The following is a 55,383-nucleotide window of genomic DNA, read 5'->3' as shown; positions in this document are numbered from 1 at the left end:
CACCGGCCAGGAGAGGTCTATCTATCATGGAACGCCGTCGTTTTCTTACCGGCCTCGCCAGCCTGGCGGCATTGCCGCTGCTCGGATGTGGAGTATCGCCACTGCGGGTGGGCATTCACACCTGGATTGGCTACGAAACCTTATATCTGGCGCAAAATCTGCGCTGGCTGCCCGCTGGCGCAGAGCTGATATCGGGCACCAGTGCCACCGACTCCCTGGCGGGGCTGCGCAACGGCGAGCTGGACGCTGCCTGCCTGACCCTGGATGAAGTGCTGGTGGCACGCAGCCTGGGGTTGCCCTTGCAAATTGCGCTGGTGTTCAATGTGTCGGCAGGGGCCGATATGCTGGTAGCCAGAGCGGAGATTCAGCACCTGCAACAACTTGAAGGAAAACGGCTGGGGGTGGAGTCGACCGCCCTGGGTGCATTAATGCTGAACCGGGTGCTGAATAAGGCCGGACTGCCGCGCGCGGCGGTACAGACGGTAGAGTTACCGCCGGCGGGGCAGCTGGCGGCCTGGCAACAGCACAAGGTAGACGCCATTATCACCTATGAGCCCACCGCCAGCCGGCTGCTGGAGCTGGGCGGCGTTAACCTGTTCAACAGCCGTGAACTGCCCGATACCATTTTTGATGTGCTGGCGGTACGCACCGACAGCCTGATGTTCAAGCCCGTAAAAGCGCTGATAGCCGCTCATTTTCATGCTCTGGAGCATATACGCAGCAATCGTCAGGACGCGCTTTATCGCATTGCCGCCCGCCAGCAGATTAGCCCCCAGCAGGTGAAACAGGCGCTGGCAGGGGTCATGCTGCCCGGGCTGGCTGCCAACCACCGTTATCTTGATCATGGCGCAAGCCGGCTGGCGCTGGCAGGGCAACAGTTGCACGAGATTATGCTCAATAACGGTCTGCTGGCACAGCCCGATGTGCAGGAGAAACTGCTCAGCTCCCGCTGGCTGCCCGAGGTGCTGGCATGAGGTGGTTACTGTTGTTGTGTGTGATGCTGGCGCTGCCGCTGCGTGCTGAGCAAGTGCTGACCATGGGAGTATTTGCCTACCGAGACAAGCCGGTAATGGAGCAAATGTATCAGCCGCTGGCAGCCTATTTAAGCGAACAGTTACCCGATGTCACCATCAGATTACTGGTGCTGACCCAGGCTGAGATCGAGCAGGAGCTGGCCCGTAATAATCTGGATCTGGTGTTTACCAATCCCAGTCATTATTTATTGCTGCGCAGCCAGAATGCGCTGACCGGCGTGCTGGCCACCAAAATCAGCCGTGAACGGGGCACCGCTACCAGTGCGCTGGGGGGCGTCATTATTACCCGCAATGAACGCAGCGATATTCAGCATCTCGCTCATCTGCGCGGGCAAACCGTGGCCATTCCCGGCTACCGTTTTCTGGGCGGCTTTCAGACTCAGGCACTGGAGCTGCTGGAAGCGGATATGACGCTTAACGATATTGAGGTTGATGTGGCGGGCTCTCACGGCAGAGTGGTGGAGGCGGTATTAGACGCCACTGCAGATGCAGGCTTTGTGCGTACCGGTATTCTTGAGGGGCTGTCGCCCCAGCAGCAGGCTCAGCTGAAAGTGATCAACCGCCAGGCGCTGCCCGGCTTTCCGTTTGCTGTGTCTACCCGGCTTTATCCGGAATGGCCCTTTCTGGCCCTGCCCAATGTTTCTCCTGTGCATATTCGCCGTATTGCCAGCGCTCTCATGGCACTGGAGCATCAGCACCCGGCGGCTCAGGCGGCGGGCATTGAGGGGTTTGCACCCCCCGGCGATTATTTGCCGGTAGAGAATCTGGCCCGTCGTTTGCGCCAGCCGCCCTTTGACGTGGAAAGCCAGCCCAGCCTGGTGACCTTGTGGCGTTTTTATGGCCCCTGGCTGTTATTTGTGTGCATCTTGCTGTTGTTATTGTCATTGAGTTTGCTGGCACTGGGACGCAAGCACCTGCAGGTGCGCCAGAGCCGTAAAGATTATCGTGAGCAAAGCCGCAAGCTGGAAGAAGTGATCTGGGGTACCGGCATTGGCGTGTGGGAGTGGCAGGCCGGCAAGGATACCTTAAGCTGCAGCGAGCAATGTGCTTATCCGGCAGGATACCGCCGGGGCTGGTCCGGTCCTGTGAGTGCAGAGCGTCTGCGGGCCGTCTTTTATGCACCAGATCTGGCTGTGCTTAAGGAACGCATTCACGCCTTGCTGACGGACCACAGTGAACAGCTCGAGCTGGAGCTGCGCATGCGCCGGCGCAGGGGCGGCTATGCCTGGGTGCTGGTGAAAGGCCGGCTGGTCACAAACGGAGCGGGGGCCCGTGTGTCCGGCACACTGCAGGACATTACTCAGCGTCGCCGGCAGCAGGAGCTGATTATCAGCAATGAAGAGCGGCTGCGCACCATAGTGTCGTTTTTGCCCATGGGCATAGTGCTGACCGATCACCGCGGCCGGGTTGTGCACTGTAACAGCGGTGCCGAGCAGCTGCTGCACATGCGTCCGGGCCATATGCTGAATGCGGTGTATCAGCAGCGCGGCTGGCGGGTACAACGACCCGATGGCAGTGAAATGCCCAACACCGAATTTGCCAGTTATCGTGCCATGCAGGAAAACCGGCCGGTGCATAATGTGATTATGGAGCTGCATACCGACAGTGGTGTGCGCTGGCTTAAGGTCAGTGCCACCCCACTGGGGCACGCCAACTACCGTCTGGTGGTGGCCTTTTATGATATTACCAGTGAGCGCCGGGCTGATCTGGACCTGCGGCTGGCGGCCAGCGTATTCAGTCATTCCCGGGAAGCCATTATGATCACCGACAAGCACGATAAGGTGCTGGATGTGAATCAGGCCTTTACCCGCATTACCGGTTATTCCTCCCGCGAGATGATTGGCCAGCCCGGCAGCATGCTGCATTCGGGCCGGCATGCCGAGTCGTTCTACCGTGATATCTGGCAGGCACTGGCCAGCCACGGATACTGGCAGGGGGAAGTATGGAGCCGGCGTAAAAGCGGTGAGCAGTATGCCCAGATGCTGAGCGTAAGCCGGGTGCAGGATGACTGCGGGCGTTCCCGGCACTATGTGTTTATGTTTTCGGATATTACGCCGCTGCTGGATCAGCAGGAAAAGCTGGAGCGTATTGCTCATTACGATGCGCTGACCGGGCTGCCCAACCGCCTGCTGCTGGCAGACAGAATACAGCAGGCACTTGCCGGTTGCCGCCGCCAGGGCGGGGCTGTGGGCATTGTGTATCTGGACCTTGACGGATTTAAGGCTGTTAATGATACCCATGGCCACGATGCCGGTGATGAGCTGCTGAAAACGCTGGCCGCCCGCATGCAGCAAAGCCTGAGAGAAAATGACACCCTGGGCCGGCTGGGCGGTGATGAATTTGTTGCTGTGCTGGCAGGAATGAGCGGCCCGGATGACGGTAATGACGTGCTGGCGCGTCTGCTGCAGGCGGCCAGTGAGCCGGTTGCCCTGAGCTGTGCCACCGTGCAGGTTTCCGCCAGTCTGGGCATGGCGGTGTACCCGCGGGACGGTGTGGATGCTGATCAGCTGATGCGCCGGGCTGATGTGGCCATGTATGCCGCCAAACAGGCGGGTAAAAACGGCTGGCAGCGCTTCGGCGAGCTGGAGCAACGTCAGCTGGAATATGAGCTGAGTGACGTATAACCATTTATTAGCAAGGAGCACACTATGCTGGATATCATCATAATGGTACTGGTTACGCTGCTGGCGGGGCTGGCCATGCCCGCCGGTGCCATGCTGGCGCGGGTAGAACGCATTCATCCCGACTGGCTGGAAAGCGAGTTTCGTCATTCGGTGGTGGCCTTTGGCGGGGGGGCCCTGTTGTCGGCGGTGGCGCTGGTGCTGGTGCCGGAAGGCAGCTCGCGGCTGGAACTGAGCACGGCAGCCCTGTGCTTTGCCGGCGGTGGCCTGGCCTTTATGCTGCTGGATGTGCTGCTGGCGTATTTTAAAACCCGGGCCGGCCAGCTGGCGGCCATGCTGTCGGACTTTATTCCCGAGTCCATTGCGCTGGGGGCGGCTTTTGCTTACGGCAACAAAACCGGTGCCATGCTGCTGGCGGGACTGATGGCGCTGCAGAATCTGCCTGAAGGGTTTAATGCCTACCGGGAGCTGTCGGAAAGTGCCCGCCCGGGCAATGGCCGGGGCACGGCACTCAAGTCATTTGTGGTGATGTCGTTACTGGGACCGCTGGCGGCACTGGCGGGGCATTTCTGGTTTGCCGGCAATCCGCCCCTGGTGTCGGGCATCATGCTGTTTGCCGCCGGCGGTATTTTATATTCGGTCTTTCAGGACATTGCTCCCCAGGCCGTGCTGGAACGCCACTGGGCACCGCCCATGGGGGCAGTGCTGGGCTTTCTGTTAGGTATTATGGGTCATATGCTGACCGGCCACGGCGGTTAAGCGTCGGGCTGCTGCAGTACGCCGGGCCGGCTTTCCAGCCGGTCTGATTCAAACAGGTTTTCCAGCTCGGCCCTGGCCTGCCGGGCCGTTTGTATCAGCGCCGCCTCATCATCATAGACCTTATGCTGCTCCATCAGTACGGCTTCATCGTGCTGGCGAAACCGGCGCAGGCGGGCATCGGTCTGTTCGTCACTCAGGCCCAGTCCGAGCAGCACCTGCCGGCTCATTTCCATACTGGAGTGAAAGGTTTCCCGCACCGGATGGGCACCCAGATCCCATAATTTATGCACATGCTGGCGATTGCGTGCCCGGGCGATAACCTTCATGTGCGGATAACGCCGGCGCACCTGCTCGGTGATTTGCAAGTTGGTTTCGGGATCGTCGGTCGCCACAATAAAAAACTCGGCCTGCTCGGCACCGGCAGTGCGCAGCACGCCGGCGCGCAGCGGATCACCGTAATAGATGGGAATGTTGTCGATGCTGCGGGTAAAACTGATGGTGTCCACTTCGTTGTCAAAGGCCACAAAAGGCACCCGCTGTGCCCGCAGCATGCGCGCGACTATCTGGCCCATGCGACCCATGCCGACAATGACCGCCCGGGGGCCATGATCCTGCAGCTGATGATATTCCGGCGGTACCGAGCCGGGTGCGGGTGCCTGTTGCAGCCAGCGGGCACCTGCCATCAACAGCAAAGGGGTGAGTGCCATGGAGACGGTAATGGTAAGCACCAGCAGATCGTACAGGGCCGTGGTCAGCAGCTGATGCTGCAGTGCCAGTTTGAACAGAACAAAGGCAAACTCCCCGCCGGCGGCCAGCAGCAGCCCAAGCCGCAGCGCCTCCTGGGTATGAAGCCGGCCTACGGTGCGGCCAACCAGCGTCAGCAAGGGACTTTTCAGCGCCAGCAGCAGGGTGGCCAGCCCCAGTACTTGCCAGGGATGACTGAGCAACAGGCTTAAATCCGCGGTCATGCCCACCCCCATAAAGAACAGCCCCAGCAGCAGGCCTTCAAAGGGGGCAATCTGGGATTCGAGCTCGTGACGGTATTCCGAGTCGGCCAGCAGCAGGCCCGCCAGAAAGGCTCCCAGTGCCATGGACACACCGGCCCACTCCATCAGCCAGGCAGTGCCCATTACCACCAGCAGGGCTGTGGCGGTAGACACTTCCTGCAGTCCGCTTTTGGCAACCATACGAAATACCGGACGCAGCAGATAGCGACCACCCACAAATACAATCCCAATGCTGACCACCACCTGCAGCAGGTGCCAGAGTCCGTTATTGTCTGTGCTTTGGGCTGTTCCCAGCACCGGCACCAGTGCAATCAGCGGAATGGCAGCAATATCCTGAAACAGCAAAATGGCAAAGGCCTGGCGGCCATGAGGGCTGTTCAGTGCCTTGCGCTCGGCCAGCAGCTGCAGGCCCATGGCGGTAGACGACAGCGCCAGACCAAAGCCCAGCACCAGTGCCGTGTTGGCGGGCAGGGAAAATACCAGCCAGGCACCCAGCGCCAGCACCACACCGGTTAACACAACCTGTGCCAGTCCTGCCCCGAACACGGCACGGCGCATCACCCACAGCCGCCGCGGCGACAATTCAAGACCAATTAAAAACATCAGCATGACCACCCCCAGTTCTGATAACTGAGCCACACTCTGTGGTGCACTGATAAGGCCGGTAACCGAGGGGCCAAGAAGCACGCCCCCCAGCAGGTAGCCAAGCACGGCTCCCAGCTTGAGGCGTTTGGCAAGAGGAACCATAACAACTGCGGTCAGCAAAAAAATAACGCTGGCCTGCAACAGGCTACCGTCGTCGGGCATGAAAGCTCCTGAGCAGAAAAGAAATGCAAAAAGGGGAAGTGAGTTCAGTTTCGCATGGCGTTCAATAAAACGGAATAGTGCCTGCCGCCCTGCAGCGGGTTTTGATATCATTCACTTTTTAGCGAGGAAATTTCAGCCCTTGGACTCCACCGACGCCCTTGCCCTGTTTGATCCCCAAGGCCCGCTGGCCAGCGCCATTGACGGGTTTCTTCCCCGTGCCGCTCAGGTAGACATGTCGGCAGCGGTTATCCGTGCCATGAACGACAAGGTGCCGCTGGTGGTAGAGGCGGGCACCGGCACCGGTAAAACCTTTGCCTATCTGGCACCGGCGCTGGCTGCCGGCAAAAAGGTGGTGGTGAGCACAGGCTCACGCAATCTGCAGGAGCAGCTCTATCACAGGGATCTGCCCACCCTGATCAAGGCGCTGAATTACGCCTATCCGGTGGCATTGCTCAAGGGCCGCTCCAACTATCTGTGCATTGAACGGCTGGGCCGGCTCAGCGACGCGGTGCCCAGTCTGTCGTCGGCGGCACTGGCGGATCTGCAAACGGTCAGGCGCTTTGCACCGCTGACCACCAGCGGCGATGTGGGGGATATTCCCGGCCTGTCTGAGCGCAGTGACATTCTCGGACTGATTACCAGCACCAACGACAACTGTGCCGGCCGTGACTGTGCCCACTATCAGGATTGCTATCTGGTCAAGGCCCGTAACAAGGCCATGGAAGCCCAGGTGGTGGTGGTGAATCATCATCTGTTTTTTGCGGATATGGCGGTGCGTGATACCGGCTTTGGGCAGCTTATACCCGACGCCGAGGTCTGTATTCTGGACGAGGCCCATCAGCTGCCTGATATTGCCGGCCAGTATTTTGGTAAAAGCCAGTCCAGCCGGCAGTTTGGTGATTTAGCCAAGGATATGCGTCTGGCCCAGAAAACCGAGGCCAAAGATATGGCTCAGCTGTCCAAGGCCGCCGATCAGCTGGAACGCTGTGCCCAGGACTTTCGGCTGGCCTTTGGTCTGGATACCGGCCGTGGCCAGCTGCGACAGGCACTGGCCCGGGCACCGGTGGCTCAGGCGCTGGCCAGACTGAATGAAAGCCTTGGCTTTACCCATGAAGTACTGAAGCTGGCGCTGGGGCGGGGAGAGCAGCTGGATCAGTGCTTTGAGCGTTTGATTGGTCTGCGTACAGAGCTGGATGCGCTGATCCGGGTAGAGGAAAATGGCCACTCCTTCTGGTATGACTGCAGCCGGCTGCATATTACCCTGCATAAAACTCCCTTGTCGGTGGCCGAGCGCTTTTCTGCCGAGCTTGCCCGGGAAAATACCAGCTGGATATTTACCTCGGCCACCCTGGCGGTCGGTGACAGCTTTGAGCACTTTTGTCATGATCTCGGCCTCAGCGAATGCCGTACCTTGCAATTGGACAGTCCTTTTGATTACCCTCGCCAGTCGCGGCTGTGCGTGCCGCGCTATTTGCCGGAAACCAGCGGTGCCGGTCGTGGCCACATGCTGGCCCAGACCCTGCTGGATACCCTGGAAAAGGTACCCGGAGGGACCTTTTTTCTGTGCACCAGCTATCAGGTGATGCGGGAAGTCGCCGAGGTGCTGCGGGCCCGGCTGGATCGTACCGTATTGATGCAGGGCGAAGACAACAAGGTGCGGCTGCTGGAGCAGTTCAGCCAGGACGGCCGTGCCGTGCTGGTGGCCACCGGCAGTTTCTGGGAAGGCATCGATGTGCGCGGCAAGGCACTGCAGTGCGTGGTGATCGATAAACTGCCCTTTGCGGCGCCTGATGACCCCTTGCTCAGCGCCCGGCTGGAAGACTGCCGCCGCCGGGGCGAAGACGGCTTTGCCCGAGTGCAGCTGCCCAGGGCCATTATCACCCTGAAACAAGGCGTGGGCCGGCTTATTCGTGATGTGAATGATAAGGGCGCACTGGTGATTGCCGATGCCCGTCTGGTTAACCGTGGCTACGGGGCCGATTTTATTGCCAGTCTGCCGGCCATGCCGCGTACCCGCAGCCTGCCGGCACTGAATGAATTTTTAATGAATTTGGAGTAATGCCATGAGCCTGTTAATGGCCATCGACACCGCCACCGAAGCCTGCTCGGCTGCGCTGTGGTACGAGGGTGATATTTTATCCCGCTATGAGGTTGCCCCCCGGGGACACACAGAGCTGATTTTGCCGATGGTGCAGTCTTTGCTGGATGAAGCAGGAATCACCCTGAGCCGGCTCGACGGTCTGGCCTTTGGCCGGGGGCCCGGCTCTTTTACCGGTGTGCGCATTACCCTTGGGGTGGCTCAGGGGCTGGCTTTCGGAGCCGGATTGCCGCTGTTGGGCGTGTCCAACCTGCAGGCCCTGGCTCAGGGCGCACATCGTTATACCGGCTGTACCACGGCCTTGAGCGCCATTGATGCCCGCATGGGGGAAGTTTATGTGGGCGGGTTTACGCTGACAGACGGAGTAATGAGTCCGACGCTGGCTGAAACCGTACAGCCCCCCGAGGCCGTTGCGATACCGCAGACCCGCTGGCAGCAGGCAGCCGGCAGCGGATTTGTTACCTATCCTGAACTGACAGCCCATGCACAGGGCCTGTGCGAAGCAGTGCCTTTTCCTGATGCCCGCGACATGCTGCCTCAGGCACGACAGGATCTGGCCGCCGGTCGTGTACAGACGGCCGCCGAAGCCCGGCCTGTGTATTTACGAGACAAGGTTACCTGGCAGAAACTGCCGGGTCGCTGAGGAGCAGGGGTGACCACTTTCTATTCGTTTGCCCGGGATGAGACACCCTTGCTGTTTCCCCAGCGGCCTTATCACCGCACCCGCCAGTGTGTACAGCGACGCCGGCGTCAGCGCCAGCGTTTGTTGCGCCAGTGGCACCGGCAACGCCGCCGCTGAGTTTTTTATTTGTTACAGAGCCTGCATGACTTATTTATATATTGACGATAACCAACAGCTTGCCGATTTTTGCCAGACCAGCGCCATTGTGCTGGCCATTGATACCGAATTTGTACGCACCCGCACTTATCATGCCCGCCCGGGGCTTTATCAGCTTAACGACGGGGAACGTACTGCCCTGATTGATCCGCTGGCGGTCACTGACTGTTCGCCGCTGTGGCGGTTGCTGCATAACCCGGAGCGTTTGTGCCTGCTGCACGCAGGCGGAGAAGATCTGGAGCTGTTCCAGCATCAGAGCGGTGCCTTGCCGGCCCGGGTGCACGACACTCAGCTGGCAGCAGCTTTTCTGGGCCTGGGGGCTCAGCTTGGTTTTGCGCCTCTGGTGGAGCAGTTGCTGGGCGTGAGCCTGGACAAGGCCCATGCCCGCACTGACTGGCTGGCACGGCCTTTATCGGCGGAGCAGCTCAGCTATGCTGCCGATGATGTGATTTATTTATATCCGCTGTATGAAAAGTTGCATGCGCAGCTGGCAGAGAAAGGCTTTCTCGGCTGGTATGAACAGGAATGTGAAGCAGCAGTAAAACGCCGGGGGGAGAGTACGACGCCTGAGCTGGCTTATCTGGATATAAAAAACGCCTGGACGCTGGACCGGCAGGCCCTGGGTATTTTACAGCAACTGTGTGCCTGGCGGCTGAATGAAGCGCGCAAGCGGGATCTGGCAGTCAATTTTGTGGTACGAGAAGCCCACTTGTTCCGCGTGGCGGAGCGGGCACCGCAAAGCCTGACGGATCTGAACCGTCTGGGGCTGGATCCCATGGAGATAAAACGGCATGGCAAAACGCTGCTGGCGCTGGTGCAACAGGCACTGAGCATGCCGGAGTCCTGGCCTGCGCCGGTAAAACGGCTGGTGGACTTTCCCGACTACAAGGCGGAGCTCAAACGTATTCGAACTGTGATTGAGCAGGCCGGGGAGGCTGCTGATGTGCCTGCCGAGCTGATCGCATCAAAGCGGATTATTCATCAGTACCTGAGCTGGAAATGGCGGCTGCAAGAGAGTGACAGTACGCCCCCCGTGCTGCTGCAGGGATGGCGCGGCGAGCTGCTGTCAGGCAAGCTGTAATCTCGGGCGATCTTGTTGGGACTCGTCTCAACCTACGTCAGAATAGGTTGGGACGAGTCCCAACCTATTTTTCAGATTCCGGGTCAAGCCCGGAATAACGGTACACGTTACGAGTCAGCCTTGCTGTCATCATGCTCGGGGAACATGATGTTAAGCTCGAGCACAGACAGGTTATCTCCCTTCTGATCGAGCTGAACGGAAATCTGATCAAGTTCAATTTTCACGTATTTGCGGATCACTTCCAGAATGTCTTGCTTCATTTGTGGCAGATAATCAGGGGTATCACGCTGGCTGCGCTCGTGGGCCACAATGATCTGTAGTCGTTCTTTCGCCAGTTTGGCGCTGCTCTGGGTCTTTTTTGAACGGAAATAGTCCAGTAGAGACATGAATTAACTCCCAAAAAGTCGGCTGAAAAATCCTTTCTTTCCTTCTTCGAGGAATCGAAACTCCCGCTCTTCACCGAGCAGGCGGGCCACTGTGTCGGCATAGCAAAGACCGGCATCTGATTCGCTGTCGAGGATCACCGGCTCACCGGCGTTTGATGCCTTGAGCACAGCCTGAGACTCGGGGATCACACCCAGCAGCGGAATAGCCAGAATCTCCTGCACGTCTTCTACGCTCAGCATGTCGCCCCGGTTTACCCGCTCGGGAGAATAACGGGTCAGCAGCAGGTGCTCCTTAATGGGCTCTTTACCTTGTTCGGCACGGCGGGATTTGGAAGACAGGATACCCAGAATGCGGTCAGAGTCACGAACCGAGGACACTTCCGGGTTGGTGGTGACGATGGCCTCATCGGCAAAGTAGAGTGCCATCAGGGCACCGCTTTCTATGCCAGCAGGCGAGTCACAGATAATATATTCAAAGCCCATGTCGCTCAGATCATTAATGATCTTTTCGACCCCTTCCCGGGTGAGGGCATCTTTATCGCGGGTTTGCGACGCCGGCAGAATATAAAGCTGCTCGACCCGCTTGTCGCGAATAAGGGCCTGATTAAGGTTGGCGTCGCCGTTAATGACGTTAACAAAGTCATAAACAACCCGGCGCTCACAACCCATAATAAGATCCAAGTTACGCAGACCGATATCAAAATCGATGACCACCGTTTTATGGCCCAGTTTGGCCAGGCCGGTACTGATAGCTGCGCTGGAGGTGGTTTTACCCACGCCTCCTTTACCAGAGGTGACGACGATAATCCGTGCCATAAAGTGTGTTCCTAAAAGTAGAAAAAAATCACAGCCTGTCGAGTTTCAGTTGTTCACCCGATAGCGAAATACTGACTGCCTGTTCCCAATGCTCGCCCTGCAGGCCATCACTGAGCTGATAGTGTCCGGCAACAGACACCAGCTCGGGCATTAATTGCTGGCAGTAAATGCGGGCATTATCGTTACCTTTGGCACCGGCCACGGCGCGCCCGCGCAGCGCGCCATAAACATGAATGCTGTCGTCGGCAATGACTTCAGCACCGTTACTGACAGCGCCCAGAATAACCAGTGAGCCACTTTGGGCATAAATTTGCTGGCCTGAGCGTACCGGGCCCCTGTGTACCCGGGTGCCGGGCTGGTTGAGCAGGGCAGCAGGAGGGGACGGCTCGGCAGCAGCAGGCACCTTGCCGGAGGTCATCACGGCAAGGCCGGCGGCTCTGGCCGCGGCCCGGCCTTCGTCAGTAAGAATGCCACTGACACCCACAGGCACCAGAGCAAGCTCACGCACGGCGGCAGAAAGCGCGATAAAATCCGGTACTTCGGTTAACTTTTCAATATTGATAACCAGTGGTGCGGCGCGGAAAAACTCCGGTGCCTGTGCTATCTTTTCCTGCAGTTGCTGTTTTACCTGAGCAATGTCGGGCGAGTTGATATGCAACACCGACAGGGTAAAGCTGCTGCCTTTCAATTCAATGCCACGCTCCGCCATAAGCGGCTGTCCCCCAAGGAAGTTATCCTTTTTGTTATTGGTCGTGCAGATGGTATAGTTTGCCGTCCTAACTGGCAATAAACCCGACGGATTATAGCAATTTCCATGTTGTGTGCAGTGTATAAAAGCCCCAAAAAGGCAGAAACCTATTTGTTTGTTGAACGCCGCGACGATTTCTCGCGCGTTCCCGCCCCCCTGATGGATACCTTTGGCACGCCGCAACTGGCGATGATGTTTAATCTTGCCAGTAAAACCCGTCTCGGGATTTCAGATATCGACAAAGTTCGCGCTGCCCTGAAGACACAGGGTTATTTTCTGCAGCTGCCGCCACCGCCGGAAAACCTGCTGAAAGAGCATCTGGCGCGGCAGGCCGCAGAAGGCAACGGGGAATAAGGACGCATTATGTACCAGCACATTGATCAGGAAGGCTTCGTTCTGCCTTATGCTACCGGCAAGGTAGTGTGCGTGGGACGCAGCTATCGTGAGCATGCCGAGGAGCTGAACAACGCGGTGCCCGATGCGCCTTTGTTGTTTATCAAGCCGGCCACCAGCCTGACTCCGATGAGCGAGCCGCTGGTTTTGCCGAAAAACCAGGGGCCGGTGCACCACGAAGCGGAAGTGGCTCTGCTGATTGGCCGTCGTCTGTGCAAGGCCGACGCTGAAACTGCCCTGAACGGGGTAGTGGGCGTTGGCCTTGCGCTGGATCTTACCCTGCGTTCGGTACAGGATGATCTGAAGGCCAAAGGCCAGCCCTGGGAGCGGGCCAAGGCCTTTGACGGCAGCTGCCCCATGGGGCCCTTTGTGGCACCCGACTTGCTGCCGCCACTGCAGCAGCTGGTATTTTCTCTGGAGGTGAACGGCGAGCCGCGGCAGACGGGTGATACCGCCTTGATGATGTGGACCATGGGGGAGCTGCTGGCCGATATCAGCCACAGTTTTACTCTGATGCCCGGCGATATTGTTCTGACCGGCACGCCCAAAGGAGTGGCTGAGCTCAACCCCGGAGATTCCCTCAGGTTAACCCTGAATCAACAGTTTGCCGTTGAGGCGAAGGTAGCGAAATAAATGCAGGCGAATTTCTGGCAGACCAAAACCCTTGAGCAAATGACCGACGAGGAATGGGAAGCCTTGTGTGACGGTTGCGGTAAATGTTGTCTCAACAAATTGATTGATGACGAAACCGAGGAGCTGGTGCATACCAATGTCGCCTGCGAGCTGCTCAACACGCACAGCTGTGCCTGCAGTGACTATGTAAATCGCTTTGCCCGGGTGCCCGATTGCCTGAAGATCACCCGGGAGCAGCTGAGCGAATTTTACTGGCTGCCGTCTACCTGTGCTTACCGTGTGCTGGCAGAGGGCAAGGCACTGCCGTCCTGGCATCCGCTGCGCACCGGCTCCAAGAGTGCCATGCACAGAGCCGGTCAGTCTGTGCGGGGCAAGGTAGTCCCCGAGTCAAAGGCCGGAGACTGGGAAGATCATATTATTACCTGGGCCGGTTAGTCGTATTGAACAGCATACCGTCACTCCGGGCCTGGCCCGGAGTCCTTAACCCCTTGCTGCCGCCAGTCTTATCAGAATAAACAATCCCGCCAAGCCGGCCAGCACCGCAAAAATCCCCATCAGCCACTGGGGCATGGTCAGTCCCAGCCATTGCCAGTCGATGGAGGAGCAGTCACCGCTGGGATAAAATACCGCCGGCCACCAGGCATCCAGCTGAAACCAAACCGGAAACTCTGCTACCGTGGAACACTGATGAAAGGGGGACGGGTTGAGCTGATAATCCACATGCTCTTTTGCCAGTAAAAAACCTTCTACTGACGCGGCCAGCCAGCCGGTCAGTGCCAGTGCTCCGGGAACGCCGTTGCCCGATGCAAGCCAGCCCAGCGCACCGGCCAGGATCACGCCGGCCAGAGCGGCCCGCTGATAGACGCACATGACGCAAGGGGCGTAGCCCTGTACATACTGAAAAAACAACGCTGTTAATAACAGCGACAGGCTGCCCAGGGTGAGCAACGCCCAGGCGGCGCTGCTGCGTGAAAAGCGAAGCAGCCGCCCGCTTGTGACCGGCTGGTCCGCTCTGTTATTATTTTGCGCACTTTTTACCATTCACTAACCTTGCCTTATCAGAGGGTTTTATGATCATCAAGGCTCAAAGCCCTGCGGGATTTGCGGAAGAATATATCATAGAGTCCATCTGGAACAGTCAGTTTCCGCCGGGCTCCATTTTGCCGGCGGAGCGTGAGTTGTCGGAGCTGATTGGCGTGACCCGGACCACATTGCGGGAAGTGCTGCACCGGCTGGCGCGGGATGGCTGGCTGACCATTCGCCATGGAAAACCTACCCGGGTCAATAATGTGTGGGAGACATCGGGGCTGAATATTCTGGAAACCCTGGCAAGGCTTGATGCCGATAAAACGCCTGAGCTGATAGAGCATCTGCTGTCGGCCCGTACTCATATCAGCAGTATTTTTATTCGCAGTGCCATTCGTCAGCATCCACAGCAGGTATGCGAGGCTGTCGCCGGCCTGAGCCGGGTGACTGATAATGCAGAGTCTTTTGCTGCCTTTGACTATGAGTTGCATCGTCAGTTGGCGTTTGCGTCGGGCAACCCTATCTACGGACTGATCCTTAACGGCTTTAAAGGGCTTTATTGCCGCGTAGGTCGGGAATATTTCGCGGTACCGCAAGCCCGTGCGCTGGCCACAGCGTATTATCGCACGCTGGCAGACTATGCGGAGCAGGGCATGGCCGATGCAGTGGTTGAGCGAATTCGGGAATATGGCCGCGCCTCAGGACTGTTATGGCAGCAGATCCGTGACTCAGACCATTAAGAAAAGATGCCGGAGCACGTCCGGCATGAGATCAGGCCTGTGCATTTTTGGCCGGGCAGCGGCCTAACAGGGTGCCGCTGCCATCGGCTTCCTCCTGCTCCAGCAAGACATCAAAGCCCCACAGACGGTGCACGTGTTTGATGACTTCATGGCAGGAGTCGGACAGCGGGATCCGGTTGTGCGGCACATGTCGCAGGGTTAAGGAACGGTCACCTTTTATCTCGACGTTATAGACCTGAATGTTGGGCTCCAGGTTGGACAGGTTATATTGGTTCGACAAAGTCTGACGTAATTGCCGGTAACCGGCTTCATCATGAATGGCAGAAATTTCGAGATAATTGCGGGTGTCGTCGTCAGCCACTGCAAACAAATGCATATCGCGCATTACCTTGGGTGACAGGAACTGACTGATAAAGCTCTCGTCCTTGAAATTTTCCATGGCAAAGTGCAGCGTTTTTATCCAGTCTGAACCCGCTATATCCGGAAACCAGTGTTTGTCTTCTTCGGTGGGGTGTTCGCAGATGCGACGAATGTCCTGAAACATGGCAAAGCCCAGGGCATAGGGGTTGATGCCGGAATAATACTTGCTGTTATAAGAAGGCTGAAACACCACATTGGTGTGGCTGTGCAGTATTTCCATCATAAAGCGATCCGTTACCAGACCTTCGTCATACATATGCTGACAAATGGTGTAGTGCCAGAAGGTCGCCCAGCCTTCGTTCATGACCTGGGTTTGCTTCTGCGGATAAAAATACTGACTGATCTTGCGTACTATGCGTACTACTTCCCGCTGCCAGGGCTCCAGCAGGGGGGCGTGTTTTTCAATAAAATACAACAGGTTTTCTTCCGGCTCCCTGGGGTAGCGGATCTTCTGCTGCTGCTTTTCGTCCTGCATGCGGGGCAGGGTGCGCCACAGCTCGTTTACCTGAGTCTGCAGGTAAGCCTCCCGTGCTTTCTGCCGGCGGCGTTCTTCCGCCAGTGACAGCTTTTGTGGCCGCTTGTAGCGGTCTACGCCATAGTTCATCAGGGCATGGCAGCTGTCGAGCAGGGCTTCTACTTCGGTGACACCGTATTTTTCTTCGCATTCATTAATGTAGTGTTTGGCAAACAGCAGATAGTCAATAATGGACTCGGCATCGGTCCAGGTTTTAAACAGATAGTTATTCTTGAAGAAAGAGTTATGGCCATAACAGGCGTGGGCCATGACCAGCGCCTGCATGGGCATGGTGTTTTCTTCCATCAGATAGGCAATGCAGGGGTTGGAATTGATCACGATTTCATAAGCCAGCCCCATTTGACCGCGCTTGTAGTTCTGCTCGGTCTGAATAAACTTTTTGCCATAAGACCAGTGATGGTAACCAATGGGCATGCCGATACTGGAGTAGGCATCCATCATCTGCTCACCGGTAATAATTTCTATCTGATTAGGATAGGTAGTCAGGCCGTAGTGCTCGGCAATACGGATAATTTCCTTGTGATAGGCTTCGAGCAGCTCGAAGGTCCAGTCTGGGCCGTCGCTGAGCGGCCGGCCTTTTTTCAGTGCTTGGGCCATAAGTTACCTCACGCAACCTGTTTTCTGAACAGCTCCCGGAATACGGGGTAGATATCGTCTACTGCACGAATATGCTCCATGGCAAAGGAAGAATACTCCCGGGCAATGGTTTCATATTCATGCCACAGGCTTTGATGGGCCCGGTTGGTGATTTCAATATAGGTGTAGTAACGCACCAGGGGCATGATGTCCTTTTGCAGTAGTTGCCGGCACAGGGGAGAGTCGTCTGCCCAGTTATCGCCATCTGACGCCTGAGCGGCATAGATATTCCATTGATCGGGCGGATAGCGTTCGTTCATCACCTCTTTCATCAGCTGCAGGGCGCTGGACACAATGGTGCCGCCGGTTTCCTGGGAGTAGAAGAACTCCTGCTCATCTACCTCTTTGGCCTGAGTGTGATGACGAATAAACACAACATCCACGTTTTTGTAGCTGCGGGTAAGAAACAGATACAGCAGCAGGTAAAAGCGCTTGGCCATGTCTTTGGTGGCCTGATCCATGGAGCCGGACACATCCATCAGGCAGAACATGACGGCCTGAGTAGAGGGCACCGGCCGCTTCACAAAATTGTTGTAGCGCAGATCAAAGGTGTCGATGAAAGGCACGGCGGCAATACGCCGTTTCAGCTCGGAAATTTCATCTTCCAGCTCCTGGATCCGGGCATAGTTTTCTGCCGGGCGCTTGCCAAGCTCGGCCAGCTCTTGCTCCAGATCCGCTACCGAACGCTTTTTGCCAGACTGCAGGGCAATACGCCGGGCCAGTGACTGACGCAATGAGCGCACCACGTTAATATTGGCGGGCACGCCATCGGCAGTGTAGCCGGCCCGAAAGGTTTTCATCTCGCTGATTTTGTTCAGCTTGTTTTTTTCCAGGTTGGGCAGCTCCAGGCCGTCGAACAGCAGATCCAGGTATTCGCCCTTGGAGATCTGAAATACAAAATCATCCTGACCTTCTCCCTGGTTGCTGGCATCACCCTGACCGCTGCCACCACCACCGCCCCCGGAAGGGCGGTCTACCTTGTCTCCTTTAATAAACTGATCGTTACCCGGGTGCACCTGATCCCTGTGCCCCCCTTTGCCGTGATGAAAAAAAGGCTCGGAAATGTCTCGTGTCGGAATGGAGACACTCTCACCCTGATCGATGTCCTGAATACTGCGTTTGAGTACCGCATCGGAAACCGCCTTTTTAAGTTGTTGTTTGTAACGGCGGATAAAGCGCTGCCGGTTTACAGCGCTTTTGTTGCGGCCATTCAGTCGTCTGTCGATAAAATGCGCCATGGTTCCCCCAACTGATCACTATCAGCTTGATTTTCGTACTCGCAGGTACCATTCGGACAGCAACCGTACCTGCTTGCGGGTGTAGCCTTTTTCCATCATGCGATCCACAAAGTCGTCGTGCTTCTTCTGCTCGTCGGCACTGGTTTTGGCATTGAAGGAAATAACCGGCAACAGCTCTTCGGTGTTGGAGAACATTTTTTTCTCGATAACGGTTCTGAGCTTTTCGTAGCTGGTCCAGTTGGGATTTTTGCCGGCGTTGTTGGCCCGGGCCCGCAGCACGAAGTTAACGATTTCGTTACGGAAATCTTTCGGATTGCTGATGCCGGCAGGCTTTTCAATTTTCTCCAGTTCGGCGTTAAGGGCCGCGCGATCAAACAGCTGGCCGGTATCCGGATCCCGGTATTCCTGATCCTGAATCCAGAAATCGGCGTAGGTAACATAACGGTCAAAGATGTTCTGACCGTACTCGGAGTAGGACTCAAGATAAGCAGTCTGAATCTCCTTGCCGATAAACTCCACGTATTTGGGGATCAGGTAGCCCTTGATAAACTCCAGGTAACGATCGTGTATATCCTGAGGGAATTGCTCCCGCTCAATCTGTTGCTCCAGTACATAGAACAGATGCACCGGGTTGGCGGCCACTTCGGCGTGGTCAAAGTTGAACACCCGTGACAGGATCTTGAACGCAAACCGGGTAGAGAGGCCATTCATGCCTTCGTCCACGCCGGCGTAGTCACGGTATTCCTGATAGGACTTGGCCTTGGGATCCGTGTCTTTCAGGGTTTCGCCGTCATACACCCGCATTTTGGAGTAGATGCTGGAGTTATCAGGCTCTTTCAGCCGTGACAGCACGGTAAACTGCGCCAGGGTTTCAAGTGTGCCAGGAGCACATTTAGCGGTAGACAGCTCACTGTTGGTGAGCAATTTCTGGTAAATCTCAACCTCTTCGGTGACGCGCAGGCAGTAAGGCACCTTGACGATGTAAACCCGGTCGAGGAAAGCCTCATTGTTCTTGTTGTGTTTGAAGTGCTGCCATTCCGATTCGTTGGAGTGGGCCAGAATAATGCCGTCAAAGGGCAGGGCAGAGAGTCCTTCAGTACCGTTATAGTTGCCCTCCTGAGTCGCGGTGAGCAGCGGGTGCAGCACCTTGATGGGGGCCTTGAACATTTCCACGAATTCCATCATGCCCTGGTTGGCCTTACACAGCGCCCCTGAGTAGGAATAGGCATCGGCGTCGTCCTGGGCATAGTGCTCCAGCTTGCGAATGTCTACTTTGCCCACCAGTGAGGAAATATCCTGGTTGTTGTCGTCACCGGGTTCGGTTTTGGCCACGGCAATCTGGTCGAGAACCGAGGGGTACACCTTTTCTACCCTGAATTTGGTGATATCGCCGCCGAACTCGTGCAGACGCTTGACTGCCCAGGGCGACATAATGGAGCGCAGATAGCGCCGCGGAATGCCATACTCCTGCTCCAGAATCGGGCCGTCTTCTGCCATATCGAACAGACAGAAGGGATGGTCATTGACCGGTGAGCCCTTGATGCGGTAGATGGGCACTTTTTGCATCAGTGCTTTGAGGCACTCAGCCAGGGACGACTTACCGCCCCCCACAGGACCCAGCAGATAAAGAATTTGTTTCTTTTCTTCCAGCCCCTGAGCAGCGTGCTTGAGGTAGGAAACGATTTGCTCGATGCTTTCTTCCATGCCGTAAAAGTCGGCGAAAGCAGGATAACGGGCAATTACCCGGTTGGAAAACAGCCGGCTGTATCGTGGCACCTGAGCGGTGTCGATCATTTCCGGCTCGCCAATGGCCATCAGCAACCGCTCGGATGCGGAGGCATAACAGCTTTTATCTTCACGGCACAGGTCGAGAAATTCCTGCAGGCTGTATTCCTCTTCCTTGGCCTTTTCATAGCGCGATTGATAGTGCTCGAAAATACCCATGGTCATTCCCCCTGATTTACTTTCGGCTCACTTAAGATGACAGAGCCTTGCGCACACGAATTTCATTTCTCTGTAGATAAGGTTAGTCATGGTTTTGTTATTGCGCTCGTGTAAGACACGGAAAAAACTAACAATTGTTTAATTTTATGACGGCCGGCCGCGAGGGCGGCAAGTGAAGAGATTATCTGACTGGCAGGTTAACCATGACGTTAACGTAACGTTGTTTTTGAGATCGGCTTGTGGTGTGTTTTTTTGTGGTTTTTTACGTTGACTTCACATTTTGCTCCGGTTACATTGAACGAGCATCACGGTCTGACCATTTGCTGCCAAGCAATAAAAGCAACTTGTTAGGTGAGATGCGTAGCTCTGTTTAAGCACGTTTCCGTTTGTTTGACCCTCGCTTGCCGAGGGTTTTCTTTTATCTGTTGCTCGGTATTACCTTGACGTTAACGTAAGTTTCGAGGTCTGGATGTTCGATTATTTTGAACATCTTGAACACCAAATTCTCGTTTCACTTCGCCTTTTGTTTGCTTAATCTTGTCTGCAATGACTCGGTTGTCCGCTGTTTATTCAGTATTTTCGATTTTATTTATACCCACTTTGCATTCAGGAGCGTTGTGATGAGCAAGACCCTTATTTTGAAATCCAGTATTTTGGGTGATTATTCTGCGTCAGGCATGTTGACCGACTATTTTGCTGCCCGGCTTGATGAGCCCGGTATCAAAATACGGGATCTGGCCGATGTACCATTACCCATGCTGGACGGTGACGGAGCCATGGCACTGCGCGGTGGTGAGCATCTGAATGAGCAGCAGCAAGCGCTGCTGGCGCTGTCTGACGAACTGGTGAATGAGCTGAAAGAGGCGGAACGTATTGTGATTGCCGCTCCCATGTATAACTTTCATGTACCGGTTCAGCTCAAAGCCTGGATTGATCTGGTGTGCCGGGCCGGTGTGACATTCCGTTATACTGACAAAGGTGCCCAGGGCCTGCTTGAGAACAAGACGGCGATTGTCATTACCACTCGTGGTGGCCTGCATAAAGACACAGCTCACGACATGATCACCCCCTACATGCGTACCATTCTTGGTTTTCTGGGTATTACAGAGGTGGAGTTTGTGTATGCTGAGGCCATGGGCATGGCTGAAGAGCTGCGCGAGCAACAGCTTGATGACGCCAAAAAGCAGCTGACCCGGCTTGCCAGGGGATAATATAAAAGAGGCTGCCGAAGCAGCCTCTTTTTTATCAGTCGAAGTGCTGGCGAATGCAGCGCTCAAGAATACCAATGGTCTGATCCACGTGCTCTTTTTCCATGATCAACGGCGGAGACATGGCGATGGCATCACCCAGCGAACGCAGCATCAGCCCCTGTTGCCAGGCATTGGTCTGAACGCCCGGGCCTGTGCTGCCGGTCTTGCCTGCCGGCGCTTCAAATTCGACGGCGGCAATCAGTGAGTAGTTACGAATATCAATCACACCCGGCAGCCCCTTGAGGCTGTGCAGGCCCTGCTCGAAGTACTGGCTGATATCACCATTGGCCGCACCACGCTGATACAGTCCTTCCTGCTCATAGACATCCATGGTGGCCATGGCGGCAGCACAGGCCAGCGGATGAGCAGAATAGGTATAGCCATGGTAGAACTCAACGCCTGCGGCACTGCCTTCCATCACCGCATCATGAATATGGTCACCACACAGCACGGCACCCATGGGAGCGGCACCGTTGGTCAGGCCCTTGGCGGTGGTCATGATATCGGGCAGCACGTCAAAGGTCTGGCTGGCAAAGGCATTGCCGGTACGGCCAAAGCCGCAAATCACTTCATCAAAAATCAGTACGATGCCGTGCTGGTCACAGATCTCACGAATACGCTTAAGGTAGCCCACCGGCGGCGGCAATACGCCACCGGCACCGGTGATCGGCTCTATGATCACGGCGGCAATGCGGCTGGCATCGTGCAGGTGGATCAGTTTTTCCAGCTCGTTGGCCATTTCCACCCCGCCATGGAGCGGCAGGCCGCGGGAAAAGGCGTTGCGGGACAAGTCCTGAGTATGGGACAGATGATCCGTGGGCAGCCACTGGCCAAAGGCCTTGTAGTTACCGGTAATGCCACCCACTGAAATGCCACCAAAGTTCACACCGTGATAGCCGCGCTCACGGCCGATAAACAGCTGACGTCCGCGGTCGCCCCTGGCGTGATGATAGGCCAGTGCCATCTTGAGAGCAGTTTCTACTGACTCCGAACCTGAGTTGGTGTAGAACACCTTGTTCAGGTTGCCCGGGGCCAGGTCGGCCAGGCGCTCGGACAGCTCAAAGGCCAGCGGGTGCCCGAAGCCAAAGCAAGGAGCATAGTCCAGCTCACGGGCCTGACGGGCAATGGCTTCGGCAATATGCGGGTTGCCGTGGCCGGCGTTGCAGCACCACAGACCGGCGGTCATGTCGAGTACCTGACGGTTATCGTCCGTGGTCCAGTACATGCCCTTGGCACCGGTCAGCATACGCGGGCTGGCTTTAAAACCCTTGTTGGGGGTGAAGGGCATCCAGTGAGCATTCAGTGATTGTTGATTCATTGCAGCACTCTCTCAGACTCTTGTTATATGACGCTTATCGCTAAGTAACTGCCAGTGTGAATAAAATGTAATGAAGATAAAATGACAAGGTTTCAACGTTCAGTTTGGTCCGAGTCAACCCGGGCGACCTTTGGTGTCGCTTCAGGCCGGCAGCATGGCAAATCGTTTTCTTTTAAGGACGCAATATGTGGCTTGATCCTCAGCATATGGAAATGACTGCCAGCGGGCATTTTGAGATACGGCTGGAGCAGCCTTTTGCTATCCACTTTCGTTATTCCTGCTGGCGCAGCGGACTGGTATGTGAGCGCCGGGAGCAGGGGCGTTGGGTGACGGATGCGCATACCGACTATGGCATGGCGCTGCTGGATATTGCCCGGCTGGCCGGCGAACAGAGTGTGCCCGGCAGGTTTGCCGGACAAATTCCGGTGTCCGTTCGCCGGGCGGTACAGCCTTATTTTTATCAGCAAACCCGTTTATTGCAGTGGCTGGCGCGAGAGCCCGCCGCCGGCGAGCTATTTGCTCATTCTCCCCATCTGCTGTGGTTACTGGTGGCTCATAGTGAACTGGAAGGCTGGCCTGCCATCCAGGTCAGCGCGCTGCTGAGCGCGCCAAGAAGAAACATAGTGCAGGCACTGGGCGGCGAGGGCAGCAAGGCGCTGCTTAAATTGCTGGGGCGGGTGCAGCTGGTACGCGGTGACCTGAAAGAGTGCCGCCTGTTGCTGCAGCTGTGCCGGGAGCAGACGCCCATGATGTTGCGGGTGCTGGCGCAGCAGCCAGCGCTGACCATTTATCATGTGTTGTTTGCTGTACGTTTTCCTGAGCTGCTGCAGAGCCGGTTTATGCTGTTAAACGAGGTGAGCAGATTTTCCAGCTGCGATGCACTGACGGCCAGACTGAAGAGCATATCGCGGATCTGGCAGGATGTGCTGAGGCTGGCGGAGGCATTGAATATTCCCGATGCCGGCCGGGCACTGAACCGCTGCGCTGATATGGATGCGCTCAACCGGCTGCATGATCGCTGGACCGACAGGCTGAACCGGCAACATTGCCTGGCAGCCCACGGCAGCATGTATTTTCCTGCGCCACCATTACCGGGTAATGAGCATATAATCCCGATTGAAACCCTCGAAGATCTGCAGGCAGAAGGCAGATTGATGCGCCACTGTGTAGCCAGCTATGTCAATCGTATAATGGCGGGGGAGTGTTATATTTACCGGATTATGCAGCCACAGCGGGCTACCTTTGAGCTGGGATATTCGCAGGGCCAGCTCACAGTGATGCAGGTACAGTTGCAGCGCAACCACAGGGCCAGTAATGAGACTTACCAAGCCATTCATGACTGGTTGCGCCGGAAGAATGATAAGCAGAGAAATTATGCCAACATACAAGCGGGTTAATAAGAACTGACACCGCCAATAAAAAAAGCCTGCTCGTAAGCAGGCTTTTTAATCTGGTGCGTTCTAGTGGATTCGAACCACCGACCCCCACCATGTCAAGGTGGTGCTCTAACCAACTGAGCTAAGAACGCGTTTATATAAAACTGGTGCGTCCTAGTGGATTCGAACCACCGACCCCTACCATGTCAAGGTAGTGCTCTAACCAACTGAGCTAAGGACGCTAAATTTGTTTCAGTTATCTGGTGCGTTCTAGTGGATTCGAACCACCGACCCCCACCATGTCAAGGTGGTGCTCTAACCAACTGAGCTAAGAACGCAGACTGCCTTCAGGCGCTGCGTATACTAGCCAAGGGGGGCAGAGGGGGCAAGCATTTTTTGTTCCATAACAACCGGATGGAGAACAAATGCTCAGCCCGGTGATAAATCACAGCGACGCAGAAAGGTTTGCCAGGCTTTGGCATGCTCCAGAGTGAGCTGACGATATTCAGTGTACAGGCGGCTGTTCAGGCCGCTGGCATACCAGGCACGATATTCAGCCATGGCGTCAGCCCGTTCGGGCGGTGGTTGCAGGCTTTGTTCAAGCAAGGGAGCCAGCCGCACAAAATGACGATCCAGCTCGGTCAGCTGGGCCTGAATATCCTTGATGTAATAGTGCTCCATGGCGTTACGCAGACGTTTGGCATCGTCCTGCCCGGCAGGGCCACAGTTGAACTGCTCCAGCTGAGTGAGAAAATTCAGGCTTTCACCGAGATAATGACTGGCGCTGTGCAGCGAATAATAGAGCTCACCCAGATAATCATTGTTATAAAGGCCACTGAGTTGCTCGGTAAAGACGTCACTGCTTACTGCGGTGGTCTGAGGGTGCTGGGGATTAAGGTCGGCGAACAGGGAAAACGCATCATACGTTGCCTGAAAGCCGCTGTGATCCGCCGCTACAGGACGGGCTCTGGGTGTCAGTGCGGCACGAATATCAGGCTCGGCTATCATCATGTTCCAGTAAAACCCGGGCAGCAGGGGAGCTTTTTGGGCTTTAAGTTCACTGAGCCAGTGAGTGAGACTGTCGTTGTTGCTTTGTGCAAGGCAGGTATTCAGGCCCTGTTGAAACTGCAGATGATACATAAATACAGGGCCGGCCTGCTGGCTTTTACCTACCGGACCATTATGCTCGCTGACCAGGCCCAGCAGGCGGCACTCACCCAGTTTAAGGGTATCGAGCAGGCCTGCACTGATGCGGGGCTGCTGTACCTGCAGTTCACGCTGCCCCGGCAAGGACGGCAACGGGGCCGGAGCCCTGAGCTCGGGAGGAGCTGTATTCAGCACATTAGCCACCCGAGCCAGGTAGGTATCAAAAGAGAGTTTAAGTGTTTGCCGGTCGTTACAGCCCGTCAACCAAAGGCAAACCAGCACTGTCGCGATGATGAACCTGTTCATAAATTCTGCGTAACCGCCATATCAGTAAGAACGCCGCTATGGTCAAGCCTACCAGAAAACCAATCCAGAAGCCGTGCGGACCCATGGCAGGAACTATCCAGTCGGTCAGCCCCAGCACCATGCCCACGGGCAGACCGCAGCACCAGTATGAGAACAGCGTAATATAAAAAATTACTTTTGTGTCTTTATAACCGCGCAATGCCGCTGCGGTAATCACCTGCACCGAGTCGGAAATCTGATAAAGTGATGCCAGCAGCAACAGGCTGGCGGCCAGCTCCAGCACAAAGCTGTTATCAGTATAAATGCCGCTGATCTGATAACGGGCGAGGGCGGTGGCCAGACCGGTAAACACGGCCGCCAGTGCACCAAATCCAATACCGGTCAAGCTGGCAATTCTGGCCTGGTCAGCCTGATTTTCTCCCAGGCTGTGACCCACCCGTATGGTCAGTGCCATGCCAAGGCTGAGTGGCAGCATAAAAATAATGCTGGAGAAGTTGATGGCGACCTGATGACCGGCCACTACATCGGCTCCCAGCGGAGCCAGCAACAGCGCGACCACGGTAAACAGGGTGACTTCACAGAAAATGGCCATGGCAATAGGAAAACCCAGCCGGAAAATTCGTCCGATGCGAGCCATGTCGGGAGCCGTGATATTGGCAAACACTGCAAAATGGTTGAGTAAGGCAGAGCGTTTGGTGTAAATAATCATGGCCACCAGCATGGCCCAGAACACCAGTGCAGAGGCATAGCCACAACCCACACCTCCGAGCTGGGGAAAGCCCAGTTTACCGTGGATCAATATGTAGTTGGCGGGGACGTTAATAGCCAGTCCGATAAAACCAATGACCATGGTAGGGCGTGTATGTGACAGGCCTTCACTGAAATTGCGCAGCACCTGATAAAGTGCATAGGCGGGCATGCCCCAGAGAATACCGTGCAGATAGCCGGTGGTTTTTTCTGCCAGCAATGGCTCCACATCCATCCAGTGCAGTATCATGGGGGAGAAATACAGTGCCAGCGAGGCAGGAACGATCACCATCAGGGTAAGCCAGAAGCCCTGATGCACAGCGCCGGCCACTTCATGGTGCCGGCGGGCTCCGTTAAGCTGAGAAATAATGGGAGTGAGTGCCATCACGACTCCCTGTACCAGCAAAATAATGGGCAGCCAGAAGCTGGTGGCCACAGCCACGGCGGCCATATCGGTGGCACTGATCTGGCCGGCCATGACGGTGTCAACAAAGCTCATGGTGGTTTGTGCTACCTGAGCCACCAGAATGGGACCACACAAACGCAGCAAATGGCGCGTTTCTGTGAAATATGCAGAGAATGACATGGTTTTCTCACCTGAAAGCCGCAATCGGCAAACGCCTGCCGAAAAGCGAAATGGGATAAAGCAGAGTTAGGACGGGGTTATATTGGCCCTGATGCCGGAAATATAACCGTTAACACTGTTTTTTCCCATTATTTTTCACTGTTTTGCTATGGATTAACGCGATGTTTACCGGAATTGTTCAGGGGCAGGGTACCCTGCTGAATATTATCAAAAAAGCGGACTTTCAAACTCACGTGCTGGCCATGCCGGATGAGCTGTTGCCCGGCCTGGAGCTGGGTGCCTCTGTGGCTCACAATGGTTGCTGTCTTACCGTCACTGCCATTGAGGAGGACAAGGTCAGCTTTGACCTGATGCAGGAAACCCTGAGAGTGACTAACCTGGGGGGATTAAATGCAGGTGACAAGGTGAACCTGGAGCGGGCGGCCCGTTTTGGCGATGATATTGGCGGCCATGCCATGTCGGGCCACATTATCGCCATGAGCGAGCTGCTGGAGCGCACTGAAACCGAGACCAACACCACACTGCGCTTTGCCGTACCCGGGGGGCTTGGGAAATATCTGTTTACCAAGGGCTATATTGGCATTGATGGCATCAGTCTGACATTGGGCGACGTCACCGGCAGTCATTTTCTGGTGCACCTTATTCCAGAAACGCTGGCCCGCACTAACCTGGGCCGGGTGCAGCCCGGCTATCGTGCCAATATTGAGATTGATCCGCAGACTCAGGCGATAGTGGACACGGTTGAGCGGGTACTGAGCAGCCGTGAATAACAGGCGAATGATACCGGGCAAGCCCGGTATTTTTAATTTGATAAAGTTATGCCAACATACAATTGAGGCTGTTTAAAAATACTGCTCATCATCAGCATCAACGCTGACTTCAACCTCATCACTGATCTCGTTTCGCACCACGCGTAAATGCATGGGATTGCAACAGGCCTGGCAATCTTCGTAATAATCCTGATCACCGGCGCTGGCATCTACCTCAATGCGGGTGTGATGACCGCAATGAGGGCAGACAATATTCCGTTCAAAATAATCACGCATAGAAATCTCCCGATAATCAGGCTTCCGGCAGGCTCTGGCAGGAGCGACCACCATCAATGGCAATAATCTGGCCGGTCAGGTAGGCCGGCCCCTGAAGTAAAAACCGGACTGTGTCAGCAATTTCAGACGGCGTGCCCAGCCGCCCCATGGGCACTGAATCCAGTACTCGCTGCTTTTGTTCGTTATCAAGTTCATGTTCAGGCCAGAGAATAGGACCCGGTGCAATACCGTTAACCCGCACCTGCGGAGCCAGCTCGGCAGCCAGTGCCCGGGTCAGGGTGACCAGCGCATTTTTGGCCATGCTGTAGGGCAGGTGGTCTTTCAGACCGTTGGCCGCGTGTATATCAAGCAAATTCACTATGCTGCCGCGCTCCTGTCTGAGTGACGGCAGCAGCGCCTGGCTCAGCAACAGTGGCGCTGCCGCATTGGTGGCAGAGAGTTCCAGCCAGTGAGCCGGAGTAATGTTGCCAAAACGGGTGGGATAAAAGGCAGAGGCATTGTTAATCAGTGCACTGACATGGCCGAAGCATCCCATGGCGCTGTCGGCCATGGCATTAATGGCATTCAAATCGGTCAGATCCTGCTGCAGCAGCTTTACGCTGCCCGCGCGGAGCCGGTTCAGCTCTTCTGCCAATACCCGGGCCTCATGCTCACTGTGATGGTAATGCACTATCAGGTTCATTCCTTGCCGGTGCAGCATTCGGCTGATGTCAGCACCAATGCGTCTGGCGGCACCGGTGATCAAGGCCACTTGGGTCATGATATCTCCTGGCTGGCAATAATATTGCTCAAACTCAGTTTGGCTTGCTTGATATAGGCTTCACCAAACAGGTTTATGTGATTAAGCAGGTGATAGAGATTATAAATTTCCCGCCGCTGCCAGTAACCATCATCACGAGGCCAGACGGCATCATAGCCCTGGTAAAAAGCCTGAGGAAACTGGCCGAACAGCTCTGTCATGGCGATATCTGCTTCTCTGTCACCAAAATAACTGGCAGGGTCAAAAATCACTCCCTGACGCTGATAAAATCCGAGGTTGCCACGCCATAAATCGCCATGCAACAGGCAGGCCTCGGGCTGATGTCCTGCCAGCCGGTTTTTGATGGCACCGGTTATCTCTTCAATATCACCAAAACGAATGCCTTGCTCTTCCAGAAGCTGCAGCTGCCAGCCAACACGTTGTTCGGCAAAAAAGGTCGCCCACTTTTTATGCCAGGCATTGGGCTGCACTGTGGTGCCGATAAAGTTGTCTTCGTCCCAGCCATACATGGACTGAGTACTGCCCTGATGCAAATGAGCCAGCTGCCGCCCCAGCATATGCCAGTCCTGATCCTGTGCCTGCCCCAGACGCAGATACTCCAGCACGATAAAACTGCTGTTAACCGTAGTCCCGCAGCAAACGGGGCGGGGCACTCTGAGTGTCTGCGTATTAAGCAGATGCTCAAGGGCAGTCCATTCGGCACGGAACATATCCAGCGCTGCACGGTCATTTAGTTTAACAAAGAATATATGCTGGCCATCGCTGACGCGGTAAGCCTGATTGATTTCACCGCCACCCAAAGGCGAGCGTTCACTCACATGAAACTCGGCATTAATGGCATCGCTTATCTGACTGGCAATGGCTGGCCACATAGACTGTTCACTCCGGTAACGCAGGTTTTGCCACCAGTATAGGCTAAAAGCGGTTGCCTTCAGTGACTTAACCGAAAAGGAAAAAGCATGATAGAACGCATCAAGCAATGGCTGAATTCTACCCCCGAACACGATACCCCCGCCTTGCAGGAAGAAGTGGCGGTAGCCGCCCTGTTAAGTGAGGTCATGCTGGCAGACGGCGTGGCCAGTGAGGCCGAACACCAGCGTCTGGAACAGTTGCTGGCAAGACTGTTTGGTCATGCCCCCCATGAAGTGCACCAGTGGCTGCAACAGGGCAGGGCGCACCAGGAAGAAGCGGTATCCTTGTATGAGTTTACGCAACATCTGAAAACCCTGGCCATTGAACGGCGGGAAGCCATTTTGTCCGCCCTGTGGCAAATGGCCATGACAGACGGTGTGCTGGATCCGCAGGAAGAAGGCATAGTCCGGCAAGTGGCTGAATTACTCTATATTCCGCACAGCCGCTTTATTCAGCTGAAATTACGGGTAGAAAACGGGTCCGAAGATTAACCATGGTCCGTGGCGATGAAGTGTGATTTCTGATAGTCTTTGCGCTTCCCGACCTGTGCCGCGGTATCACACTCAAGCGTGCCAGGCTGGCCGAGTAACGCCAGATGGTCGGGGCTCTGTCGTGAATTATCATTCTTTTCATTACATACATGTGCGCTTTGGTAGGGTGCACCACTGTTAAGGACCTTTCATGCCGACAATTACTCTTCCCGATGGCAGTCAACGCCATTTCGACAATCCCGTTTCCATTATGGATGTGGCTCAGGATATAGGTCCGGGCCTGGCCAAGGCCTGCATTGCCGGCCGTATTAACGGCGAGCTGGCAGATGCCTGCGACCTCATCAGCCAGGATGCCAGCCTGTCCATTATCACCGCCAGGGATCAGGAAGGACTGGAAATTATCCGTCACTCCTGTGCTCACCTGCTGGGTCACGCCATCAAGCAGCTGTGGCCGCAAACCCGCATGGCCATTGGCCCTGTCATTGAAAACGGCTTCTATTATGATGTGGATCTTGAACATACCCTCACCGAGGAAGATATTCAGAAAATCGAGACCCGCATGCTGGAACTGGCCAAGACCGAATATGCGGTGATCAAGAAAAAGGTCAGCTGGCAGGAAGCGCGGGATACCTTTGCCCGTCGGCATGAGTCGTACAAAATTGAAATTCTGGATCAGAACGTGAGCCAGGATGACAAGCCGGGTCTGTATCATCACGAAGAATATATCGACATGTGTCGCGGCCCGCATGTGCCCAACATGCGTTTCTGCCAGCACTTTAAATTGCAGAAGGTCTCCGGTGCCTACTGGCGTGGCGACTCCAAAAACAAAATGCTGCAGCGCATTTACGGCACAGCCTGGGCCGACAAGAAAGCGCTCAAGTCCTATCTGGTGCAGCTGGAAGAAGCCGCCAAGCGGGATCACCGCAAAATTGGCAAGCAACTCGATCTTTACCACATGCAGGAAGAAGCGCCGGGCATGGTGTTCTGGCACAACGACGGCTGGACCATCTTCCGTGAGCTGGAAACCTTTGTGCGGGACAAGCTGCGCGAATATAAATATGAAGAGGTAAAAGGCCCCTTCATGATGGACAGAGTGCTGTGGGAAAAGTCCGGCCACTGGGATAAATATGCTGATCACATGTTTACCACCCACTCCGAGAGCCGGGACTATGCCATCAAGCCTATGAACTGCCCGGGTCATGTGCAGATCTTCAATCAGGGACTCAAGTCCTACCGTGATCTGCCGCTGCGCATGGCTGAGTTCGGCTGTTGCCATCGCAACGAGCCGAGCGGTGCCCTGCACGGTCTGATGCGGGTACGGGGCTTTACTCAGGACGATGCTCATGTCTTCTGTACCGAAGATCAAATTCAGAGCGAAGTGTCTGCCTGCATCAGAATGGTATATGACACCTATGAAACCTTTGGTTTCAGTAACATCGCCGTCAAGCTGTCTACCCGTCCAGAACAACGCATCGGCAGCGACGAGATCTGGGACAAGGCCGAACTGGCTCTGGAAGAAGCCCTCAAAAGCAATGGTATCGAATACGAGCTGCAGCCGGGCGAGGGGGCCTTTTACGGTCCTAAAATTGAATTTACTTTGCACGACTGCCTGAATCGTGCCTGGCAATGTGGTACGGTACAGCTTGATTTCGCGCTGCCGGGCCGTCTGGGTGCCAGTTATGTCGGTGAAGACAACGAGCGCCATGTGCCGGTAATGATCCACCGCGCTATTCTGGGGTCTATCGAGCGCTTTATCGGTATTCTTATTGAAGAGTATGCCGGTCTGTTCCCGACCTGGCTGGCTCCTACCCAGGCGGTGGTGCTGAATATTACCGATAATCAGGCTGACTATGCCAAAAACCTGGTCGAGTCACTGAATAATATCGGTATTCGGGCCAAGGCAGACTTGAGAAATGAGAAGATTGGCTTTAAAATCCGCGAGCATACTCTTAAGCGGGTACCTTTCATGCTGGTATGCGGCGACAAAGAAGTCGACGCCGGCAAGGTAGCGGTTCGTACCCGAAAAGGTCAGGATCTGGGAACCTTTGATGTTGAGGAACTGATTGCTCTCATCAAGGAAGAGGTTCAGACCCGCGGAAAGAAAACAGTGGAGGATAGGTTATAAAAGGCGCCAAAAAAGGGGGCAAGCCCGCTCCCCGTAATCGACTGAATGAAGAAATCCGACTGAAAGAAGTTCGTCTGGTCGGCCTGGAAGGTGAAGCATTGGGGGTCGTGTCCATCAATGAGGCACTGAGCGCTGCCAGCGAGGCGGGCGTCGATCTGGTAGAAATCAGTCCCAATGCCGAACCCCCTGTTTGCCGTATCATGGACTACGGCAAGTTCCTTTACGAAAAAAGTAAAGCGACCAAGGAACAGAAGAAAAAACAGAAACAAATCCAGGTGAAGGAAGTTAAATTCCGTCCCGGTACTGATGAAGGCGACTATCAGGTAAAGCTACGCAACCTGATTCGCTTTTTGGAAGAAGGCAACAAAGCCAAAGTCACACTGCGGTTCCGCGGTCGTGAAATGGCGCACCAGGAGCTGGGTTTTGATCTGCTTAACCGCATCAAGACCGAACTCGATGAACTCGCCGTGGTTGAGTCCTTTCCCAAGCTGGAAGGCCGCCAGGCAGTGATGGTGCTTGCCCCTAAAAAGAAACAGTAAGGTCTGCAAGTAGCCGGGCATTTCGTCCGGCTCACCTTGTCTGTTGTTGTTATTAACAATGCGGAGTATTTCATGCCTAAGATGAAATCCAACAAGGGCGCTGCCAAGCGCTTCAAGAAAACCGGCTCTGGTGGCTTTAAGCGCAAGCAGTCCCACCTGCGTCACATCCTCACCAAGAAAAGCACCAAGCGTAAGCGTCAGCTGCGCGGTAAGTGTCTGGTAGCGGCGTCTGACGTTGCCCAGATCAAATCCATGCTGCCTACCGCTTAAGAGGAGAGTGAACAATGCCAAGAGTTAAACGTGGTGTCACTGCACGCGCTCGTCACAAGAAGATTCTGAAGCAGGCCAAAGGTTATTACGGTGCCCGTTCACGCGTTTATCGCGTAGCGGTACAGGCAGTAACCAAAGCCGGTCAGTACGCCTATCGTGACCGTCGTCAGAAAAAACGTCAGTTCCGTCAGCTGTGGATTGCCCGTATCAACGCGGCTTCACGTCAGAACGGTCTGTCTTACAGCCGCTTCATCAATGGTCTGAAAAAGGCCTCTGTTGAAATCGATCGCAAGATCCTGGCTGACATTGCCGTACACGACAAAACCACCTTCACTGCTTTGGTTGCCAAAGCAAAAGAAGCCCTGGCTTAAGTCGTTAAACGACCGTTTTCAAAGGAGGCTCCGGCCTCCTTTTTTGTTGCCTTTTCCCCGGCTCCGCGCTGGAAGAAAACAGGCATTTCCTTTATTATCAAGACCTTTCTAATATCAAGCGTCCGTGTATACGGGCAAGTCAACGAGGAATACATGGATCAGCTGGAAGACGTGATCGTCAAGGCGCAGGCGGAGATCCAGGCTGCCGCTACTGTCGCCGAACTGGATGAAATCCGGGTTCGCTATATGGGCAAGAAGGGCACCTTTACCGAGCAGTCCAAGGCGCTCGGCAAGCTGTCTGCCGAAGAGCGCCCTGCAGCAGGGCAGGCTATCAACCAGGCCAAACAGGCGGTTAACGACGCCCTTAACAGCAAGCGCGACGCACTGCAGCTGGCCGAGCTGAATGCCAAACTGGCCAGTGAAACCCTGGATATTACTCTGCCGGGCCGTCGTCAGGTGAGTGGTGGCCTGCATCCGGTCAGCCGTACCATCAAGCGCATAGAATCCTTTTTCGGTGAACTGGGTTTTCAGGTGGCCGAAGGTCCGGAAATTGAAGACGATTTCCATAACTTCGATGCCCTCAACATTCCGGCCCATCATCCGGCCCGGGCGGATCACGATACCTTCTATTTTAATCCCAAGCTGATGCTGCGCACCCAGACTTCCGGCGTGCAAATCCGCACCATGGAACAACAGCAGCCACCCATTCGTATTATTTCGCCGGGACGAGTCTATCGTAACGATTACGATCAGACCCACACCCCCATGTTCCATCAGGTAGAAGGTCTGCTGGTGGATGAACACGTCAGCTTTACCCAGCTTAAGGGCGTACTGCACGACTTTCTGCACAACTTCTTTGAAGAAGATCTGCAAATTCGTTTTCGCCCGTCCTATTTCCCGTTCACCGAGCCCAGTGCCGAAGTGGATGTGATGGGCAAGAACGGTAAGTGGCTGGAAGTACTGGGCTGCGGCATGGTGCATCCGAATGTACTGCGCTCCGTGGGTATCGACCCCGAGCGTTACAGCGGCTTTGCCTTTGGCATGGGCGTTGAGCGTTTGACCATGCTCCGTTACGGCGTCAATGATCTGCGCGCCTTCTTCGAAAATGATCTGCGTTTTCTCAAGCAATTCCGGTAAGCGGCAGGAGCAATAATGAAGTTTTCAAAATCATGGCTGGATGAATGGGTCAACACCGGTCTGAACGATGAGGCCCTTGCCGAACAAATTACCATGGCCGGCCTGGAAGTAGACGGCATTGAGCCCGTCGCCGGTGATTTTTCCCAGGTCGTTGTGGGCGAAGTGATCGAATGCGGTCAGCACCCGGACGCCGACAAGCTGCGCGTGACCAAAATTAATGTGGGCGGCGACGAGCTGCTCGACATCGTCTGTGGTGCGCCCAACTGCCGTCAGGGCCTGAAAGTGGCGGTGGCCGTGGTGGGTGCCGTGCTGCCCGGCGATTTTAAAATCAAAAAAGCCAAGCTGCGTGGTCAGCCCTCTCACGGCATGCTCTGTTCCTACAGTGAGCTGGGCATTGATATCGAGTCCGACGGCATTATCGAGCTGCCGGCTGGTGCCCCCGTCGGTACCGATGTGCGCGACTATCTGGCCCTGAATGATGTCACCATTGAAGTGGATCTGACCCCCAACCGCGCCGACTGCCTGAGCATGGCGGGCCTGGCCCGGGAAGTGGGTGTTCTCAATAATCAGGACGTTAACTGGCCTGAAATTGCTGCCGTGCCTGCCAGCATTGACGACCAGCTGGATATTCAGCTGCACGCGCCCGAGGCCTGCCCGCGCTATCTGGGCAGGGTAGTGAGAAACATTAACGTCAATGCGGCAACGCCGTTATGGATGCAGGAAAAACTGCGTCGCAGCGGCATTCGCAGCATCGATCCCGTGGTGGACATCACCAACTTTGTGCTGCTGGAATGGGGTCAGCCCATGCATGCCTTTGATCTGAATACCCTGAACGGCGGTATTCAAGTGCGCATGGCAGAGCAGGGTGAAAAACTGACCCTGCTTGACGGTAACGAAGTGACCCTGAACGCCGATACTCTGGTCATTGCCGATAACGAGCGTCCCGTGGCCATGGCCGGCATCTTTGGCGGCGACGCCACCGGTGTGACCGAAAATACCAAAGACGTATTGCTGGAATGTGCCTTTTTCAGCCCGCTGGCCATTACCGGCCGTGCCCGCAACTATGGCCTGCACACTGACTCTTCCCACCGTTTTGAGCGCGGTGTTGACTATCAGCTGCAGCATAAGGTGATGGAGCGTGCCACGGCGCTGCTGCTCGACATTTGTGGTGGTGAAGCCGGCCCTGTGATTGAAGCCGTTGCTGAAGACAAGCTGCCTCAGGCCGCCACTGTCACTCTCCGTCATGACCGCCTGAACAGGCTTATCGGCATTGATATTGCTGCTGAGCAGGTCACTGAAATGCTGACTCGTTTAGGGCTGCAGGTGACAGCAACTGCCGATGGCTGGAGCGTAGTGGTGCCCAGCTATCGCTTTGATATTGCCATTGAAGAAGATCTGGTTGAAGAAGTCGCCCGTATTTACGGCTACAACAATATTCCCGATGTGGCTCCCAGAGCTGACCTGTCCATGTCTTCTCACCATGAAGCCCATCTGCCACTGAACCGGCTGAAGGATACATTGGTGGACCTGGGTTATCAGGAAGCCATTACTTACAGCTTTGTGGATCCGGAACAGCAAAAACTGATGTTCCCGAATGCCGGGCATATGATTCTGCCCAACCCCATTGCTGCAGACATGTCTGCCATGCGGGTATCGCTGTGGCCGGGCCTGGTACAGGCTGCGGTTTACAACCAGAACCGTCAGCAGTCTCGCCTGCGCCTGTTTGAACAGGGCCTGACGTTTGTGCCTGATGACACCGCAGAAAACGGCGTACGTCAGACACCGGTACTGGCCGGTCTGGTGCTGGGCTCTGTGGTGGACGAGCACTGGAGCATGAGCAGCCAGGCTGCCGACTTCTTTGATCTCAAGGGTGATGTGGAAAGCCTGCTGGCCCTGTCTGCCGATGAACTGTCCTTCAGCGTAGCGCGGACCGACTTATCTGCCCTGCATCCGGGGCAGTCTGCGCAGTTGCTGCGCGGCGGCCAGCCGGTGGGTCACTTTGGTGCTCTGCACCCGAGCCTGCTGAAAAAACTGGGTCTCAAGTCACAGGTTTATCTGTTTGAAATTGAGCTGTCGGCGCTGACGGAACGCAAAGTGCCTGATGCCGTGGCTGTGTCCCGGTTCCCGGCCAACCGCCGCGACCTTGCGCTGGTTGTCGATCAGAGCCTGGCTGCTGCCGATATCCTTGATTTGGTTAGGAAAGTTGGCGGTAATCAGCTGGTTGGATTAAACTTGTTTGACGTATACCAAGGGCAGGGCATTGCAGAGGGCAAGAAAAGCCTGGCACTCAGTCTGGTATTGCAGGATACCCAACGGACGTTGGAAGAAAAGGAAATCGCCGACACCGTGGCCCGCATTGTTTCGGCGGTTTCCGACGAGTTTAATGCTTCCTTGAGGGATTGAGCTTATGGCGTTAACCAAGGCCGATATAGCAGAGCACCTGTTCACTGAACTTGGCATCAGTAAGCGCGATGCCAAAGACATGGTAGAGGCGTTTTTTGAAGAAATTCGCGTCTCTCTTGAACAGGGGGAACAGGTAAAAATTTCCGGTTTCGGTAATTTTGAACTGCGTAACAAGGGGGAGCGCCCCGGGCGTAACCCCAAAACCGGTGAAGACATTCCCATTTCGGCCCGACGGGTAGTGACCTTTCGGCCAGGGCAAAAACTGAAAGCCCGGGTAGAAAATGCCATGACGCCCGACCAGGAATAACGCTGAAAAGCCAGGCTCTGCCTGGCTTTTTGTTGTTCCTAGACTAAGGCATTATTGGCCTGCAGCGCGTGCGCCTGTTAGCCTATGGGCAAGATGGATTTAGCAGAGGCATGCCCAGCGTGCAGAAAGGAAACATCGTAATACTTACTGGTGCCGGTATCTCGGCAGAATCAGGCATTCGTACCTTCAGGGCTGCAGATGGCCTGTGGGACGAGCACCATATTGAAGACGTAGCCACACCAGAAGGCTACAAACGCAACCCGGAGCTGGTGCAGACATTTTATAATGAGCGCCGGGCATTGCTCCAGACGGTGGAACCCAATGCTGCCCACCTTGCGCTGGCCAGACTGGAAGCCCAGTGGCCTGAACAGGTAACCATTGTTACCCAGAATATCGATGATCTGCATGAACGTGCCGGCAGTCAGAACGTATTGCACATGCACGGCGAACTACTCAAGGCCCGCTGTCCTCACAGCAATCAGACGCTGAACTGGCCCGGCCCGTTAACGACGTCTGATCTGTGTCACTGCTGTCAGTTCCCCGAGCCGCTGCGCCCGCATGTGGTCTGGTTTGGCGAAATGCCGCTGTTGCTCGACCGTATTTATCAGGCACTGAGTGAGGCCAGTATATTCGTGGCTATCGGCACCTCTGGCAATGTGTATCCTGCGGCCGGCTTTGTGCATGAGGCTGCCATGCACAATGCGCATACACTGGAAATTAACCTGGAGCCGAGTGAAGTTACAAACCACTTTAATGAGCACAGATATGGCCCGGCTACACAAATGGTAACCGGCTGGGTAGAAGAGCTGCTGCAGGGGCGGGTGCTTAAAACCGCCGGCCGCAACCGCTGACAAGAAGGCCCGCACTGCGGGCCTTCATCATTATTACTGTGTGCGAAGTTTTACCCAGTATTGTTCATACTCCAACTGAGCGGCATCGCTCAAATCATGCTGAAAGTGCCCGTTTTCCACCACAGTTGCAGATGGAAACAAGACAGGATTTTCCGCTATCTCTGCAGGTAACAGCGTTTTTGCTTCCCGGTTGGGCACAGCCAGGCCCAGCTCGGTGATGATTTGTGCTGCCACTTCAGGCCGCATCAGATAATCAAGAAACTGATGGGCAGCGTCGGCCTCCCTGGCATTGGCCGGAATGGCGGCATTATCTACCCAGAAAATGGCTCCTTCCTCGGGATAGATATATTCCAGACTCAGGCCATCCTGTTGCGCTTTGTAGGCCTGGTCACTCCACAGCAGTCCGATATTAGCCTCACCGGTCATATAAGGCAGGCGGGGATTATCGGAGTTATAGAGCAACACATTGGGCTGCAGTGCCTGCAGTTTTTCATGGGCGGCAACAATGTCATCCTGCTGCTCACTGTTGGCATTCATGCCCAGTGCCAGCAACGCCATCTGAAAGTTTTCCCGAATATCATCGGTAAGCATCAGCTGGCCGGCAAAGTCGCTGCGCCACAAATCATTCCAGCTGGTTACTCCGGCGTCAGGCAGCTCATCACGGTTAATGGCGATGGCGGTACTGCCAAAGGCATAAGGCATACTGTAGGTGTTGTCCGGATCAAAATCCCGGTTCAGCAGCGCCGGCTCAAGTGCGGAAAAATGCGGCAATCTGGTCTTGTCGAGCGGCAGCAGCATACCTTCACGGGCCATTTTGCTGAGCATGTAGCTGGATGGAAAAATCACATCGTAGCTTTCTTTGGCACCGCTGCTTTGAAGCAGTTTCAGCTTGGCGTACAGCGCTTCATTGGAGTCAAAACTGGCATAATCCACGGTAATGCCGGTTGCCTTGGTAAAGTCGTTTAGTACCGTTTCGGGTAAGTATTCTGCCCAGGCGTATACAGACAGGCGCGATTCGGCCTGAGCCAGCAGGGGCAGGGCGGCAGCCAAGGCCAGAGCCAGAGAGCGAACTTGCAGTTTCATCATCCGTGTTTTTTCCTTAATAACCATTGAGACAGTACCACCAGCGTCAGGGAAACCATCAGCATCAGCGTGGCCAGGGCGTTAACTTCAGGCGACACACCCACCTTTACCATGGAGTAAATGCGCAGAGGCAGAACGTCAAAACCGGGGCCGGTCACGAAAGAGCTGACAATGACGTCATCCAGCGACAGGGTAAAACTCAGCAGCCAGCCGGCGGCAACGGCCGGAAAAGCCAGCGGCAGCAGAATACGCCGGAAAATAATTCCTTCACTGGCTCCCAGATCACGGGCAGCTTCCAGTATGCGCACATCAAACCCCTTTAATCTGGCATAAACGGTTATCACCACAAAAGGCAGACAAAAGGTGATGTGAGCAAACAGCAACGACCAGAATCCCAGTGATATGCCCAGCACCACAAATAACGCCAGCAGTGAGATAGCCATCACAATATCCGGCGACATCATCACCACAAACAGCATGCCGCCTACAAAACGTTTACCGTAAAAACGATAACGGTACAGCGCCACTGCAGCCAGCGTGCCGATAAGGGTAGCCATGCTGGCCGCAAGCAGGGCGATCAGCAAGGAATGCCGGGCCGCCTCCATCAAAGCGCCGGTTTGGGCCAGACGTTCATACCAGCCCAGACTGAAACCATCCCAGCGAATGCCGAAACGATTACTGTTGAAGGAATTAACCACCAGCACCACGATGGGCACATACAGCCAGACAAATACCAGCAGCAACCAGCTGCCCTTAAGCCATTTCATTTATGCTCTCCCGCCGGTTAAGCAACTTGCCGGTGTGGTAATACACCAGCAGCAGCAGGGCCATCATCAGGGTCAGTGCCACACTGGTGGCCGCGCCAAAAGGCCAGTCACGAATCGTCAGAAACTGGGATTTGATAATGTTGCCTATCAGCAGATTTTTGGCCCCACCCAGTAAATCGGAGATATAAAACATGCCCATGGCCGGCAGAAATACCAGCAGGCAGCCGGCAATAATGCCCGGCATGGTAAGCGGCAGCACGATGCGCACAAAGCGGGGCAGGGCACCTGCACCCAGATCCCGTGCGGCTTCCAGCAGGCGGCCGTCCAGCTTTTCGATGGCGGCATAGAGTGGCAGAATCATAAAGGGCAGCAGAATATAGACCAGGCCGATAATCACCGCCGCTTCGGTAAACACAATGCGCAGTGGCTGATCAATCAGCCCCAGTGCCAGCAGGCTCTGGTTGAGCAATCCTTTGGTACCCAGCACGGCCTTGAGGGCATAGGTGCGGATCAGAGAATTGGTCCAGAACGGTACTATGATCAGAAACAGAAGCACGGGCCGGACACGCGCCGGCAGCCCCGCCACTATCCAGGCAAAGGGGTAAGCGATCAGCAGGCACAGCAAAGTAGCCGTGCCTGCCATTACCAGGGAATGCCATAATACGCTGAAATACATGGGGTCAAACAGCCGGCTGTAATTACCGGAGGTCAATACCAGGCTTATCAGGCTGCTGTGATCCCGGGTCAGAAAGCTGGTGCCGATGATCATCAGGTTGGGCAGAAACACAAACAACATCAGCCAGCTGACGATAAGGCCTACCGCCAGGTTGCGAAAGCGGTTAGTGCTGTTCATAAGGCAACACTACCTCCCAGCTGTCTACCCAGCCAATCTCTACCTGCTGATCAATGGCATAATCAAAGTCGGGATCGTCTTCATCAAAAAATGCCGATACCAGCAGCTCTCTGCCTGAGGCCAGTTTTACCCGGGACTCCAGGGTGGCACCTTTATACTGACGATCAAGAATGTGACCGGTTACGCCGTCAGTACCGGACTGAGTGCCGGCTTCTTTCATGCGTAAATCTTCCGGACGCAGCAGCACACACACCTTGTCACCGGCGCTGAACGCCTGTTGCGTATGCACCACACAGTGGCGGCCTTCCACCCGCGCATGCCAGCTGCCCGGTTGCCCGGCCGGTGCCAGGAGTTCGCCGTCGAGTATGTTGATTTCACCAATAAAGCGCGCCACAAACAGATTGGCAGGAGCTTCATAAATATCTCGCGGGCTGCCGTCCTGTACAATGCGGCCATGCTGCATGACCAGAATACGGTCAGACATGGACAGGGCTTCTTCCTGATCGTGAGTAACAAATACAAAGGTAATGCCCAGGCGGCGCTGCAGCGCTTTCAGCTCAACCTGCATCTGGCGGCGCAGTTTGTAATCCAGCGCACTTAATGGCTCATCCAGCAGCAGCAGCCTGGGACGGTTAACCACAGCACGGGCAATGGCAACCCGCTGCTGCTGACCGCCGGAAAGTTGATGAGGAAAACGGCTGGCGTGCTGGTCAAGTTGTACCATCTGCAAGGCTTCCTGTACCCGTTGCCGAATCTCGCCAGCAGGCACTTTCTGCATACGCAGACCAAAGGCCACATTGTCAAACAGGGTCATATGGGGAAACAGGGCATAGCTTTGAAACACGGTATTCACATGACGTTGCTCGGCGGGCACCTGAGTAATATCTTCTCCGCCCAGACGAATGATACCGGCATCAGGATGTTCAAGCCCGGCCAGCATGCGCAGTACCGTGGTCTTGCCGCAGCCGGAGGGGCCCAGCAGGGTAAGAAATTCGCCATCATAAATAGACAGATCAAGATGTTCGATAATGGCTTTGTCACCAAAGGATTTGCTGATCCCGGCAAGGGTAACAAGGGGAGATTTATGTTCGGCCATTTGCCTGACTGCACCTCGATAGGAACGCACGCGTTCAGTATGCTGAAAGAATCGCGCATTCTAGGTCTCGCCCCATTTGAAGCAAAGCAAATAAAAATTGCCGCAACAAACGGTTTTGTTGTTTGTTAACAATTGGTTTCAACCTGACATTTCAACACCTTGTCATGGGTTACGAGAGCTGGCCGATGCGGCTATAATGGCCCCATCCCCTGACACAGATACTAATTTCATGAATACACCTGATTTTTCGCGCCTGCAGCAATCCCTGGAGCAGGGTTATTCTCTTGAGCCCAGAACGATTCTGCAGGAAGCCTGGCAACGCATTTATGGTGCCAAACTCACCATGATTCTGGCTGCCATCGGGGTTGCCGGCAGCTGGCTGGTGCTGAATCAACTGCTGCTGACAGTGGCAGGCGGTGAAGACAATCAATGGAGCGCCAGCCTGCTGGGTCTGATTATCTCCATGGTAATGGCTCCCATGAGCGGCGGACTGGACATGATTGGCATCTACCGTGCGGCAGAAAAACCCATTCGTCCCAGCCAGATTTTTGATTACTTTCGCTTTATATTGCCACTGGCCGTGGCCAGTCTGCTGATGGGGTTTATCACCAGTCTGTTTTTACCTCTGGGAGCGGCTCTGGGGCTGCCGGTGGCGGTGTCTTTATTACCCACCCTGATCCTTAGCATGGCACTGATGTTTGTCTTTCCGTTGATCCTGGAAAAGCAACTCAGTCCGGTGCAGGCTATTGTGGTGTCGTTGCGCTTGTTTGCCAGACAGTGGCTGGCCCTGGTGGTTATTCATCTGCTGCTGGTTGTGCTGTTTATGGCAGCCATTTTTAGCTTTGGGATCGGCCTTATCTGGGTTGCTCCGCTTTATATGACCGTAAAAGGTATTATCTACCGGCAAGTGTGCGGTGTGGGTGGCGATCAGCAGCCCGGCCCCACTCAAGACGATCATTCACCTTCAGCAAATCATTTTGAGGCCTGATGAAATACTCTCTGATTGCAGGGGCGCTGTCTCTGCTGGCGTTATCGGCTCAGGCCGATACCCTCACCCTGGGCTACAGTGGCTTTTACAAACACCTGGATACCGTCGCTGATGCCGGAACCGAACAGGCCACACTGGGGTTTTATCTCAGCCGCCATGATGGCAAGGGGCTGTGCACCATCAACTCGGGCATTGTTGAAATGGAAGGTCAGCAAAAAGCTGTGGTAGAAGTACTGCCTCACGGCGAATTTGTGTTGCCTTATGACAAGCAGCTTGATACCGATAAGGCCGTTGTCAAGCTGGATGTTACCAGCCCGGTACAATGCGATATATCCATTCAGATCCAGTCAGTGCTGCCGGCCGGAATGACTGACGCGGCTCAGCTTCGTTATGTTCGCGACGAGATGACAACCTTGCTGAAAGAGATGGCTGGCTGGCCCGGGCGTTATTTTGTGCCCGACGTCAAAGGTATTCAGCTGCAGCCACTGGTAAAAGAGCAAAGCATAGAAGGCTTGTCCAGACTCACCCTGGATAATGCGGCTCTGGCAGGCAGGGGCCAGTGGCAGTTGCCGAATACCCTGGTGACTCCCTGGTTGTAAAAAAAGGCGCGTTAGCGCCTTTTTTTATTTCAGTTCAATAACCTGTAGTCGTTCACCCAGCCCGGGACCGTCATCTTCCTGCTCAAAGCGAGTAGCAAAGTCAGGCTTATCAAAACCGATATCACCGCCATCTATCACACCTGAGTCCCGGTTGATGCTTTTAAAGTCGAACTGCTGATGGTCCATCAGATGTGAGGGCACCAGGTTCTGTACCGAGCGGAACATGCTTTCAATACGGCCCGGAAAACGCTTGTCCCAGTCCTGCAGCATGCTCTTGATGGCCTGACGTTGCAGGTTTTCCTGAGAGCCGCACAGATTGCAGGGAATAATGGGGAACTCACGGGCTTCGGCAAAACGGATCAAATCTTTTTCCTTGGCATAAGCCAGGGGCCGGATCACCACATGTTTGCCGTCATCACTCACCAGCTTGGGCGGCATTGATTTCATGGTGCCGCCATAGAACATGTTCAGCAGCAGAGTTTCAAGAATGTCATCTCTGTGGTGACCAAGGGCGATTTTAGTGGCACCCAGCTCGGTAGCGGTGCGATACAAAATACCCCGGCGCAGCCGCGAGCACAGCGAGCAGGTGGTTTTGCCTGCCGGAATTTTGTCTTTAACAATGGAGTAAGTGTCTTCTTCAACGATTTTGTACTCCACCCCCAGACCATCAAGATAGGCAGGCAGCACATGCTCGGGAAAACCAGGCTGCTTCTGATCCAGGTTAACCGCCACAATTTCAAAGGAAATGGGCGCATGAGCCTGCAGATTACGCAGAATATCCAGCATGGCATAACTGTCTTTGCCGCCGGAAAGGCACACCATGACTCTGTCACCGTCTTCAATCATATTGAAATCGGCAATGGCTTCACCCACATTACGGCGCAGGCGCTTTTGCAGCTTGTTGAAGTTATAGACTTGTTTGGCGGTTTGAACAGACATAATGACCCCGGCGAAAAAACCAGGGGCCATTATAGTGACTGCGGCCTCAAGGGCAAGAAAGGAAACGGCTCAGTCGGTGTCGGGGCGCAGCACCAGTACATCACAGCTGAGCTTGTCGATCACATGCTCGGCAGTATTACCCAGCAGCGCCGCCGACAGGCCAGTGCGGCCCACCGAGCCCAGGATCACCAGACTGGCATCTATGCTGTCGGCACAGTCGGGGATCACTTCTTCCGCCAGCCCTTCCAGCAGATGCAGGCTGTCTGACTCCAGATTAAAACGCACCGCATATTCATAAAGGGCACGCTCATGGTGTTTCTTCACTGCGGCGTTATAAGCGTGAGGATCAAAGTCGGGCAGCTCCAGCGCCATATTGACCGGCGTAATGGGATAGGCGTTGACCAGATGTAACGTCGCAGACAGCAAGCGTGCCACTTCTGCACTTTCAGCAATGATTTTTTCGTTCAGGGCTTCCTGAGCCTGATCGTCACTGCAGCAGTTTACCGCTGCCAGCACGGTGCCGCCCATGGGCCAGTCCTGCTCTTTTACCAGCAGCACGGGGCAGGGGCACTTGCGCAACAGATGCCAGTCGGTAGGCGTAAAGATAAACGACTGGATCATGGCATGTTTGTGTGTGCTCTTTACGACCAAGTCATGCTGATGATCCAGCACCTGCTGATTAATGGCTTCAAAAGGACGACTGTGCCAGACCACTTTCAGCTCAAACTTGATTTGGCTGTCGGCATAAGGCTCAAGAAAAGTTTTCAGCCACTCTTCACGACCCTGTAATACGCCTTCGCGCATTTCATCACGCTCTTCACTGGAGAGCATGGAGGTCATTTCATAAGAAAAATCATAAATGGCCAGAAACAGCGTAATAGTGGCACTTTCCTGTAAAGAAGCCACAGACACAGCACGATGCAGCGCCGGCTGAGCGTCGGCTACCGGATCGACAACCACCAGAATATGACGATATTTGATCATAACACCTCCTTGTGGTGTCTGTTATTCTGCTTCAGAAACACCGGCCAGACGTGCCAGCTCGGTTTGATCCAGAATGCGAATATATTTACCGTCTACGGCAATTAAATCATTTTTCTGAAAGCGACCAAGCAGGCGGCTGACAGTTTCTACCGTCAGGCCGAGATAATTACCAATATCACCCCGGGTCATGCTTAAGCGGAATTCTTTGGCGGAAAATCCCCGCTGGGCAAAACGGCTGGACAGACCATGTAAAAAGGCAGCCAGACGCTCTTCTGCGGTTTTTTTGGAAAGCAGCAGGATCATTTGCTGATCGCCGTTGATTTCATTGCTCATCAGCCGCATGATTTGTTGACGCAGGCGGGGCATTTTACCAGACAGCTCATCCAGCACTTCATAGGGGATCTCACACACCATGGCTGTTTCCAGTGCTTGCGCAAAGGAGGGGTGAGCACCATTGTGAATCGCATCAAAGCCCACCAGATCACCGGCCAGATGAAACGCCGTGATCTGCTCATCACCTTGCTCGGTAATGGTGTAAGACTTAACGGTACCGGCCCGAATGGCATAAAGCGCTTTCAGTGGCTCACCGGCCTTGAACAGCTCCTGGCCTTTTTGAATGGGCTTTTTGCGTTCAATGATATTATCCAGCTCGTCGAGCTCATCGGAATTAAGACCCAGCGGAATACATAGCTGACTGATGCTGCAGTCCTGGCAATGAATGGCCCGCCCCGAGGCTTGTTTACCGGCTTTAATAATATTTCCCATGTGCTTTATCGCCTGTTAGGTATTCTGGCTCAATCATAGCACCAATAAAAAACGCTTAATAGTTTAGCCAAGCAGCATTACCGCTTCATACAAACTGAAGATTCCATACAAAATCAACAGGATGCCTGAAAATTGCCGAAAGCGCGGATGATTCAGCCAATGTCGCAATGAGCCTGCAAGCCCGCCCAGCGCCAGCAAAGCAGGCAACGTGCCCAGACCAAACAGCGCCATGACCAGCGCACCCTGGGTGGCACCGCCGGAAACGGCACTCCAGGTTAGGGCAGAATATACCAGACCACAGGGCAACCAGCCCCAGATCATGCCAAAGGGCAGTGCGGCCAGCGGGCTGCGAAAGGGAACAAAACGGCCAGCCAGCGGCTTTATATGACGCCATAAGCCGCCACCCAGTCGCTCCAGCCACAATAAACCGCTCCACCAGCGGGCCAGATATACGCCCAGTAAAATCATCATAATGCCGGCAAGCAGCCGCAGCCATAACAGTCCCTGCTTGCCCATGCTGATATCGGCCAGCCCCGCAAACACACCGCCCACCAGAGCACCGGCCACGGCATAACTGACAATACGTCCGGTGTTATAACTGAGCAGATACAGCCACTGCCAGCGACGCTGGGTTTGAGGAATCGCCATGGAAAACGCCGCAGCCACGCCGCCGCACATGGCAATACAATGGCCGGCACCCAGCAGACCAATCAGGATGGCAGCGTAAGCATCAAGCTGACCGGTCATCATCGCGCTTGCTCTGAGCCCGGCGGTGGGCTTCGCTGTCATCATCAAACAAAATATTATTACCGTGGCGATCCAGATCCTCGAACTGATTACTTCTTACTGACCAGAGAAAGACAGCAATCACCACCACCAGCAGGATCAGGGCGATGGGCAAAATCAAATACCAGATAGTGTCACCGTTCATAAGCGGGATAACCTCAGGGAGTTGGTCATAACAATGAGTGAGCTGGCTGACATGCCAATCATGGCAAACCAGGGCGAGACATGCCCCATGGCAGCCAGCGGCAGCACCACCAGGTTATAGCCCAGTGCCCAGGAAAAGTTCTGTTTAATAATACGCCGGGCAGCAGCGGCAATGCGTCTTGCCATTATCAGCCGCTGCAGATTATCGCCGAGCAAAATAGCATCGGCGCTGTTTTTGGCGATATCAGTGCCACCGGCCATGGCAAAAGAGGCATGAGCGCCCGCCAGTACAGGCGCATCGTTAATACCGTCGCCCACCATCAGACAAATCTCGCCAGCGGCGGCACGCTCTTGCAGATAGCGTAACTTGTCATCGGGGCTGGCATTTTTACGCAGTTCACAGACACCCAGCTCGCTGGCAAGCTTGTCTGCCTGGCCGGAGCCGTCTCCGGTTAGAATGGTGGTTTTCAGACCCTGCTGATGACAGGCTGCAACCAGCGCAGCCGCGTCTTCACGCAGCGGATCGGCCAGCTCAAAACGGGCCTGCACGCCATCGGCATTGGCCAGATACACACACAGGCTGGCATCCTGTGCCTTGGGTTGCAGCCAGGCAGCGCTGCCCAGCCGCCATTCTTGACCATTGATAACACCGCTTACGCCCTGACCCACATGGTTTTGCCGCCCGGCTACCTGAATGCCGGTATTGGCATGGGGTGCAAACGCTCTGGCAATAGGATGCTCAGAGCCGGCTTCCAGCGCCGCCGCCAGTGCCAGCGCCTGCTCTTTGGTCAGGTCTTCAGCATGGTTCACGCCCGCCAGGGCCACTTTACCCTGAGTCAGGGTGCCGGTTTTATCAAACACCATACGATTTGCTTTGGGCAGGGTATCCAGGACATGAGCCCGGCGCACCAGCACTCCTCCCTGTGTGAGTCGTGACGTGGCCACGGTCAGTGCCGTGGGTGTAGCCAGAGAGAGAGCACAGGGGCAGGTGGCCACCAGCACCGACAGCATCACCCAGAAAGCACGGTCGGCATCCAGCTGCAACCACACCAGCCAGGTGCCCAGCGTGGCCAGCAGCAATGCGGCTACAAAATAGCGGGACAGCTGATCAGCCAGCACGGCGACCCGGGGTTTTTCCAGCAGGGCGTCATCCTGAGCGCGCAGAATTTCTGACACCCGCGCATCGGCCAGACTGCGGCTGACCCGAATGCGCAGCGGTGATTCCACATTGGTGGTGCCGGCAAATACCGGCTCACCCGGGCTGCGTGATACCGGCAGATGTTCGCCGGTGAGCATGGCTTCATCCACACTGGTACGGCCTTCAATAATGTCGCCGTCGGCAGGGATCACCGAGCCCGGCGATACCCGTACTATCTGCCCGGGTTGCAGGGTGCGTGCAGCCACTTCCTGCTCATCGGCACCCACTTCAACCCGGGCCAGCATGGGAATATGGTGAGTGAGGTTAGCCGTGGTTTCCGATGCCTTGCGTTTGGCCCGCATTTCCAGAAAGCGGCCGGTGAGCAGCAAAAACGCAAACATGGACACACACTCGTAATACACTTCACCGCTGGCAGTAACGGTGGCATACATGGAGGCGAAAAAAGCAAACAACATGGCCAGAGACACCGGCAAGTCCATGTTAAGCGCGCCATGTCTGAGACCGCGCCAGGCATTACGATAGAAGGGCAGGGCAGAGTAACTCATCACCGGAATCGACAGCCACAGGCTGACCCAGCGAAACAGCTGTACCAGGCCGGGATCAATATCCGGGAACAGATCTTCATAGAGGGCAAAGCCCACCATCATCACCTGCATGCTGGCAATGCCGGCCACCCCCAGGCGCAGCAGATAAGATTTCACTTCACGGTTATAATCCTGCTCCTGCTGGTGAGGCAGAAAAGGGCGCGCCTGATAGCCAATTTGAGCAAAAGCGGCGAGCAGAGTACTGAGCCGGGTTTGACGGTCGTCCCAGCGCAGCCGGGCCCGCTCTGTGGTGGTATTCACCTGAATGAGAATAACACCGGGCACCTGCGCAAGATGGCGTTCAATCAACCAGGCGCAGGCGGCACAGGTCAGCCCGCCAATAGATAATTGAACTTCACGCACATGATCCCGCTCCAGCACAAAATCCTGCTGAATTTCATCCAGATCGTAATGCTGTAACCGGCGCAGCTCATCGGGCACGGCGTCAGCTTTGGGGGCAGTGCTGGTTCTGTGCTGATAATAACTGCCCAGGCCACAGTCGATAATGGTTTCAGCTACGGCCTGGCAACCAGGACAACAAAAGTGGCGGGATTCCCCTTCCAGGGTGGCAGTAAACGCCACCCCGGCGGGCACGGGCTCACCGCAATGAAAACAGCCGCTCATGGCTCAGCTCCCGGCGCGGATCTGAAGCCAGTCCGATGAGGGCAGATAAACGGTATTCTGCAGCCGCCAGCGCTTGTCAAACGCTTCCAGCTGCAAGTGCCACTTGCCTTTGAGCAGCTCATGATCCGGACGCAGACGATAAATACCATTGGCATCACTGCTCAGCAGTGCCTGCACGTCCTGGGCTTCCAGGGTCGGGTGACTGAGGCGCAGATAAATCGCTTCACCTGCTTCATGCTCACCCTGCATTCGAATGGCGATTTCACCGTTTTCAAGTTTCAGTTCGGCAATCAGACCAAGACGCTCGGCTTCTTTCAGCTCGCTTAAGTCCTGATTGATGGCACGGCCTTTTTTGTAATAGTCATCCACCACCATGGAGTCGGCATGGGAGTTCGCCAGATAAAAGGTATAAAGGCTGGCCACCACCACACAAGCGGGCAGAACAATCAAAAACCAGGGCCAGAATTGCTGATACCAGGGACGTTGCATAATGGAGAATTCCTACTACAAAAAGGGTCGGTTGCCAATATAACAAAAAAGCCCCGCGAACGGGGCTTTCTGTGTTATGCCCTGAGCGTTACTGCTCGTTACTCAGGCTGTAAACATAAGAGGCCAGCAGGTGAACCTTGTCTTCGCCCAGAATGTCATTCCAGGCAGGCATGACACCGGCGCGACCGTTACGGATGGAGTCTTCCACCGCAGCGCGGGAGCCGCCATAGAGCCAGATGTTATCGGTCAGGTTAGGCGCACCCAGCGCCTGGTTACCTTTGCCGTCAACACCATGACAACCGGCACAGATACCAAAGCGGGCCTGGCCTTTCTGGGCTTCCACCGGATCAACCTTACGACCTGACAGGCTCAGCACATAGCTGGCAACTTCCTGCACACCTTCTTCACCCAGCATGGGGCCCCAGGCTGCCATGCCGGCAGATTTGCGGCCTGCCACTATGGTGTGTTTGATGGCTTCAGGTGAACCACCCCACAGCCAGTCACCGTCGGTCAGGTTGGGAAAGCCGCGGGCACCACGGGCGTCGGAGCCATGACACTGGGCACAGTTCTGCAGATACAGACGCTGACCCACTTTGGTAGCTTCCTTGTCCTGGGCGATATCAGCAATGGCGCGGTAGGTCTCGCCGTCGGCCTCGTATACCAGCTCACGGAACTTGGCACCGAAGACTTCATCAGCTTTAACCATTTCACGCTCATACTGCACCAGACGGCCTTCTTCACGGGCAGCCGCAGACGCTGCACGGGATTCTTCCAGAGAACGTACGTCCTGGTTGGAACTTTCCCAGCCCAGAATGCCCTTGAAGTTGCCCAGACCGGGGTAGAGCACCAGATAAATCAGAGAAAAGACAATCATGAACACGAACATGTAGCTCCACCACTTGGGCAGCGGGTTGTTCAGCTCAGAAATGCCGTCAAAGGTGTGCCCGGTGGGCGCGCCTTCTTCCATTCCCATTTTGTCTTTGGTGCACCAGATTAGCAGCGTCAGGCAACCGAAGATGGTACCCAGGCTGATCACGGTTACAAAAATGCTTAAAAAAGTATTCATTCTTTATTAGCTCCTGCGCGATCCTTCTCAGCACCCTGGCGATGTTGTTGCTCTTCCTTCTCATCAAAGATGGAGTTGGCGGCATCATCAAATTTGCCCTTTCTGCGTTTGCCAAAGGCCCACCAGACAATGCCTGCAAACAACACCAACAGAGCCAGGGTCTGAAAGCTTATCAGGGTTGGCTTCAGGGCTTCCAAGGTACTGAAATCCATATCGACTCCGGTTATTTAAGGGCGTGACCCAAGGATTGCAGATAAGCGATAACGGCTTCCATTTCGGTTTTGCCTTTCACCGCTTGCTCAGCGCCTTCAATGTCGGCATCGGTGTAAGGAACACCAAAGCTGTCCCGGAACACGCGCAGTTTGTTGGCGGTATTCTTGCCATCCAGCTCGTTGGTTTCCAGCCAGGGGAAACCGGGCATGTTGGACTCGGGCACCACATCACGCGGATTGATCAGGTGCACACGATGCCACTCGTCGGAGTAGCGGCCACCCACACGGGCCAGATCCGGACCGGTACGCTTGGAACCCCACAGGAAAGGGTGCTCCCACACGCTTTCACCGGCGACAGAGTAGTGACCGTAACGCTCGGTTTCGGCACGGAACGGACGGATCATCTGGCTGTGACACACATGACAACCTTCACGGATGTAGATGTCACGGCCTTCCATTTCCAGCGCAGTGTAAGGGCGCAGACCCTCTACCGGCTCATTGGTCTGTTGCTGGAAGAACAGCGGCACAATCTCTACCAGGCCACCAAAACTGATGGCAACCACGGTCAGGACCATAAGCCAGAACGTATTCTTCTCGACCAGTTCATGACGGTTTTTCATTCACAAGTCTCCTTAAATCAGGCCGGTTGGGGGATTGCTTGCAGGGAGCCTTTCGGCGCCTTGATGGTGCGATAAACGTTATACGCCATCAGCAGCATACCGGTGACAAAGAAGACACCGCCCAGGAAACGTACGAAGTAGAACGGATAAGAGGCCTGCAGACTTTCAACAAAGCTGTAGGTCAGGGTGCCGTCTTCGTTCACAGCACGCCACATCAGACCCTGCATGACACCACTGATCCACATGGCCACGATGTACAGCACGGTGCCGATGGTTGCCAGCCAGAAGTGCGTGTTGATCAGGGCCACACTGAACATGCGCTGCTGACCGAACAGGTTGGGGATCAGATGATAAACAGAGCCGATAGAAACCATGGCAACCCAGCCCAGGGCACCGGAGTGAACGTGACCTACGGTCCAGTCGGTGTAGTGGGAGAGGGCGTTAACGGTTTTAATCGCCATCATGGGGCCTTCAAAGGTGGACATGCCGTAGAACGACAGGGACACAATGAGGAAACGCAGAATGGGATCGTAGCGCAGTTTGTGCCAGGCACCGGACAGCGTCATGATGCCGTTGATCATGCCGCCCCATGACGGAACAAACAGGATCAGGGACATTACCATACCCAGAGACTGAGCCCAGTCGGGCAGGGCAGTGTAGTGCAGGTGGTGCGGACCGGCCCAGATATACAGGGTGATCAGTGCCCAGAAGTGCACAATGGACAGACGGTAGGAATAAACCGGACGACCAGCCTGTTTGGGAACGAAGTAGTACATCATGCCCAGGAAGCCGGCAGTCAGCAGGAAGCCAACGGCGTTATGACCATACCACCACTGGATCATGGCATCGGCAGCACCGGAATACATGGAGTAGGACTTCATGCCGCTGACCGGAATGGCCATGCTGTTCACAATGTGCAGCACGGCAACGGTCAGGATAAAACCGCCGTAAAACCAGTTGGCTACATAGATGTGAGAGGTGGTGCGACGGGACACAGTACCGAAGAAGACGGCAGCATAGGCTACCCAGACCACGGTAATGGCGATGTCGATCGGCCATTCCAGCTCTGCGTATTCTTTACTGGTGGTGTAACCCAGCGGCAAAGAGATAACGGCAGCAACAAGAATGGCCTGCCAGCCCCAGAATACAAACGATGCCAGGCCACCACCAAAGAGGCGGGTCTGACAGGTGCGTTGTACCACATAGAAGGAGGTGGCCATCAGGGCGTTAACGCCAAACGCAAAAATCACTGCGTTGGTGTGTAACGGGCGAAGCCGACTGTAGGTCAGCCAGGGTGTCTCAAAGTTAAGAGCAGGCCAGATCAGCTGTGCTGCAATCAGCACACCCAACGACATACCCACGATACCCCAGAATACGGTGGCGACCGTAAACTGACGAACTACGGCGTAGTTGTAGTTTGGTTGATTATTAGTTTGACTCATCGTTATAGTTCCGCTTCCACTGCTGTTATTCAGATTTAGTGCTCACGCCAGGGTGCTCACATCGGAAGGATAAAGTTACCGGTTTCTACCTAAGGCTTCAGCATGCGCTCTGCTTTATTAACTCTTTGTTAACAAAGAAAAGCGCCCCCCTAAAACCCGGCCATGATGATAATGGAGTGGGTGCGAAAATAACAGTATAAACAGTAATATGATTGCCCCTTTAACCGCTCCATAAGGCATAACGAAGGGCGTTGATCGAGATCAAGCCGAGCCACGAATTCACCTTGCAACAGGGATAAAAATAGTATGAGAGAGCGTCTTACCGGCCCCAAGCTGGTGCAAATTCTGATAGTGCTGCTGGTTTTACTGGCTGCTTTCTTTCTGCGCACCTGCGGTACGAATGAAACAGCAGGGGAGTCAGTACAAAAAACATTTGATTATTGTGACATTGGTCACATGACTTGTGTGCAGGAACAGCAAGAACTGGTAGCTACTGCACAACTTTCTGCAGACAAATTGCAGGCAGAAAGCCCGTTTTTACTTAATGTAGTGCTGTCTGATCCTGATGCCACCATTACCCGCAGCGTACTGGAAGGCGACAGCATGTACATGGGCACGCTGCCGGCCCTGATTGAACAAACCGATGCCGGTGTCTGGCAGGGCAGTGCGCTGGTGGGCAGCTGTACCGAAGCCAGCATGATCTGGGCCTGGGTGCTGAATGTTGAACACGAGGGCAACACGCTGACATACCGGTTTTTATTTGAAGTGACGCGCTAAAGCAGAGCGCTTATTGCCGATAACGCAGTTTATCGGCATTATGCCGCACACCTGATGTTAACCCTGCCTGGCTGTTATGGACACTCCACCGGTTTTTCCCTTATTCGATGCTCCCCGCTTTCTGGAAGAGGGGAATGCCGAGGTTAACCAGCATATTGCCTGGCTGACCCTGAACCGGGTACCCGATGCCGCCTTTATCTATGAACACGCCATGGAATGGCTGCTGGAAAGTCGCCACAGCGAAAACAACTACAAGACCTACCGCAGCGAGCTGACTACCTTTTTGCACTGGTGCCTTGAAGTAGAGCAAATATCGCCGACAGAAGTGACCCGGCGCACCATGAACCGCTATGTGGATTATTGTCAGTCGCCGCCCGGGCACCTGATTGCTTACCGTAATGTGGCCCAGTTTGTTACCGATAAGGCCCTGAACGAGCGCCGTCCCAATCCGCTGTGGCGGCCATTCCTGGGCAAAAAAACCGATGGTGCCGAGCAGCCGTACCGGCTCAGCGACAAGGCGCTGAAGACCAAGATGGCGGTGCTGTCTTCTTTTTATGGTTATCTCATTAATGAAGAAATCACCGAGCGTAATCCGGCCACCATCTGGATGCGGCACAGCCGCTTTGGTGCGCCGGCGGCGGTACCTGCAGCTTTGTTTGAGGAAGATGAAGTACGGGTATTCAGTGATTTACAGTGGTCATATGTAATGAACACGGCTCACACACTGGCTGAAAGCAATCCGGAACGCCATGAACGCACGTTATTTTTAGTATCGCTGATGTATGGCTGTTACCTGCGCATCTCGGAAGTCGCGGCCCGGCCTGGGTTTTCGCCGGTCATGAGCCAGTTTCGCCGCGACAGCAAAACCGGTATCTGGAGCTTTTATATCCCTGTCAGCAAGGGCGGTAAAAAACGCACCGTGGCCGTCTCCCGCGAGTTGCTGGACGCCCTGAAGCGCTATCGTGAATATCTGGGATTACCGGCACTGCCGGCACCCAACGATACCACGCCGTTGTTTGTGCGCCACCGTGCCGCCGGGCGAGGCCGGGATCAGGGCCTGCTTAATGCCAACCTGGGCATTCGTCAGTTGCGCGAGCTGCTCAACGAACTGCTGGCTGCTGCCGCCGATGCGGCCATGACAGACGGATTTGATCAGGACGCGGCCGAGATGCGCACGCTCACGGTGCACGGTATTCGCCACACCGGCATTACTCACGACATCAACTACAACGGCCGGCCGTTATCTCATGTGCAGGCTGACGCCGGTCACGACAGCATCGACACCACATCGCAATATCTGCACACCAGCAAAACCGAGCGCCACGAAAGTGCCGCCAACAAACGCCTGGATCGGCTAAGAGACTAGGGCAGTTTGAGTGTCTGCTCCAGACGCGGTATGGCGTCATAGATATCACATTTAACATAATATACATTATGCGAAGTAAGAGACAGATTGACTTAACAGCCCGAAACCCAGCACTGCTGCGGCTTGTACGGTGCTTCTGTGTTCTCTAATTAATCGCTCCCAAGCTGCTTTTGTGGTCTCTGACTTGGCTCTTGCCTTGGCTAGTTCAAGTAATACTTCGCTGGTGTCCAGTCCGACAACTTGAGCTATATAAGCTGCTGTTTCATCAGTGAATTCTTTGTGTCCTTGGTTTATTGATGCAAGGTGCGCTGTAGTAAATCCAAGGTCTGATGCCATTTG

The 55,383-nt window shown here is 55.1% G+C and carries 57 protein-coding genes and 3 tRNA genes; 27 read left to right on the top strand and 33 right to left on the bottom strand.

What is annotated here, in order from left to right; genetic code table 11:
* Positions 1 to 26: 26 nt before the first annotated feature.
* Genes G364_RS0103080 through G364_RS0103070 form a run of 3 tightly spaced genes read left to right on the top strand, consistent with a single transcriptional unit; the run spans position 27 to position 4,414 of the window.
* A complete protein-coding gene (locus tag G364_RS0103080; RefSeq protein WP_019933683.1) occupies positions 27 to 974 on the top strand; it encodes an ABC transporter substrate-binding protein in 948 nt (315 codons plus the stop codon).
* Positions 971 to 3,658 carry a diguanylate cyclase domain-containing protein gene (locus tag G364_RS0103075; RefSeq protein ID WP_040614438.1) on the top strand — a complete coding sequence of 896 codons (2,688 nt, stop codon included), beginning with the start codon at positions 971 to 973 and terminating at the stop codon, positions 3,656 to 3,658. The genes G364_RS0103080 and G364_RS0103075 overlap by 4 nt, the downstream gene beginning before the upstream one ends.
* 24 nt (positions 3,659 to 3,682) lie before the next feature.
* Positions 3,683 to 4,414 (top strand): ZIP family metal transporter, encoded by a 732-nt coding sequence (locus G364_RS0103070; RefSeq protein WP_019933681.1) that lies wholly within the window; start codon positions 3,683 to 3,685, stop codon positions 4,412 to 4,414.
* On the opposite strand, the gene G364_RS0103065 is transcribed toward G364_RS0103070, so the two are convergent.
* Positions 4,411 to 6,228 (bottom strand): monovalent cation:proton antiporter-2 (CPA2) family protein, encoded by a 1,818-nt coding sequence (locus tag G364_RS0103065; RefSeq protein WP_019933680.1) that lies wholly within the window; start codon positions 6,226 to 6,228, stop codon positions 4,411 to 4,413. The two genes, G364_RS0103070 and G364_RS0103065, sit on opposite strands and share 4 nt — an antisense overlap.
* Before the next feature lie 139 nt (positions 6,229 to 6,367).
* Here G364_RS0103065 and yoaA point away from each other — a divergent pair, with 139 nt between their 5' ends.
* The 4 genes from yoaA to rnd are packed head-to-tail and all read left to right on the top strand — an operon-like array spanning position 6,368 to position 10,245.
* Positions 6,368 to 8,287 (top strand): DNA repair helicase YoaA, encoded by a 1,920-nt coding sequence (gene yoaA, locus G364_RS0103060; RefSeq protein WP_019933679.1) that lies wholly within the window; start codon positions 6,368 to 6,370, stop codon positions 8,285 to 8,287.
* Between the two features lie 4 nt (positions 8,288 to 8,291).
* A complete protein-coding gene (gene tsaB / locus G364_RS0103055; protein ID WP_040614437.1) occupies positions 8,292 to 8,969 on the top strand; it encodes a tRNA (adenosine(37)-N6)-threonylcarbamoyltransferase complex dimerization subunit type 1 TsaB in 678 nt (225 codons plus the stop codon).
* A 9-nt stretch (positions 8,970 to 8,978) separates the two neighbouring features.
* Positions 8,979 to 9,125 (top strand): hypothetical protein, encoded by a 147-nt coding sequence (locus tag G364_RS17120; RefSeq protein WP_019933677.1) that lies wholly within the window; start codon positions 8,979 to 8,981, stop codon positions 9,123 to 9,125.
* Between the two features lie 25 nt (positions 9,126 to 9,150).
* A complete protein-coding gene (gene rnd / locus G364_RS0103045; protein WP_019933676.1) occupies positions 9,151 to 10,245 on the top strand; it encodes a ribonuclease D in 1,095 nt (364 codons plus the stop codon).
* Between the two features lie 107 nt (positions 10,246 to 10,352).
* Here rnd and minE read toward each other — a convergent pair whose 3' ends face one another.
* Genes minE through minC form a run of 3 tightly spaced genes read right to left on the bottom strand, consistent with a single transcriptional unit; the run spans position 10,353 to position 12,156 of the window.
* Complete coding sequence (gene minE, locus G364_RS0103040) at positions 10,353 to 10,631, bottom strand: cell division topological specificity factor MinE (protein WP_019933675.1); 279 nt, start codon at positions 10,629 to 10,631, stop codon at positions 10,353 to 10,355.
* A gap of 3 nt (positions 10,632 to 10,634) precedes the next feature.
* A complete protein-coding gene (minD, locus tag G364_RS0103035) occupies positions 10,635 to 11,447 on the bottom strand; it encodes a septum site-determining protein MinD (protein WP_026344650.1) in 813 nt (270 codons plus the stop codon).
* A gap of 28 nt (positions 11,448 to 11,475) precedes the next feature.
* The gene (minC, locus tag G364_RS0103030) at positions 11,476 to 12,156 is read right to left on the bottom strand and encodes a septum site-determining protein MinC (RefSeq protein WP_019933673.1); all 681 of its coding nucleotides are present in this window, start codon (positions 12,154 to 12,156) and stop codon (positions 11,476 to 11,478) included.
* A 105-nt stretch (positions 12,157 to 12,261) separates the two neighbouring features.
* On the opposite strand from minC, the gene G364_RS0103025 reads away from it, so the two are divergent.
* From G364_RS0103025 to G364_RS17340, 3 genes are read left to right on the top strand one after another with little or no spacing between them, the layout of a single operon-like run.
* Positions 12,262 to 12,549 (top strand): YcgL domain-containing protein, encoded by a 288-nt coding sequence (locus G364_RS0103025; RefSeq protein ID WP_019933672.1) that lies wholly within the window; start codon positions 12,262 to 12,264, stop codon positions 12,547 to 12,549.
* Between the two features lie 9 nt (positions 12,550 to 12,558).
* A complete protein-coding gene (locus G364_RS17345) occupies positions 12,559 to 13,221 on the top strand; it encodes a fumarylacetoacetate hydrolase family protein (RefSeq protein WP_019933671.1) in 663 nt (220 codons plus the stop codon).
* Entirely contained in the window at positions 13,222 to 13,656 is a 435-nt protein-coding gene (locus G364_RS17340) for a YcgN family cysteine cluster protein (RefSeq protein WP_019933670.1), read from the top strand.
* A gap of 45 nt (positions 13,657 to 13,701) precedes the next feature.
* Here the strand turns inward: G364_RS17340 and dsbB are convergent, their stop codons facing one another.
* Positions 13,702 to 14,262 carry a disulfide bond formation protein DsbB gene (dsbB, locus tag G364_RS0103010; protein ID WP_019933669.1) on the bottom strand — a complete coding sequence of 187 codons (561 nt, stop codon included), beginning with the start codon at positions 14,260 to 14,262 and terminating at the stop codon, positions 13,702 to 13,704.
* Between the two features lie 29 nt (positions 14,263 to 14,291).
* On the opposite strand from dsbB, the gene fadR reads away from it, so the two are divergent.
* Positions 14,292 to 14,987, top strand: a complete 696-nt coding sequence (gene fadR / locus G364_RS0103005; RefSeq protein ID WP_019933668.1) for a fatty acid metabolism transcriptional regulator FadR — start codon at positions 14,292 to 14,294, stop codon at positions 14,985 to 14,987.
* A 31-nt stretch (positions 14,988 to 15,018) separates the two neighbouring features.
* Here the strand turns inward: fadR and G364_RS0103000 are convergent, their stop codons facing one another.
* The 3 genes from G364_RS0103000 to G364_RS0102990 are packed head-to-tail and all read right to left on the bottom strand — an operon-like array spanning position 15,019 to position 19,760.
* Positions 15,019 to 16,539 carry a SpoVR family protein gene (locus G364_RS0103000; RefSeq protein ID WP_019933667.1) on the bottom strand — a complete coding sequence of 507 codons (1,521 nt, stop codon included), beginning with the start codon at positions 16,537 to 16,539 and terminating at the stop codon, positions 15,019 to 15,021.
* Positions 16,540 to 16,547: 8 nt separating this feature from the next.
* Positions 16,548 to 17,816: a YeaH/YhbH family protein gene (locus G364_RS0102995; protein ID WP_019933666.1), complete on the bottom strand. Its 1,269-nt coding sequence runs from the start codon at positions 17,814 to 17,816 to the stop codon at positions 16,548 to 16,550.
* Positions 17,817 to 17,837: 21 nt separating this feature from the next.
* Positions 17,838 to 19,760: a PrkA family serine protein kinase gene (locus G364_RS0102990; RefSeq protein ID WP_026344648.1), complete on the bottom strand. Its 1,923-nt coding sequence runs from the start codon at positions 19,758 to 19,760 to the stop codon at positions 17,838 to 17,840.
* A gap of 620 nt (positions 19,761 to 20,380) precedes the next feature.
* Here G364_RS0102990 and G364_RS0102985 point away from each other — a divergent pair.
* A complete protein-coding gene (locus G364_RS0102985) occupies positions 20,381 to 20,971 on the top strand; it encodes an FMN-dependent NADH-azoreductase (protein WP_019933664.1) in 591 nt (196 codons plus the stop codon).
* 34 nt (positions 20,972 to 21,005) lie between these two features.
* On the opposite strand, the gene aptA is transcribed toward G364_RS0102985, so the two are convergent.
* Positions 21,006 to 22,328: an omega-aminotransferase AptA gene (gene aptA / locus G364_RS0102980; RefSeq protein WP_019933663.1), complete on the bottom strand. Its 1,323-nt coding sequence runs from the start codon at positions 22,326 to 22,328 to the stop codon at positions 21,006 to 21,008.
* A 185-nt stretch (positions 22,329 to 22,513) separates the two neighbouring features.
* Between aptA and G364_RS0102975 the strand changes: the two genes are divergently transcribed.
* Positions 22,514 to 23,725, top strand: coding sequence for a PcfJ domain-containing protein (locus tag G364_RS0102975; RefSeq protein WP_019933662.1), 1,212 nt, complete (start codon positions 22,514 to 22,516; stop codon positions 23,723 to 23,725).
* 54 nt (positions 23,726 to 23,779) lie between these two features.
* On the opposite strand, the gene G364_RS0102970 is transcribed toward G364_RS0102975, so the two are convergent.
* From G364_RS0102970 to G364_RS0102950, 5 genes are all read right to left on the bottom strand, one after another.
* Positions 23,780 to 23,856: transfer RNA gene (locus G364_RS0102970), tRNA-Val, on the bottom strand.
* A gap of 13 nt (positions 23,857 to 23,869) precedes the next feature.
* Positions 23,870 to 23,946 (bottom strand) — tRNA-Val (locus tag G364_RS0102965).
* A 19-nt stretch (positions 23,947 to 23,965) separates the two neighbouring features.
* A tRNA-Val gene (locus tag G364_RS0102960) sits at positions 23,966 to 24,042 on the bottom strand.
* Between the two features lie 91 nt (positions 24,043 to 24,133).
* Positions 24,134 to 25,156: a DUF3080 domain-containing protein gene (locus tag G364_RS0102955; protein ID WP_051089252.1), complete on the bottom strand. Its 1,023-nt coding sequence runs from the start codon at positions 25,154 to 25,156 to the stop codon at positions 24,134 to 24,136.
* Positions 25,101 to 26,489: an MATE family efflux transporter gene (locus tag G364_RS0102950; RefSeq protein WP_019933660.1), complete on the bottom strand. Its 1,389-nt coding sequence runs from the start codon at positions 26,487 to 26,489 to the stop codon at positions 25,101 to 25,103. Before G364_RS0102950 ends, G364_RS0102955 begins: the two co-directional genes overlap by 56 nt.
* A gap of 161 nt (positions 26,490 to 26,650) precedes the next feature.
* Between G364_RS0102950 and G364_RS0102945 the strand changes: the two genes are divergently transcribed.
* Positions 26,651 to 27,259, top strand: a complete 609-nt coding sequence (locus G364_RS0102945; RefSeq protein WP_019933659.1) for a riboflavin synthase — start codon at positions 26,651 to 26,653, stop codon at positions 27,257 to 27,259.
* A 72-nt stretch (positions 27,260 to 27,331) separates the two neighbouring features.
* Here G364_RS0102945 and G364_RS0102940 read toward each other — a convergent pair whose 3' ends face one another.
* From G364_RS0102940 to G364_RS0102930, 3 genes are read right to left on the bottom strand one after another with little or no spacing between them, the layout of a single operon-like run.
* Complete coding sequence (locus tag G364_RS0102940) at positions 27,332 to 27,535, bottom strand: CPXCG motif-containing cysteine-rich protein (protein ID WP_019933658.1); 204 nt, start codon at positions 27,533 to 27,535, stop codon at positions 27,332 to 27,334.
* A gap of 16 nt (positions 27,536 to 27,551) precedes the next feature.
* Positions 27,552 to 28,295: a pteridine reductase gene (locus G364_RS0102935; protein ID WP_019933657.1), complete on the bottom strand. Its 744-nt coding sequence runs from the start codon at positions 28,293 to 28,295 to the stop codon at positions 27,552 to 27,554.
* Entirely contained in the window at positions 28,292 to 29,167 is an 876-nt protein-coding gene (locus tag G364_RS0102930) for a fructosamine kinase family protein (RefSeq protein ID WP_019933656.1), read from the bottom strand. Before G364_RS0102930 ends, G364_RS0102935 begins: the two co-directional genes overlap by 4 nt.
* Positions 29,168 to 29,254: 87 nt before the next feature.
* Here G364_RS0102930 and G364_RS0102925 point away from each other — a divergent pair, with 87 nt between their 5' ends.
* The 9 genes from G364_RS0102925 (at position 29,255) to cobB (ending at position 37,701) form a co-directional block, all read left to right on the top strand.
* Positions 29,255 to 29,698 carry a tellurite resistance TerB family protein gene (locus G364_RS0102925; RefSeq protein WP_019933655.1) on the top strand — a complete coding sequence of 148 codons (444 nt, stop codon included), beginning with the start codon at positions 29,255 to 29,257 and terminating at the stop codon, positions 29,696 to 29,698.
* 190 nt (positions 29,699 to 29,888) lie between these two features.
* On the top strand, positions 29,889 to 31,823 hold the full coding sequence (thrS, locus tag G364_RS0102920) for a threonine--tRNA ligase (RefSeq protein WP_019933654.1): 1,935 nt from the start codon (positions 29,889 to 29,891) through the stop codon (positions 31,821 to 31,823).
* A complete protein-coding gene (gene infC / locus G364_RS0102915) occupies positions 31,820 to 32,362 on the top strand; it encodes a translation initiation factor IF-3 (protein WP_083928683.1) in 543 nt (180 codons plus the stop codon). The genes thrS and infC overlap by 4 nt, the downstream gene beginning before the upstream one ends.
* 72 nt (positions 32,363 to 32,434) lie before the next feature.
* Positions 32,435 to 32,632: a 50S ribosomal protein L35 gene (gene rpmI, locus G364_RS0102910; protein WP_014292509.1), complete on the top strand. Its 198-nt coding sequence runs from the start codon at positions 32,435 to 32,437 to the stop codon at positions 32,630 to 32,632.
* Between the two features lie 14 nt (positions 32,633 to 32,646).
* Positions 32,647 to 33,003: a 50S ribosomal protein L20 gene (gene rplT / locus G364_RS0102905; RefSeq protein ID WP_014292510.1), complete on the top strand. Its 357-nt coding sequence runs from the start codon at positions 32,647 to 32,649 to the stop codon at positions 33,001 to 33,003.
* A gap of 153 nt (positions 33,004 to 33,156) precedes the next feature.
* Positions 33,157 to 34,140, top strand: coding sequence for a phenylalanine--tRNA ligase subunit alpha (pheS, locus tag G364_RS0102900; protein WP_019933652.1), 984 nt, complete (start codon positions 33,157 to 33,159; stop codon positions 34,138 to 34,140).
* 15 nt (positions 34,141 to 34,155) lie between these two features.
* Positions 34,156 to 36,543 carry a phenylalanine--tRNA ligase subunit beta gene (pheT, locus tag G364_RS0102895; RefSeq protein WP_019933651.1) on the top strand — a complete coding sequence of 796 codons (2,388 nt, stop codon included), beginning with the start codon at positions 34,156 to 34,158 and terminating at the stop codon, positions 36,541 to 36,543.
* Between the two features lie 4 nt (positions 36,544 to 36,547).
* Positions 36,548 to 36,850, top strand: coding sequence for an integration host factor subunit alpha (locus tag G364_RS0102890; protein WP_019933650.1), 303 nt, complete (start codon positions 36,548 to 36,550; stop codon positions 36,848 to 36,850).
* A gap of 110 nt (positions 36,851 to 36,960) precedes the next feature.
* Positions 36,961 to 37,701: a Sir2 family NAD+-dependent deacetylase gene (gene cobB, locus G364_RS0102885; protein ID WP_019933649.1), complete on the top strand. Its 741-nt coding sequence runs from the start codon at positions 36,961 to 36,963 to the stop codon at positions 37,699 to 37,701.
* Positions 37,702 to 37,734: 33 nt separating this feature from the next.
* Here cobB and G364_RS0102880 read toward each other — a convergent pair whose 3' ends face one another.
* Genes G364_RS0102880 through potA form a run of 4 tightly spaced genes read right to left on the bottom strand, consistent with a single transcriptional unit; the run spans position 37,735 to position 41,500 of the window.
* A complete protein-coding gene (locus G364_RS0102880; protein WP_019933648.1) occupies positions 37,735 to 38,787 on the bottom strand; it encodes an extracellular solute-binding protein in 1,053 nt (350 codons plus the stop codon).
* The gene (potC, locus tag G364_RS0102875; RefSeq protein WP_019933647.1) at positions 38,784 to 39,551 is read right to left on the bottom strand and encodes a spermidine/putrescine ABC transporter permease PotC; all 768 of its coding nucleotides are present in this window, start codon (positions 39,549 to 39,551) and stop codon (positions 38,784 to 38,786) included. Before potC ends, G364_RS0102880 begins: the two co-directional genes overlap by 4 nt.
* Positions 39,538 to 40,404 carry a spermidine/putrescine ABC transporter permease PotB gene (potB, locus tag G364_RS0102870; RefSeq protein WP_019933646.1) on the bottom strand — a complete coding sequence of 289 codons (867 nt, stop codon included), beginning with the start codon at positions 40,402 to 40,404 and terminating at the stop codon, positions 39,538 to 39,540. The genes potC and potB overlap by 14 nt, the downstream gene beginning before the upstream one ends.
* The gene (potA, locus tag G364_RS0102865) at positions 40,391 to 41,500 is read right to left on the bottom strand and encodes a spermidine/putrescine ABC transporter ATP-binding protein PotA (RefSeq protein WP_019933645.1); all 1,110 of its coding nucleotides are present in this window, start codon (positions 41,498 to 41,500) and stop codon (positions 40,391 to 40,393) included. The genes potB and potA overlap by 14 nt, the downstream gene beginning before the upstream one ends.
* Before the next feature lie 229 nt (positions 41,501 to 41,729).
* Between potA and G364_RS0102860 the strand changes: the two genes are divergently transcribed.
* Together G364_RS0102860 and G364_RS0102855 are read left to right on the top strand one after the other, a co-directional pair.
* The gene (locus G364_RS0102860; RefSeq protein ID WP_019933644.1) at positions 41,730 to 42,488 is read left to right on the top strand and encodes a hypothetical protein; all 759 of its coding nucleotides are present in this window, start codon (positions 41,730 to 41,732) and stop codon (positions 42,486 to 42,488) included.
* Positions 42,488 to 43,087 (top strand): DUF2987 domain-containing protein, encoded by a 600-nt coding sequence (locus G364_RS0102855; RefSeq protein WP_019933643.1) that lies wholly within the window; start codon positions 42,488 to 42,490, stop codon positions 43,085 to 43,087. Before G364_RS0102860 ends, G364_RS0102855 begins: the two co-directional genes overlap by 1 nt.
* A 24-nt stretch (positions 43,088 to 43,111) precedes the next feature.
* Here the strand turns inward: G364_RS0102855 and ttcA are convergent, their stop codons facing one another.
* The 11 genes from ttcA to ccoN form a co-directional block, all read right to left on the bottom strand.
* A complete protein-coding gene (gene ttcA, locus G364_RS0102850; protein ID WP_026344644.1) occupies positions 43,112 to 44,026 on the bottom strand; it encodes a tRNA 2-thiocytidine(32) synthetase TtcA in 915 nt (304 codons plus the stop codon).
* Positions 44,027 to 44,095: 69 nt separating this feature from the next.
* Entirely contained in the window at positions 44,096 to 45,010 is a 915-nt protein-coding gene (gene uspE / locus G364_RS0102845) for a universal stress protein UspE (RefSeq protein WP_019933641.1), read from the bottom strand.
* A 21-nt stretch (positions 45,011 to 45,031) separates the two neighbouring features.
* Positions 45,032 to 45,775, bottom strand: coding sequence for an FNR family transcription factor (locus G364_RS0102840; RefSeq protein ID WP_019933640.1), 744 nt, complete (start codon positions 45,773 to 45,775; stop codon positions 45,032 to 45,034).
* A gap of 63 nt (positions 45,776 to 45,838) precedes the next feature.
* On the bottom strand, positions 45,839 to 46,522 hold the full coding sequence (locus tag G364_RS0102835; protein WP_019933639.1) for a sulfite exporter TauE/SafE family protein: 684 nt from the start codon (positions 46,520 to 46,522) through the stop codon (positions 45,839 to 45,841).
* Positions 46,506 to 46,706 carry a cbb3-type cytochrome oxidase assembly protein CcoS gene (gene ccoS, locus G364_RS0102830; RefSeq protein ID WP_019933638.1) on the bottom strand — a complete coding sequence of 67 codons (201 nt, stop codon included), beginning with the start codon at positions 46,704 to 46,706 and terminating at the stop codon, positions 46,506 to 46,508. Before ccoS ends, G364_RS0102835 begins: the two co-directional genes overlap by 17 nt.
* Positions 46,703 to 49,072, bottom strand: a complete 2,370-nt coding sequence (locus G364_RS0102825; protein ID WP_019933637.1) for a heavy metal translocating P-type ATPase — start codon at positions 49,070 to 49,072, stop codon at positions 46,703 to 46,705. Before G364_RS0102825 ends, ccoS begins: the two co-directional genes overlap by 4 nt.
* 3 nt (positions 49,073 to 49,075) lie before the next feature.
* Entirely contained in the window at positions 49,076 to 49,561 is a 486-nt protein-coding gene (locus G364_RS0102820) for a FixH family protein (protein ID WP_019933636.1), read from the bottom strand.
* A gap of 88 nt (positions 49,562 to 49,649) precedes the next feature.
* The gene (gene ccoP, locus G364_RS0102815) at positions 49,650 to 50,627 is read right to left on the bottom strand and encodes a cytochrome-c oxidase, cbb3-type subunit III (protein WP_019933635.1); all 978 of its coding nucleotides are present in this window, start codon (positions 50,625 to 50,627) and stop codon (positions 49,650 to 49,652) included.
* On the bottom strand, positions 50,624 to 50,839 hold the full coding sequence (locus G364_RS16245) for a cbb3-type cytochrome oxidase subunit 3 (RefSeq protein WP_019933634.1): 216 nt from the start codon (positions 50,837 to 50,839) through the stop codon (positions 50,624 to 50,626). The genes ccoP and G364_RS16245 overlap by 4 nt, the downstream gene beginning before the upstream one ends.
* 11 nt (positions 50,840 to 50,850) lie before the next feature.
* Positions 50,851 to 51,459 carry a cytochrome-c oxidase, cbb3-type subunit II gene (gene ccoO, locus G364_RS0102805; protein ID WP_019933633.1) on the bottom strand — a complete coding sequence of 203 codons (609 nt, stop codon included), beginning with the start codon at positions 51,457 to 51,459 and terminating at the stop codon, positions 50,851 to 50,853.
* 17 nt (positions 51,460 to 51,476) lie between these two features.
* Positions 51,477 to 52,901 (bottom strand): cytochrome-c oxidase, cbb3-type subunit I, encoded by a 1,425-nt coding sequence (gene ccoN, locus G364_RS0102800; RefSeq protein WP_019933632.1) that lies wholly within the window; start codon positions 52,899 to 52,901, stop codon positions 51,477 to 51,479.
* A gap of 306 nt (positions 52,902 to 53,207) precedes the next feature.
* Here ccoN and G364_RS0102795 point away from each other — a divergent pair, with 306 nt between their 5' ends.
* A complete protein-coding gene (locus G364_RS0102795; protein ID WP_019933631.1) occupies positions 53,208 to 53,678 on the top strand; it encodes a hypothetical protein in 471 nt (156 codons plus the stop codon).
* 76 nt (positions 53,679 to 53,754) lie between these two features.
* Positions 53,755 to 55,044: a tyrosine-type recombinase/integrase gene (locus G364_RS0102790; RefSeq protein ID WP_019933630.1), complete on the top strand. Its 1,290-nt coding sequence runs from the start codon at positions 53,755 to 53,757 to the stop codon at positions 55,042 to 55,044.
* Between the two features lie 66 nt (positions 55,045 to 55,110).
* Here the strand turns inward: G364_RS0102790 and G364_RS17275 are convergent.
* Positions 55,111 to 55,383 (bottom strand): hypothetical protein (locus tag G364_RS17275; protein ID WP_019933629.1); only part of this gene is annotated, 273 nt, incomplete at its 5' end.

Source organism: Oceanimonas smirnovii ATCC BAA-899, assembly GCF_000381965.1.
Classification (GTDB): domain Bacteria; phylum Pseudomonadota; class Gammaproteobacteria; order Enterobacterales; family Aeromonadaceae; genus Oceanimonas; species Oceanimonas smirnovii.
Note: the sequence above shows the minus strand (reverse complement) of the source record. Positions and strands in the feature narration are given on the sequence as shown.

Bases quoted from the DNA above. Each gene is read 5' to 3' on its own strand.
- G364_RS0102855 (WP_019933643.1), top strand. From the start codon at position 42,488: ATGAAATACTCTCTGATTGCAGGGGCGCTGTCTCTGCTGGCGTTATCG.
- G364_RS0102790 (WP_019933630.1), top strand. From the start codon at position 53,755: ATGGACACTCCACCGGTTTTTCCCTTATTCGATGCTCCCCGCTTTCTG.
- potC (WP_019933647.1), bottom strand. From the start codon at position 39,551: ATGAAATGGCTTAAGGGCAGCTGGTTGCTGCTGGTATTTGTCTGGCTG.
- G364_RS0102995 (WP_019933666.1), bottom strand. From the start codon at position 17,816: ATGGCGCATTTTATCGACAGACGACTGAATGGCCGCAACAAAAGCGCT.
- cobB (WP_019933649.1), top strand. From the start codon at position 36,961: ATGCCCAGCGTGCAGAAAGGAAACATCGTAATACTTACTGGTGCCGGT.
- G364_RS0102950 (WP_019933660.1), bottom strand. From the start codon at position 26,489: ATGTCATTCTCTGCATATTTCACAGAAACGCGCCATTTGCTGCGTTTG.
- G364_RS17340 (WP_019933670.1), top strand. From the start codon at position 13,222: ATGCAGGCGAATTTCTGGCAGACCAAAACCCTTGAGCAAATGACCGAC.
- fadR (WP_019933668.1), top strand. From the start codon at position 14,292: ATGATCATCAAGGCTCAAAGCCCTGCGGGATTTGCGGAAGAATATATC.
- G364_RS0103075 (WP_040614438.1), top strand. From the start codon at position 971: ATGAGGTGGTTACTGTTGTTGTGTGTGATGCTGGCGCTGCCGCTGCGT.
- tsaB (WP_040614437.1), top strand. From the start codon at position 8,292: ATGAGCCTGTTAATGGCCATCGACACCGCCACCGAAGCCTGCTCGGCT.
- G364_RS0102880 (WP_019933648.1), bottom strand. From the start codon at position 38,787: ATGATGAAACTGCAAGTTCGCTCTCTGGCTCTGGCCTTGGCTGCCGCC.
- potA (WP_019933645.1), bottom strand. From the start codon at position 41,500: ATGGCCGAACATAAATCTCCCCTTGTTACCCTTGCCGGGATCAGCAAA.
- G364_RS0102840 (WP_019933640.1), bottom strand. From the start codon at position 45,775: ATGGGAAATATTATTAAAGCCGGTAAACAAGCCTCGGGGCGGGCCATT.
- G364_RS0103025 (WP_019933672.1), top strand. From the start codon at position 12,262: ATGTTGTGTGCAGTGTATAAAAGCCCCAAAAAGGCAGAAACCTATTTG.
- G364_RS0102925 (WP_019933655.1), top strand. From the start codon at position 29,255: ATGATAGAACGCATCAAGCAATGGCTGAATTCTACCCCCGAACACGAT.
- G364_RS16245 (WP_019933634.1), bottom strand. From the start codon at position 50,839: ATGGATTTCAGTACCTTGGAAGCCCTGAAGCCAACCCTGATAAGCTTT.
- ccoS (WP_019933638.1), bottom strand. From the start codon at position 46,706: ATGAACGGTGACACTATCTGGTATTTGATTTTGCCCATCGCCCTGATC.
- ccoO (WP_019933633.1), bottom strand. From the start codon at position 51,459: ATGAAAAACCGTCATGAACTGGTCGAGAAGAATACGTTCTGGCTTATG.
- rpmI (WP_014292509.1), top strand. From the start codon at position 32,435: ATGCCTAAGATGAAATCCAACAAGGGCGCTGCCAAGCGCTTCAAGAAA.
- G364_RS0102990 (WP_026344648.1), bottom strand. From the start codon at position 19,760: ATGGGTATTTTCGAGCACTATCAATCGCGCTATGAAAAGGCCAAGGAA.
- potB (WP_019933646.1), bottom strand. From the start codon at position 40,404: ATGAACAGCACTAACCGCTTTCGCAACCTGGCGGTAGGCCTTATCGTC.
- G364_RS0102860 (WP_019933644.1), top strand. From the start codon at position 41,730: ATGAATACACCTGATTTTTCGCGCCTGCAGCAATCCCTGGAGCAGGGT.
- minD (WP_026344650.1), bottom strand. From the start codon at position 11,447: ATGGCACGGATTATCGTCGTCACCTCTGGTAAAGGAGGCGTGGGTAAA.
- G364_RS0103080 (WP_019933683.1), top strand. From the start codon at position 27: ATGGAACGCCGTCGTTTTCTTACCGGCCTCGCCAGCCTGGCGGCATTG.
- G364_RS0102820 (WP_019933636.1), bottom strand. From the start codon at position 49,561: ATGCAACGTCCCTGGTATCAGCAATTCTGGCCCTGGTTTTTGATTGTT.
- G364_RS0102890 (WP_019933650.1), top strand. From the start codon at position 36,548: ATGGCGTTAACCAAGGCCGATATAGCAGAGCACCTGTTCACTGAACTT.
- pheS (WP_019933652.1), top strand. From the start codon at position 33,157: ATGGATCAGCTGGAAGACGTGATCGTCAAGGCGCAGGCGGAGATCCAG.
- minC (WP_019933673.1), bottom strand. From the start codon at position 12,156: ATGGCGGAGCGTGGCATTGAATTGAAAGGCAGCAGCTTTACCCTGTCG.
- G364_RS0102985 (WP_019933664.1), top strand. From the start codon at position 20,381: ATGAGCAAGACCCTTATTTTGAAATCCAGTATTTTGGGTGATTATTCT.
- rplT (WP_014292510.1), top strand. From the start codon at position 32,647: ATGCCAAGAGTTAAACGTGGTGTCACTGCACGCGCTCGTCACAAGAAG.
- G364_RS0103070 (WP_019933681.1), top strand. From the start codon at position 3,683: ATGCTGGATATCATCATAATGGTACTGGTTACGCTGCTGGCGGGGCTG.
- pheT (WP_019933651.1), top strand. From the start codon at position 34,156: ATGAAGTTTTCAAAATCATGGCTGGATGAATGGGTCAACACCGGTCTG.
- G364_RS0102945 (WP_019933659.1), top strand. From the start codon at position 26,651: ATGTTTACCGGAATTGTTCAGGGGCAGGGTACCCTGCTGAATATTATC.
- dsbB (WP_019933669.1), bottom strand. From the start codon at position 14,262: ATGGTAAAAAGTGCGCAAAATAATAACAGAGCGGACCAGCCGGTCACA.
- ccoN (WP_019933632.1), bottom strand. From the start codon at position 52,901: ATGAGTCAAACTAATAATCAACCAAACTACAACTACGCCGTAGTTCGT.
- G364_RS0102825 (WP_019933637.1), bottom strand. From the start codon at position 49,072: ATGAGCGGCTGTTTTCATTGCGGTGAGCCCGTGCCCGCCGGGGTGGCG.
- thrS (WP_019933654.1), top strand. From the start codon at position 29,889: ATGCCGACAATTACTCTTCCCGATGGCAGTCAACGCCATTTCGACAAT.
- G364_RS0102955 (WP_051089252.1), bottom strand. From the start codon at position 25,156: ATGAACAGGTTCATCATCGCGACAGTGCTGGTTTGCCTTTGGTTGACG.
- G364_RS0102975 (WP_019933662.1), top strand. From the start codon at position 22,514: ATGTGGCTTGATCCTCAGCATATGGAAATGACTGCCAGCGGGCATTTT.
- ccoP (WP_019933635.1), bottom strand. From the start codon at position 50,627: ATGAATACTTTTTTAAGCATTTTTGTAACCGTGATCAGCCTGGGTACC.
- G364_RS17345 (WP_019933671.1), top strand. From the start codon at position 12,559: ATGTACCAGCACATTGATCAGGAAGGCTTCGTTCTGCCTTATGCTACC.
- G364_RS0102930 (WP_019933656.1), bottom strand. From the start codon at position 29,167: ATGTGGCCAGCCATTGCCAGTCAGATAAGCGATGCCATTAATGCCGAG.
- G364_RS0102940 (WP_019933658.1), bottom strand. From the start codon at position 27,535: ATGCGTGATTATTTTGAACGGAATATTGTCTGCCCTCATTGCGGTCAT.
- aptA (WP_019933663.1), bottom strand. From the start codon at position 22,328: ATGAATCAACAATCACTGAATGCTCACTGGATGCCCTTCACCCCCAAC.
- G364_RS0103000 (WP_019933667.1), bottom strand. From the start codon at position 16,539: ATGGCCCAAGCACTGAAAAAAGGCCGGCCGCTCAGCGACGGCCCAGAC.
- uspE (WP_019933641.1), bottom strand. From the start codon at position 45,010: ATGATCAAATATCGTCATATTCTGGTGGTTGTCGATCCGGTAGCCGAC.
- ttcA (WP_026344644.1), bottom strand. From the start codon at position 44,026: ATGTCTGTTCAAACCGCCAAACAAGTCTATAACTTCAACAAGCTGCAA.
- G364_RS0102795 (WP_019933631.1), top strand. From the start codon at position 53,208: ATGAGAGAGCGTCTTACCGGCCCCAAGCTGGTGCAAATTCTGATAGTG.
- minE (WP_019933675.1), bottom strand. From the start codon at position 10,631: ATGTCTCTACTGGACTATTTCCGTTCAAAAAAGACCCAGAGCAGCGCC.
- G364_RS0102935 (WP_019933657.1), bottom strand. From the start codon at position 28,295: ATGACCCAAGTGGCCTTGATCACCGGTGCCGCCAGACGCATTGGTGCT.
- G364_RS0103065 (WP_019933680.1), bottom strand. From the start codon at position 6,228: ATGCCCGACGACGGTAGCCTGTTGCAGGCCAGCGTTATTTTTTTGCTG.
- G364_RS0102835 (WP_019933639.1), bottom strand. From the start codon at position 46,522: ATGACCGGTCAGCTTGATGCTTACGCTGCCATCCTGATTGGTCTGCTG.
- rnd (WP_019933676.1), top strand. From the start codon at position 9,151: ATGACTTATTTATATATTGACGATAACCAACAGCTTGCCGATTTTTGC.